We start from the raw sequence: 57671 nt of genomic DNA, 5'->3' as shown, positions 1-57671 counted from the left end.
CAAGAAGAGATTATATCGAACAATCGAAATTTGAATTAATAGAAAATAAAATCACCGAATTACAGAGAATGATTTCAGGCTTCCAAAAAACATTGCATTGGTAAGTCTTTAATCTTTTCTCTTTATTCTTCAATCAAAAAAAATATTATAAATGAGTACCGAAACCAAAACACTGAACGGCGGCGAATTTCTCGTAAAAGATATCACTGCCCAAGACATCTTCAGCATCGAAGAACTTTCTGAAGAACAAAAAATGCTACGGGATTCTGCAAAAGAATTCATCGATAAAGAAGTCGTTCCCAACAAGGAAAGATTTGAGAAAAAAGACTATGCTTACACGGAAGAAGTGATGCGGAAAATCGGAGAAATGGGATTCTTAGGTCTCGCCGTTCCGGAAGCATATGGCGGACTGGGAATGAGCTTCGTCTCTACCACGCTGGCTTGCGATTATCTGTCCGGTGCAACGGGTTCTTTAGCAACTGCTTACGGCGCCCATACCGGAATCGGTACTTTGCCCATCTTGCTTTACGGTACCGAATACTTGAAAAACAAATACCTCCCGGACTTGGCTGTAGGAAACAAATTCGGTTCTTATTGTTTGACAGAGCCCGAAGCAGGATCTGATGCCAACAGCGGAAAAACAAAAGCCAGATTGTCGGACGATGGCAAGCATTACATCATCAACGGACAGAAAATGTGGATCTCCAACGCCGGTTTTGCAGACACTTTCACTTTTTTTGCCAAGATAGACGACGACAAAAACATCACCGGTTTTGTCATCAACCGTTCGGAGCTGGAAAATCCGGATAGTTTGACCTTCGGCGAGGAAGAACACAAATTGGGCATTCGCGCATCTTCTACCCGTCAGGTTTTCTTCAATGATCTGAAAGTTCCGGTAGAGAATCTTTTAGGCGAAAGAAATAACGGTTTCAAAATTGCGCTGAATGCACTGAATGTTGGCCGAATCAAGCTGGCAGCCGCTTGTCTTGATGCACAAAGAAGAATCTTTAACCATTCTTTGAATTATGCGGCAGAGAGGAAGCAATTTGGCGTTTCTATCAACACGTTCGGAGCCATTCGCAAGAAGCTGGCGGAGATGGCAACCGGCATTTTCGTGAGCGAAGCAGGCACCTACCGAGGCGCAAAAGATATCGAAAACAAAATTGAGGAATTCGTTTCAGGAGGAATGCAGCACGAGCAAGCAGAGCTGAAAGGTGTGGAGGAATTTGCGGTAGAATGTTCTATCCTGAAAGTTTACGTTTCCGATTTGGCGCAGCACACCGCAGACGAGGGCATCCAAATCTTTGGCGGAATGGGCTTCTCCGAAGATACGCCGATGGAGGCTGCCTGGAGAGATTCCAGAATATCCAGAATCTACGAGGGAACTAACGAAATCAACCGACTTCTTGCCGTGGGAATGCTCATCAAACGGGCAATGCAAGGCAAAATCGACCTTTTGACGCCTGCAAAAAATGTAGCTAAAGAATTGATGGGAATACCTTCTTTCGACCTTCCGGATTATTCAGAATATATGTCTGAGGAAAAAGAAGTCATCAAAAATCTGAAAAAAGTATTCCTGATGGTTTCCGGATCTGCCCTTCAAAAATATATGACGGAAATCGAGCAGCAACAACATCTGCTTCTGAATGCTTCCGAAATCCTCAACCAAATTTATATGGCAGAATCGGCCATCCTGAGAGCTGAGAAACATTTCGATACCGACTCTGTGGAAGCTGCGATGGCAAGACTGAATCTTTATAAAGCGGTGGAAATCGTCTCAACCAGCGCCAAAGAAGGCATCGTATCTTTCTCCGAAGGCGACGAACAAAGAATGATGCTGGCAGGACTTAGACGTTTTACAAAGTACGTCAACACGCCAAATCCGATTGCCTTGACAGAAAAAGTTGCCGCTCATTTTATTGGGAAAGGGTCTTACTAAATTATCAATTTAAAATAACCGAAAACGCCTAAGAAATTTCTGAGGCGTTTTTTGATGCTAAATAATATTTTTGTTATAAATTTCCAACGCAGAATTAAAATTTTGAGATTTATATGATTTAATATTATTCAAATATTCTACAATTTTTTCAATGTTTGCTGGTAATTCAAATTTATAATTTATAAAATTGTAATTTGAATAAACTTGATTCAATTTTAAGGCTTCTATTTCTGAAAATATTGGTAATAATTGGTTTTTTGGTTTTACATTTTTATCGACTAGATTAATATCGATTTTAAGATAACTATTTATAGTATTTAATATATTAACTATTCTGATAAAAGGATGTGGGTGTTTTCTTTCATAGTAATAAATTTCGCTCTCACTATGTTCAAAATTTGAAATATAATAGTACAAGTTTGAACAAATTATTTGAGTAAAATATTCCACAGAAATCTCCAACATAGAGTCACTAAAATGCTGTCTACAATATTGACTAATATGTCTTGCTAATTGAATCGAACTAAATGTATCAGCGTCAATCTCTTGATAATGTTTTTCTTTTTCATATGTATTTAAAACTGATTCTTCATCTAATTCGTAAAATTTATCACTTTTTGTGAATTGTAATAGATGTGCAAACTCGTGATAAAATGTAAATAAAAAGCAGAATTGATAAATTAATCTTTCAACTGGAATATCAAGATATTTTGAAAATTTTTCGTGTCTTTTATTGTATTCTATTAATTCATCATTTTTTAATGTCCTATTGACTACATTGACAACTAATCCCGATGTGAATTTTATTATATATGTGTTTTTATTAAATCCAGCATAAGCATTATTATTAAAGGCATTTTTATAAATTAGATAAAAATTTATTAAAGAATATTTATTAGCTTCGAACTCAAAAATTTTAAAAAGTTCATTGTATATATACTCAAAATCAGAGAAATAATCTGAGAATTCAAAATCAGTAAAAATCTCAGTTTGGTCAATAAAACCAGTCATTATCAATTTATCAATCTTAAGTAAATATTTTTCCATAATTATTCAATTTCAAACTAATTAATCAAAACAAACTCAACTGTATCCCACCATTTGGTTTCAGCGGCTTCGCATCACCAAAAACTGTTTTTCCGCCGTATTGCCAAGAGTTTTGTCGCTCCTCTTCTATCACTTTTTCAAGATTAAAATCCGGCGTAAAGTCCGCTTCTGTTCTCAACGCGATCTCGTGAAGTTTTTTGATGGCTTGGCTCTTATCCATATTTCCCAACTTAGATTTCTCGATGCCGGTTCTTAGGATAGCAATGGTTTCGTCGTAGGTTTTTGTAGGCACAGGAAACGGATGTCCGTCTTTCCCGCCGTGTGCAAAAGAATATCGCGCAGGGTCTGCAAATCGGGAGGGCGCACCGTGAATCACTTCACTTACAAGCGCCAAAGACTGCATCGTTCTGGGACCAACGCCTTTCAGCATCAGCAATTCCTCAAAATTCTCGGGCTGATTTTCTCTCGCCAACCAAAGAATATTCCCCAGTTTTTTCATATCCACATCGTTGGCCAAAACCTCGTGATGCGCCGGCAAAATCAACCTTTGGAAATCCTGCATCCATTTGTCGGAATCGGTTTTTGTGATGTCAACAATGCCGTTTCTGCTTTGTTCTGCTTGGGAAGAAGTCAGATTGAGAATATTTCCACGATTCACACCTGAAATCCCGGTATGAGGCTCATTCACAAAAGAACTCACATTCTCAGAAAGCCAATGATAACGCCTCGCCGTGCCATCGGAATCGTGCATCCCTTGCTGAACAACCGCCCAATTTCCTTCGTCGGACAAAATAAAATTATGAAGATAAAGCTGATAACCATCTTGGATAGCCGTGTTATCAACTTTCGCAGAAAGTTTACTGCATCGGACGAGTTCCGTGCCGTCAAGTCCCGTGGAATCTGCAATTTTCAGAAGCTCGCTGGGCGTTTCTTTAGAAAATTTTCCTTTTCCGCCGGCAATGTAGATTCCGAGCGATTTAGAATTCGGATTGATGGCACGTTTCAAAGCACCCATCACAGAAGTCGTGATGCCGGAGGAATGCCAATCCATCCCCATCACCGCACCAAAACTTTGGAACCAAAACGGGTCTGCCAGTCTTCTCAGAACTTCATCTTGCCATAATCGGTCAGAATCACTTCCACGATGGCGAGCCCGAGTTTCGACATACGCTCATAAAGCCAAGCCGGAACGTGGCCATAATGTAGCGGGAGATCTGCAGTTCCGGAACGTTTCATTGTGTGAAATTACAATTAATTTTCTGTGTTGGAAAAATCGTTAAACCACAAAAGTCACAAAAGTAAATCCTAAAAAAAGAGATCTTTGGGATTACGAAAAACTCACTTTTGTAGGACATCTTGTTTTTTTTTTAACTTTTCTTAAAACGCAAAAAACATTGGCTTTTGTAGTTATTGCGTAAATCAAAATGGTTTTAAACTAAAAAAAATCCGAAACGATGCGCGCTCCGGATGATTTATTGTACAAATTTGATGTCTTAATTTTCTTTCTTGGATAAGAAATATTCTTTTAATTTGCCGAGATTGATTTTGTCGCTGCCTATGAAAATTTCATCTTCGGTGAGGAAGACCGGGCGCTTCAAATAGGTGTAATGATCCAACAGCAATTCTTTGTAATCCTTTTCCTGAAGGGCTTTTGGATCTAGTTCCTGTAATTTGATCTGATTGGATTTTTTGTTGAAAAGCGCTTCGTAAGAACCCGCTAATTTGTACATATCTTCTACTTCCTGCTCTGTGATGGGGTTGATTTTGATTTCTCGCATTTCCCAATCTCTTGTATCATATTGACCCAATATTTTTCTACAAGTATCGCAAGTTTTAAGATAAAATACTTTTTTCATTTTGCATAAATACGGATTTTTTTTCACATGGAGCGTATGTCGTCGTCTTTTCCTCTATTGCAACCACGGTAACTGTCTCATTTCATTGATTTTTAAGGCTCAAAGCAATGTTTTTTTCTTTACAGCATCCACATTGGCATTTATAACATTTGAAATTCGGAGCGGCAATGAACCGGAAATTGTTACAGAGTTTTAATCTAAAATCTCAATTATCGATTAGATTTTTATAAAATTTATTATCGGGATTAGTAAGAATCTACGGGATTTGAAATTGGACATCGCGAAATCGAAATGCTGCAGAATACCCAAAAAACATTTGAAAACCTTACATTTGATAAAATTTTAAAAAATGGACAATAAACCAATTACTTTCCAATTTATTTCGGAGCCTACAGATGTCAATTTCGGCGGCAATGTCCACGGCGGAAGCGTTATGAAATGGATAGACCAAGTGGGCTACGCGTGTGCAAGTACCTGGTCTTCAAGTTATTGCGTTACCGTGTATGTAGGAGGCATCCGTTTTTATCAACCCATCAAAATTGGTGAAATTGTGAAGCTGGAATCGCACGTGATCTACACTGGAAACACGAGTATGCACATCGCCATCGACGTCTATTCCCGAAAAATAAATGAAAAGACCTACGAAAAGAAAACGCACTGCATCATTGTTTTTGTAGCAGTTGATGAAAATGGAAAGTCTGTGCAAGTTCCAAAATGGATCCCAAGCACAGAAAATGAAGTTCAAATGCAGGAATATGCCATCAAACTGATGAATCTGCGCCGCAACATCGAAGACGAGATGAAACCCTTCTTGTAACTCGGAAAATCAACTAAATCCTGATAAAAAACTCAAAAAACATTTGCATTTATCAAAATCATCTTTATATTTGCTACCATCAAAACGACAGTTCTATCTGTCATTTTAAAAAGAATTTAATCAACCGATGAAATCAATGAACACAAATAACTGGTGGTGGCTTTCTTACTCGTTGTCGGGTCTGAAAGGATTATCGGTGTTCTAAATTTTGAACTTGCTATATCTCAATCATCATAAGACTTTGACAATTTTTGTTGAAGTCTTTTTTTATTTAAATTTTAAAATTAATCTGATGAAATTCTGTAAAACCATAAAAGTTAAAACCACGGTCAAAGCTCAACTGGCAGACCTTTTCACGCCAATCGGTATCTATCTCCGGTTGCGAGACAACTTCCGCGATACCATCCTATTGGAAAATGCCGGAAATCAAAATTCGGAAAACTCTTTTTCATTCATTGCTGTCAATGCGATTGCCGGCATCGAGATCCGAAATTATGAGGAAGCAGAATTCAAATTTCCGCTCGAAAATCCACAAAAAATAAAATTGGAAAACGAAAAACTGACCGATGTGTTGCAGGAATTTTCAACCTGCTTTGAGTGCGAAACTCCAAACCACGAAATAGGAAAGAGTGCGCAAGGATTTTTCGGATATACAAGCTATGACGCCATTCCGTTCTTCGAAAATATCAAATTTAAGGCACAATCTGAGGACAATAAAGTCCCACTGCTGCGTTACCGGCTGTACCAATACGTCATCGCCATCAACCATCACAACGACGAAATGTACTTGATAGAAAACCACATCGAGGGTCTCAAATCTGAATTTTTGTCCATCGAAAACTTCATCAACCAAAAAAATGCGCCTGTTTTTCCTTTCGAGAGGATGGGCGAGGAAATTTCTAACCTTAGAGATGAAGAATTTTTGGACTCTGTCGAGTTCGCCAAGAAACACTGTTTCCGTGGAGACGTTTTCCAATTGGTGCTGAGCCGAAGATTTGAGCAAAAGTTTCGAGGCGACGAATTCAATGTTTATCGGGCTTTGCGGAACATCAATCCTTCGCCTTATCTATTTTTCTTTGATTATGGCGATTACAGATTAATGGGATCCAGCCCAGAAAGTCAATTGATTATCAAAAACGGAAAAGCGATAATCCATCCCATCGCTGGAACTTTTAAACGGAGCGGAAACCTCGAAAAAGATCTGGAATCTGCTGAAGAACTTAAAAAAGACCCCAAAGAAAATGCGGAACACACGATGCTGGTAGACCTTGCGAGAAACGACCTCAGCATTCACGGAAAAAATACGAGAGTTGCCAAACTCAAAGAGATTCATTTTTTTTCGCACGTGATTCATATGGTTTCCGAAGTTGATGCGGATGTCAAAGAAAACCAGAATCCTTTCGAGATGATTGCCTCCACGTTTCCACAAGGCACTTTGAGTGGCGCACCCAAATATCGAGCCCTCCAGCTCATTGATGAATACGAAAAAACTTCCCGAAGCTACTATGGCGGCTGCATCGGTTTTGTGGGCTTCGATGGAAGCTGTAATCAAGCCATAATGATAAGAACTTTCTTGAGCAAAAACAACTCTTTATTTTACCAAGCCGGTGCAGGAATCACCGCAAAATCCCACGCAGAAAGCGAATTGCAAGAAGTAAACAACAAACTCGGCGCTTTGAAAAAAGCCGTTTTAAAAGCAGGGAAAATTGGAGGTTGATGGTTAATGGTTGTTGGTTGATTGATAAAAATTAAAATTAAAAATATGGAATATATAAATCTTGATGTTTGGAGAGAAGCAAGAAAACTCGCCAATCTTGTTTACGATTTATCAAAAAATTATCCTAAAGAGGAATCTTTTGGATTAGTCAATCAAATCAGAAGATGTGCGGTTTCTATTCCTTCCAATATTGCAGAAGGTTGCGGAAGAAGCACCTCAAAAGATACGGCAAACTTTTTATTTATCGCAAGAGGCTCTCTTTACGAACTTGAAACCCAACTTTATATTTCGCGAGATCAAAATTATATTGATGAAGAACAATTGCTATCCATCGCTAATCAAATTATGATTTGTAAGAAATTATTGAATGGATTTATTAACTACTACAGAAACAAATAAAATGAAAAATATTTTAAAACCATCAACCAGCAACTGTCAACCAGCCACTAAGATTTTAGTTTTCGACAATTACGACAGTTTCACTTACAATTTGGTTCAAATCATCGAACAAATTGTCGGGGAAAAGGTAGATGTTTTTCGCAACGACCAGATTGCATTGGAAGACATCGAAAAATATGACAAAATCATCCTTTCCCCAGGTCCTGGAATTCCGGAAGAAGCAGGAATCCTTTTGGACGTGATTAAAAAATATGCGCCTACAAAATCTATTTTTGGAGTTTGTCTCGGCCAACAGGCGATTGCCGAAGCCTTCGGCGGCAGCCTCATCAATCTTTCCGAGATCTACCACGGCGTAGCCACAGAATCCAAGCAAATCAAAGAACACCATATTTTTAAAAATTTACCCAAAATCATAGAAGTTGGGCGGTATCACTCTTGGGCAGTCAATCCCGAAGATTTTCCAGAAGAATTAGAAATTACATCGGTAGATCGTTCGGGAATGATTATGAGCCTGAAACACAAAACTTATGACGTTCACGCCGTACAGTACCATCCCGAAAGCATCTTAACCCCCAATGGACGACAAATTTTGGAAAACTTTTTTAATGGTTAATGGTTAATGGTTAATGGTTAATTGTTAATGGTTAATTGTTAATGGTTAATTGTTAATGGTTAATTGTTAATGGTTAATAATTGATAAATAATTTTTATAAATATGAAGATAAATAATATCATAAAACAAAAAAGCTTTGATTTTGCAGTTCGCATTGTAAAACTCAATCAATATTTAACCAATGATAAAAAAGAATTTGTTCTAAGCAAACAAATACTGCGCAGCGGAACAAGTGTAGGAGCAATGATAAGAGAGAGTGAGCACGCCCAAAGCAAAGCAGATTTCATACATAAATTATCAGTCGCACAGAAAGAAATCAACGAAACCATTTATTGGCTAGAACTTTTTTCACGCCACTAATTATCTTTCCATACAAGAATTTACAAGTTTAAATGAAGATGCTGTGGAAATTATAAAATTGATTACCAGCATTTTAAAAACTTCCAAAATTAATCTTAACCATTAACAATTAACAATTAAAACTGTTTTATGAAACAAATACTGCAATACCTTTTCAATCATCAGACGCTTACCAAGCCCGAAGCCAAGGCGATTATGATTGAAATTGCACAAAATAAATTCAACGAAACGGAGGTTTCGGCTTTTATCACCGTTTTTATGATGCGCAGCATTACATTGCCAGAGTTACAGGGTTTCCGCGAGGCCTTGATGGACTTGGCAGTGAAAGTAGATTTAGGCACCCACGATTTGGTGGACATTGTAGGAACGGGTGGCGATGGCAAAAACACGTTCAATATTTCTACTTTGGCGAGTTTCATCGTGGCGGGAACGGGTCAAAAAGTAGCCAAGCAAGGCAATTACGGAGCGTCTTCTATTTCGGGAGCCTCCAATGTTTTGGAAGAATTGGGCTATCAATTCAAAACCCAAGCGGCGGATTTGAAAAATGATTTAGAAAAAGCCAACATTTGTTTTCTACACGCGCCCTATTTTCATCCAGCTTTGAAAACGGTGGCACCACTGAGAAAAAGTCTGGGTTTGAAAACTTTTTTTAATCTTCTGGGACCCATCGTCAATCCTGCCAAACCCAAATTTTCGATGATTGGCGTTTATAGTTTAGAAATTGCAAGACTTTATCAATATCTTTTGCAGAAAAACAACGAAGATTTTATGTTGGTTCACGCTTTGGACGGTTACGACGAAATTTCATTGACGGGAGACACCAAAATTTTCAACAAAAATGGAGAAGAAATTTTCTCCGCCGAAGAATTAGGCTTTAGAAATGTAGCTCCAGAAAGCATTTTCGGAGGAAATACCAAAAAAGATGCGGCCGATATTTTTAGAAATATTTTACAAGGAAACGGCAGCAGCGAGCAGAACGCCGTAGTCCTTGCCAATGCAGCAAAAGCCCTGCAAAATACAGGGAAATATACCAATTACGGAGCGAGTATGGCTGCCGCAAAAGAAAGTTTAGAAAGTGGAAAAGCCTTACATTGTTTGCAACTTTTGGTCCAGAATTGATTGTTTTTTCACCAATAAATCCATCAAGCCAATGAATATATTAGACAAAATAATAAGTAGAAAAAAAGAAGAAATCGCTTTCTCGAAAAGTAAAATTTCAATTGATGAACTTCGAAATTCCGAATTTTTTGCAAGAAAAACCATTTCTTTGAAGGAAACCCTCAAAACCCAATCCGGAATCATCGCCGAATTCAAAAGACAATCGCCCAGCAAAGGAATCATTAACGACAAGGTTTCTTCGCTGGAAGTAGTTTCAACATACGAAAATTTTGGGGCAAGTGCGGTTTCTATTTTGACGGATAAAGATTTTTTTGGAGGAAGTTTTAGAGATATTTTAAATGTCAGAAATCAAATCAATATTCCCATTTTGAGGAAAGATTTTATGATAGACGGCTATCAAATCTACGAAGCCAAATCGATGGGAGCCGATGTGGTTTTGCTGATTGCAAGCTGCCTGTCGCCCACTCAGGTTTTGGAATTTACAGATTTAGCACATACATTAGAGTTGGAGGTTTTGCTGGAAATTCATTCCGAAGAAGAGTTGAAACACATCACTTCGGCAGTAGATTTTGTGGGAATTAACAACCGAAATTTGAAGGATTTCAAAGTGGATTTGCAGCACTCGGTCAATTTGAAAAATCAGCTCCCAGAAGGAATTTTATCGGTTGCCGAAAGTGGAATTTACAGCGTGAAAGATTTTAAATTTTTGAAAGAAAAAGGCTTCGACGGGTTTTTGATGGGCGAATATTTTATGAAAAATGAAAATCCAGGCAAAGCATTCGGAGAATTTATTAGAGAAATTAGATTTTAGAAATTAGAAATGGAAAACGAACTAAAACTCAAAGTCTGCGGATTGACAAGAGCGAGTCAAATTCAGGAATTAATTTCTCTGAACGTCGATTTTCTAGGCTTTATTTTTTATGAAAAATCACCAAGATTTGTTTTGAATCACTTGACTTTAAAACAAATTTCGGAAATCGACCATCGAGGAAAAGTGGGGGTTTTTGTGAATGAAAATATGGAAAGAATTGTTGAAATTTCGGAAAAGTCAGATTTAAATTTCATCCAACTTCACGGCCACGAAAATGAGGATTTTATTTTGGAATTAAGAGAAAAACTAAACCCAAAAATTGGAATTATCAAAGGCATCAGAATCGGAAATCAAACATTGGAAGAGTTACAAAAAACCATCAACCATCAACCATCAACCATCGAGTATATCCTTTTCGACACCGATTCCCAAGTTTTTGGCGGAACAGGGAAAACTTTCGATTGGAATATTTTAAATGACATCAAGATTCCACTTCCTTATTTTTTAAGCGGCGGAATTTCTTTGGAAAATATCCATCAACTATCAACCATCAACCAACAACCAATCGCGCTAGATATTAATTCGAAATTCGAGATTGAACCAGGAAATAAAGATTTAGAGAAAATAAAAATATTTAAAAGATTAATAATTGATTCCAAATGAACAGCTTCGTAAAATAAAATTGAAATAAAATGGCTCAATCTTTAGTTAAAAATTACGTCCATATCATTTTTAGTACCAAGTATAGAAACGATTTTATTGATGAAAATATCGAATACGAACTTTTTGCCTACATTGCTTCTATTTGTAAAGATTTTGACAGTCCAGCTTTAAAAATTGGAGGCACAGAAAACCATATTCACATTCTTTGTGCGCTCTCAAGGAAAATCGCTTTGATGAAACTGATACAAGAAATAAAAGCACACTCATCAAAGTGGATCAAAACGAAAGGAAAAAGATATGAAAATTTCTTTTGGCAAGATGGTTATGGTGCATTTTCAGTAAGTCAGAATCATATTTTTGCAACCATTAATTATATTAAAAATCAAAAGGAACATCACCAAAATCAAACTTTCAAAACCGAACTAATCAATATTTTAGATCAATATAAAATAGATTATGATGAAAAATATCTTTGGGATTAAAACTGTCATTCAGTCACGAAGTGACGGATTAATACAGGATAGGATGCAAATCCTATCGGATGAATTTATATTTTTATACATATAGGACTTACGTCCTATTCTTTAATAAATCGCCACTTCGTGGCTCATCAAAATAAAATTTAAAAATGAAAAAAATATTGTTTACGTCCTATTCTTTAATAAATCGCCACTTCGTGGCTCATCAAAATAAAATTTAAAAACGAAAAAAATATTGTTTACGTCCTATTCTTTAATAAATCGCCACTTCGTGGCTCATCAAAATAAAATTTAAAAACGAAAAAAAATATTGTTTACGTCCTATTCTTTAATAAATCGCCACTTCGCGGCTCATCAAAATAAAATCAAAAATGAAAAAAAATATTGTTTACGTCCTATTCTTTAATAAATCGCCACTTCGTGGCTCATCAAAATAAAATTTAAAAAAGATTAATAAAATGACCTATAAAAATCCCGACCAAAACGGATATTACGGAGATTTCGGAGGCGCTTTCGTTCCTGAAATGCTCTATCCAAACGTTGCCGAATTACAAGAAAAATATATCCAGATCATCGAATCCGAAGAATTCCAAACCGAATTTCAGGATTTGCTTAAGAATTATGTCGGACGCGCTACTCCACTCTATTTTGCTAAGAATCTCAGCAAAAAATACCAAACGCAAATTTATCTCAAACGCGAAGATTTGAACCACACGGGTGCGCACAAAATCAATAACGCTTTGGGGCAAGTGTTGCTCGCCAAAAAATTAGGAAAAAAGAGAATTATCGCGGAAACCGGAGCCGGCCAGCACGGCGTTGCCACCGCTACCGCCTGCGCTTTGATGAATTTGGAATGCATCGTTTATATGGGCGAAATCGACATTGCAAGACAAGCCCCAAATGTAGCCCGAATGCAAATGCTTGGCGCCAAAGTGGTTCCCGCAACCTCAGGTTCCAAAACCTTGAAAGATGCGGTGAATGAGGCTTTGCGAGATTGGATCAACAATGCTACCACCACGCATTACATCATCGGAAGTGTGGTAGGTCCGCACCCTTTTCCAGATTTGGTGGCGCGATTTCAAAGTGTGATTTCGCAGGAAATTAAATGGCAATTGAAAGAAAAAATTGGAAGAGAAAATCCTGATTACGTCATCGCTTGCGTAGGCGGCGGAAGCAATGCTGCAGGCACTTTTTACCATTTTGTAGATGAACCGGGCGTGCAAATCATCGCTGCCGAAGCGGGCGGTTTTGGTGTAAATTCTGGGAAATCTGCAGCCACCACTTTTCTGGGAACTACGGGCGTTTTGCACGGTAGTAAAAGCATTGTGATGCAAACCAAAGACGGACAAGTGATAGAACCCCATTCTATTTCCGCCGGTTTAGATTATCCCGGGATTGGTCCTTTTCACGCCAATTTATTTAAAAACAATCGGGCAGAATTTTTTAGCATTGATGATGATGAAGCGCTAAACTCAGCCTTTGAATTGACAAAAATGGAAGGCATTATTCCGGCTTTGGAAAGCGCGCACGCTTTGTCTATTTTGGGCAAAAAGAAATTCCAAAAAGATGAAGTGGTGGTGATTTGTCTCAGCGGACGTGGCGACAAGGATATGGAAACTTATCTTGCCAATATGGAAACGGGAATTTTGAAAACTGAGGATTTTAAAATTAATTAATAAAAAAATGAACCAAAATAACTCCCAAGCTTCAGCATCCGAAATGCAACAAAAAAAACTCAACATCTACTTTACTGCCGGAATTCCCAACTTAGAAGATACTGCAGAAATTATGAAAATCATCCAAAATTCCGGCGCCGATATGATGGAAATCGGGATGCCGTATTCTGATCCTGTGGCCGATGGACCCGTAATCCAAGAAGCCCACAATCTGGCTCTGAAAAACGGAATGACGATTGCCAAACTTTTTTCTCAACTGAAATCGGTAAAAAATGAAATCAAAGTTCCGGTGATCTTGATGGGATACATCAATCCCGTTTTGATTTTTGGTTTTGAAAAATTCTGCGAAGAGTGTGCCCATTCGGGAGTTTCGGGTTTGATTATTCCCGACCTTCCTCCTATAGAATTCGAGAATAATTACCAATCTATTTTAAAAAAATACGGTTTAAATTTTACTTTTTTGGTTACACCCGAAACTTCGGTAGAGCGCATTCAGTATTTAGATTCTTTGAGTTCGGGATTTTTGTACGCCGTTTCTAGCTCATCCACCACCGGAACCGAAAAAAAGGAAGTAAAAAACGAAGACTATCTGAATAGATTAGCCTCTTTGAATCTAAAAAATCCTGTGTTCATCGGGTTTGGCATCAAGACCAAATCTGATTTCGAACAATTGACCGAAAAAGCGGCGGGCGGAATTATTGGAACTGCTTTTGTGAAAATTCTTTTAGAAAATAAAGATTGGGAAAGCAAAGGAAAAGACTTTATCGAAGGAATTAAAAATTAAAAAAAAAGAGTTTCAGGTGGTCTGAAACTCTTTTGATTTTTACTCATCACTTTCAAAAATCATCGAAAAGGCCGATGTGACCAATGACAGCAAAATACTGAACAACAGCGCCCACCAGAAGTTGGCTACCGTCAAACTGTCCATCAACGAATCTGCCAATAGAATGATGACGGCGTTGATTACCAGTGAAAATAATCCCAAGGTGAGGATGGTAATCGGCAAAGACAAGATCGAAAGTATCGGTCTCACAAAAACGTTTAGGATTCCCAAAACGAAGGCGAAAATTATCGTGGACCAAAAGTCCTCGAAGTGAACGCCAGAAAGGATTTTGCTAAGCAAAAATGCTGAAATCGCTGTAATCAGCAAGCGGATAATGAAGTTCATAGTTTTATTATTTTATGGGTTCTTTCTTTCTCTTCAAAAACCAGACCTAAGTGGCGTTCTCTGATACTCTTACTCTAATATTTGGATTTCTGATAAACTTTCACTTCTTTGTATTGCCAATCTTTCTCGCTTTGCTGCTTATCCGAAATTAAAATACCAAATAAATGATCGATCTCGTGCTGCAAAATCACGGCTGAGAAACCTTCCACCATCTCGTCGTGCTTCTCATTTTCCAAGTCATTGTATCGCACTCGGATGCTGTGACTTCTGTAGAAATCGCCTTGGAAATTCTCAATCGAAAGATCGCCTTCCGGACCTTTGTCTAAAAGCTCAGAGCGCCAAATGATTTCAGGATTGATGAAATATTCCACGGGAGCATTGGGTTTATCGAAGCGCTGAACCAAAACCAGACGGCGATTGATCCCGACTTGAGGTGCGGCAATACCCACGCCGCCGTCCGTTGCTGCGAGCGCCAGCCTCATTCTCTCGATCAGGATGGGCAGATTTTTGTCTTTGGGCGAAATCTTTTCGCAAGGTTTCAACAAGACTTTGTGCTGATCCTCATTGTCGGTTTGGTAGATTGGCAAAGCCGTTTTATCGTCTCCGGAATGTATCAATTCCTTTTCCGCTTTTGAGAATTTCTGCGAGAATCCAAAACAGCTTACAAATAATAAAGTGAAGACAATAAAATTACGCATCGTCTATTTTCTTTCAAATATAAGAATTTGCGAAGAACAAACAGCTAAAAAAAATAAGGTTCAAAAAGTCTCGGGCTTTAGCCCAATGAAAAACATAAAAAATTTAATAGGTTTAACCCCCAACCTAATCTTAATAAGTTTTGGTCATATCATTTGGGATCACGAGATTGAATTCCGTTGGTACGAAATCTTTTTCCGGCAAAACCAATTCGGGTTTATCAGACTCAAAAACAGAGATGACGGCGATTTTCAATTCAGGGTTTTTCTTTTTCAAGTACCAATAGATGCCACCATATTGCTTGCTGTGATAGTCGCCGTTGAAATGGATAAAAGTGGCGCCGGCTTTCAAATTTTCGATGATAGATTCGGCCATTGTTGCATCTTTCAATGCTTGTGCAGAGACGAAATTCATCAGTTTGAGTTCGTCCACGTGATCGCCCATCAAGGTTTTCATTTCCTTGTATCCGGGCGTTTCCAAAGTGACTTCTATCGGTAATTGAGCCATATATTTTTTTTCGTTTTCCGGCAATTGACTCAGGCTTTCAATGCCGTTTTTCGACGTTTGAGAAGCATACTTTCTTGGAACATTGGTCGCAATGAATTTTAATTTTTTGTCTTTTGCGAAATCCAGCAAAGGCTTGTAATCGGTTTCGTAATTTTTCCAAAGTCGCACGGAATCTTTCAGATTTTTGGGATCTAATTTTCCAGCTAAATAAGAATCAAGCGCCTTTTGGTTGTCTCTTTCAAACATTTCGGCGCCCAGAATGATTGCTCCTTTTTTTCGCTCGAAAAGGGCCTCCGATATTTTCTTTTCCAGCCAATGATTGATGGAATTGTCGTGGTATTCGCCGATTAATATGACATCATATTTTGCCAATTCCGAAACCATTATTTCCGGAGAAGCAGGCTTCGATATTTTATCAAAAAACTGATAAGAACGAAAATCTTGCGCCGGAAAAGCGCTCAGAGTCAACAAGAAAACAAGAAATGCTAATTTTTTCATTTTCAAATTTATGAAAAAATCGTTTTAAAATGAATGAAACCCCACTTTCACCAAAAATTCTGAACACAATGAAGTTTCTCTGGCAACTTGCCGTTCGGCGAATAATAAGTAAATTTGTAGCAACATTTCCCATCAAAACGTGAATGCGCTCATCAATAAAAAAGTAAAATTTCAGGATCTCGGAACCAAAGATTATATGCCCAGCTGGGACTATCAGGAGGAATTGCTCAAACAAAATCTCGACCTCAAAATCCACAACCGCGAACATCCGGATGATCTGAAAACAACGGAGAATCATCTGCTTTTTGTGGAGCATCCGCACGTCTATACCTTAGGAAAAAGCGGCCACGAATCCAACCTTCTGGCCAACGAAAATAAGCTGAAGGAAATCAACGCCACGTACGTGAAAGTCAATCGTGGCGGCGACATTACTTACCACGGCTTTGGACAAATTGTGGGCTATCCGATTCTGGATTTGGAAAATTTCTATACCGATATCCACCGGTATATGCGTGATCTTGAGGAAGTTATCATCCGAACGATTGCAGAATATGGCCTCAAAGGAGAACGATCTGCCGGCGAAACCGGCGTTTGGTTAGACGTTGGGAAACCTTATGCGAGAAAAATTTGCGCAATGGGCGTGAAGGCCTCGCGCTGGGTCACCATTCACGGTTTTGCGCTGAATGTAAACACCGATATGCGCTATTTCGATTATATTATTCCGTGCGGAATCGCTGATAAACAAGTGACTTCTATGAAAAGAGAGCTGGAGCAGGAAGTGGATGTGGAAGCTGTGAAGCGTAAAATCAAAAAGCACTTCGCCGATGTTTTTGAATGCGAAATTATTTCGTAAAAAATACTGCTGCTAAGGATGTTGAATGATCGCTACATCGTCATCCCAATATCAATCCCTTTGATTTTTCGGTAAAGATCGGTGGCAAAATTGTCCGTCATTCCGGTTACAAAATCCAGCACGCCCAAGGTTTTTTGATAAATGGTAGCCTCCTCGTAGATGAATTGCTGCGGAATGAGTTTCAGCGCCATTTTGTCATAGGATTTTCTGTCTTCCTTTTCTTTAATAATGGATGGAACAAAGTGATCCAACAGCTCATACATCACATTATAACCCGCATTTTCGATCTCGATGACGGCTTTGTGATTGTAGATTTTTTCGATGGAAAAACGTTCTATTTCTGCGAGAGAAGAGCTTTCTGATTTGAAAAGATCCAATATGCCTTTGTCCAAACTTCCGCCCAGAATTTTATGAAAATTCGCTTTGTAGAGCGCAATGGTTTTGTTGATGAGAGAATTGATGACTTTTGCACGCAGGTACGAGATTCTTTCATTTCTGTTTGTAATGATGCCGAGCTTGGCTTCTACTTTCTTGATTTCATCAGCGTTTACGGATGATATCAAATCAACAAAAAGGTTTTCACAATCATTAGAATTCACGATTCCGAGCCGGTGCGCATCCTCCATATCGATGATGTTGTAGCAGATGTCGTCCGCCGCTTCCACCAGCCAGACGAAAGGATGTCTTTTAAAAATAACAGGATCCTCGCTTTCCATCAGCATTCCGGTAGATTTTGCAATGTCTAGGAACTGCTGTTTTTCGTTTTGAAAAAAACCAAATTTCTTGCGGTTGATGATACCTTTCTTCTTTGCTAAAGATTCACAAGGATATTTTGCGATGCTCGCCAAAGTGGTGCAAGTGAGCTGTGCGCCGCCCTTATCTTTCCCTTGCTGCTGCTGTGTGAGAACCCGGATGGCGTTGGCATTGCCTTCAAAATTCAGTAAATCTGCCCATTCTTTTTCTGTGAATTTCGATTTAAGTTGCGATTCGTTTTTTTCAAAATAGCTGGCAATTGCATCTTCGCCGGAATGTCCGAAAGCCGGATTTCCAATATCGTGGCAAAGACAAGCGGATGCGATCACATTATGCAACTGATGCTTGTAAAAATCTTTGGAAAGCTCATTAATATCATTCGGATATGTTGCTGAAATATAGTCGCCCGCCAAACTTCCCAAACTGCGACCGACAGAGGCAACTTCCAAAGAATGCGTCAATCTATTATGCACAAAAACACTGCCTGGCAACGGAAAAACTTGGGTTTTGTTTTGCAGTCTTCGGAAGGCAGACGAGAAAATAATCCGGTCAAAATCTCTCTGGAAATCCGTTCTGGAAACCACATTGGGCCGATGATCGCCGGTGCGCACGGTAGTATAAAGCGAATTCAGATCCATAATAGTTTCAAAAATAAGGCATATTTTATTTTAACGGATTTATATATTGATAATTTGTCCCAGAATGATAAACGAAACTAGGAGATTCAATCATTCTCAGCATTTACGTTAAGCAACATTTAAAAATATAAGCCTCAAAAAAACAACAACCAAAGTAAATGATTTGCTTCGGTTAGTTGTCTGTATGCAGTCTTTCTGTAAAAAAAAATATACTATTGGAATCCAAATTTACATGTAAGCTTCAATCGGCTCGCAAGTGCAAATCAAGTTTCTGTCGCCAAATGCTTCATCGATTCTCGCTACGGTTGCAAAGAATTTATGAGTCCTCACCCACTCCAGCGGATAAGCTGCTTTCTCTCTGCCGTAAGGCTTATCCCAAGAATCTGAGATTACCAATTGCTCGGTATGCGGCGCATTTTTCAGAACGTTATTTTCTCGGTCTGCGTTGCCATTGGCTATTTCTTCGATTTCCTTTTTGATGTTGATCAGCGCTTCTGCAAAGCGGTCGATTTCGGCTTTGCTTTCAGACTCCGTCGGTTCTATCATCAATGTTCCTGCAACCGGGAAACTCACAGTTGGCGCGTGGAAACCATAGTCCATCAGTCGTTTGGCAACATCTGCCACCTCGATTCCCAAAGATTTGAACTGGCGAAAATCTACGATACACTCGTGCGCCACTCGGCCTTTTGAGTTTGCATAAAGGATCGGGAAATGTTCCGCCAAAATTTCTTTAAGATAGTTAGCATTCAAAATGGCGTGTTCCGTTGCTTTTTTCAATCCGGAAGTTCCCAACATTTTGATATAAGCGTAAGAAATATTCAAAATCAATCCGGAACCGTAAGGCGCTGCAGAAATCCCTTCTATTGCTTCTTTACCGCCGATTGGTAAATTTGCATTGGTTGGTAAAAACGGCACCAAATGTTCTGCCACGCAAATCGGACCGACGCCGGGTCCGCCACCGCCGTGAGGGATTGCGAAAGTCTTGTGAAGATTGAGGTGACAAACGTCTGCACCGATGTTTCCCGGACTGGTATAGCCCACTTGTGCATTCATATTCGCGCCGTCCATATAGACTTGCCCGCCGTGCTGGTGAACCAGGTTGGTAATTTCTTTGATATTGGCATCGAAAAATCCGTAAGTCGAAGGATAGGTAATCATCACTGCCGCCAGATTTTCAGAATGTTGCTCCGTTTTTGTTTTGAAATCTTCGAAATCGATTTCGCCACTCTCAAGATTCTTGACGACGATGATGTTCATCCCGGCCATTGCGGCGGAAGCGGGATTGGTGCCGTGCGCCGATTGCGGTATCAGAACGATATTTCTGTGGCCTTCGCCTCGGCTTTTGTGATATTTTCTGATGACCATAAGTCCAGAATATTCCCCTTGCGCTCCGGAGTTTGGCTGAAGTGATGTTCCAGCAAAACCAGTGATCTCAGCCAAGTCTTTCTCCAACTCTTTAATCATTTCCTGATAGCCGCCTGCCTGTTCTGTGGGCACAAATGGATGAACACTTCCCCATTCTACCCAAGATAAAGGGATCATTTGAGTAGCGGCATTCAGTTTCATCGTGCAAGAGCCAAGAGAAATCATAGAATGGGTCAAAGACAAATCTTTTCTCTCCAATCGCTTGATGTAGCGCATCAATTCGGTTTCTGTGTGGTATTTGTTGAAAACTTCTTCTTTTAATATTTGATCTTTTCTCAATAATTCTGCCGGTACGGAATATTCTTCTTTCAAAATTACTTTATAGCCTTGTTTTCCCTTGAACTGCGCAAAAGCCTCGACCAAAGTATTCAATTTGTCCAAAGTTGTGGTTTCATTGATAGAAATACTGACAATGCCGTGGGAGAAATAATTAAGATTGATTTTCAAATCTCTCATTTTCATTCTCAAAGACGCTTTTTCCTCCTCGTGCAATCTGAATTTTACCGTATCGAAAACCGGTTCGTTCACAATGTCATAACCTAAAACTTTCAACGCATCAGCTAGAGCATTGGTTTTATAATGAATCTGATCTGCTATAAATTCCAAACCTTTAGGGCCGTGATATACAGCATACATACCGGCCATTACCGCAAGAAGAACTTGAGCTGTACAAATGTTGGACGTTGCTCTTTCTCTTTTGATATGCTGCTCTCTGGTTTGCAAAGCCATTCTCAACGCCCGATTGCCGTACATATCTTGAGAAACACCAATAATTCTGCCCGGCATATCTCTTTTATAATCGTCCTTGCAAGCGAAAAACGCCGCGTGAGGACCGCCGTAACCCATTGGAATCCCAAATCTTTGAGTCGTTCCGATGGCACAATCTGCACCCATATCCGCCGGAGATTTCAGCTTCACCAAAGCCATCGGATCACAAGCTACTACGACTTGCAAATCAAATTTTTTATAATAACTAATGTTTTCTGTATAGTCCAATACAATTCCGTTTTTGCCGGGATATTGCAACAAAACACCGAAGTAAGATTCATTAAACTGATGATGGAGGTGATTCCCCACAATCACATCAATACCAAGACCTTCGGCCTTTGTTTTAATAACAGAAATAGTTTGAGGAAAGACTAAATCTGAGATGAAAAACTTGGAAGCATTATTTTTCTTTTGATCTTTCGTTCTGTTGTTGAAGAACATGTGCATGGCTTCTGCAGCTGCCGTCGATTCGTCAAGGAGAGAGGCATTGGCAAGTGGAAAACCCGTCAGATCCGCCACCACCGTTTGGAAATTGAGCAAAGCTTCTAACCTTCCCTGCGCAATCTCTGCCTGATAGGGTGTGTAAGCAGTGTACCAACTTGGATTTTCGAGAATATTTCTCTGAATCGGTGAAGGCAAAATGGTATCGTGATATCCGAAACCGATATAACTATCGAAATTCAGATTTTTGGCAGCCAATTCCTTGGAGTGCAAGAGCATCTCGTACTCGGAAAGCGGTTCCGAAATTTCCAGATCTTTCGTTAGCCTGATGGCATCGGGAATGGTTTGCGAGATTAATTCTTCAATACTCACTGCTTTTACTTTCTTCAGCATTTCCGCTTTATCAGACTCGTTGAGGCTGATGTGGCGATTCACGAATTGTTGTGTATTCATTTATAAAACTTCGAATTAGATTTTATTATAAGGTTCGTAAAATTAATCAATTTTAAAAATAGTTTTTGGTTCTAAATTTTAAAAATAGCATCGGTACAGCACATTTCGTTACAAAAAATTCAATTTCTGGATCTATTTACCATAAAGCGATTTAATTTTGTCTGCATATTTTTCGATTACGATATTTCGCTTAATTTTTAAAGTCGGTGTAATTTCGCCACTCTCAATTTCAAAATCTGCCGGCATCAATACAAATTTTTTAATTTTCTCGAAGCCCGGCAACTTGGTTTGTATCTCATCGATCAGCTTGTGATAAAATGCTTTTACTTCTTCATTTTCAACAACGTCTGCCCAGTTTGTGAATGGGATATTCATTGTCTTTAATTTCTCTTTTAGAGTTTCAAAATTGGGAACAATCACGGCAGAAACAAATGGTCGGTCCTCTGCAACCAGCATAATGTGATTGATGAAATGGTTGTTGGAAAACAGATTTTCAATGGGTTGCGGTGCGATATATTTCCCATTGGAGGTTTTCATCAAGTCTTTGATTCTGTCCGTTATCGTCAAGTTTCCTTCGCTGTCCAAAACGCCTGCATCACCGGTTTTCATCCAGCCATCTTGGGTAAAGATTTTGTCGTTTTCATCCGGATTTTTGTAATAGCCTTTCATAACGCCACTGCCTTTCACGAGGATTTCATCATTCTCCCCGATTTTGATTTGAGAATCTCCAAGCATTTTTCCCGCAGTTCCATATTTATATTTTGTGAAAGGAAATGCGGTGATAGTTGCAGTGGTTTCAGTCATTCCGTATCCGACGGTCAGGTGGATTCCCATTGCATCAAAAAAGGCTGTGACTTCCGCAGAAATCGAGGCGCCACCGCAAGGCAGAAACCAGAGTCTGCCGCCCAGTTTTTTCTTAATTTGATTGAAAACCAAGGCGTCTGCAAGTTTATATTTTTGACAGAGTAAAAATGGAACGGTCTGCTCATTTCTTTTTCTTTCCGAAACTTTCGAACCTGTGGCAATGGCCCAGTCGAAGATTTTTTTCTTGATTGGAGAGCCATTTTCCACGTTTTCTTGGATGCCAGCATAAATTTTTTGGTAGAACCGAGGAACGGAACACATCGTTGTCGGTTTCACTTCCTGCAAAGCGGTGGCGATGAGTTTGGGATTCTCCAGAAAACTCACTTTTGCACCGACGGAGAAGCAGAACAAGGTCCAGCTTCTTTCGAAAACGTGGCTTAAGGGCAGAAATGCTAAGGACTGTTCCTTTTCAAAATCCTTAAAACCGAAAAAATTAATGTGCGCTTCGAAAGCTTTCCGAAAGTTGCCGTGCGTGAGCATCACGCCTTTTGGCGTGCCGGAAGTTCCCGAAGTATAAATGATGGTCGCCAGATCATCATCCGACTTTTCTGCAAGGCGCAATTGATCCGAACTTGCTGCAATAAAATCCGACAAAAATGAAGATTTTTCTTTCAAAGCAAAATTCTGCTTTGCGGAAATTATCAGTTCTACGCTGGCAGTTTTTTGTAGCAAATTGTGGCAGATTTCGTACTGCTCCTGATTGCCGGTCAAGAGGATTTTGGGTTCTGCGTGATTCAGGATATACTCCACTTGGTCTGCGCCATTCGTAGCATAGATCGGAACAGTCACCGCACCGATGGCCAGCGTGGCGACGTCCATAAGCATCCATTCGGGACAATTGTCGGCATAGATCGCCACTTTATCGTTTTCTCGAACCCCTGCTTCCAGCAATGCATTTGCCGTTTTGAAAACCATCTGCTTGAAGCGCATCCAAGTCAGTTCCTTCCATTCGTTGTCTTTTTTGAATCCGACAGCGGCTTTCTGCGGAAATCTTTTCGTATTGGTATTCAGAAATTCCGTGATGTTCATGACTTAGATTTGGCGATGCTTTCGGCATAATTTTTCAGGTGAAAATCTACACTTTCGTCGATGGGAATGAATTGATAATTCAAAGTTTCGCGGATTTTTTTATTTGTAATTTTCGAGTCCGATCGGACGGTTTCGATGTTGGCTTTGCTCGCCAATTTAAAAATCGGAATAATCCAGCCGAAGATTGTTGAGACAATGGGCAAGACATCGAGAATGAAATTGGGAACCAATTTTGCCGGTTTTTTCCCAAAATGCCGCCGAACTTTGTCTGCAATATGTTTGTATTTTACATTTTCGGAAGTGACGATAAACCGTTGTCCGAAGATATTTCTCTCCATTAATTCCACAGCAATCTTAGCAACATCTCGCACATCTACATAAGCCGTAGATCCGGGAAAAGTAAAAGCATTCGACATCTGCCTGAAGAGTGTTCCGCTGCTGTGCTGCCAGTTTCCCGAACCGATGATTAATCCCGGATTTATAATAATGGTATTGAGGCCTTCCGCAGAAGCTCTCCAAACCGCCATTTCGGAAATATATTTGGAAATCGCATAGTCCGAATGATCCAGTTTGGCGTTGAAATCAGAATTTTCATCCATTTCGCCTTGGTCATTAAAACCATCCAGAACGGCGACAGAACTCACAAAGAGGAACTTCTTCACTTTCGCCGGATCTATTGCAAAAAGCAGCCTCTCGGTGAACTCGGAGTTATTTTTGTACAATTCTTTTTGTGCCATAGGATTGAAGCTCACTTTCGCGGCACAATGATAGACCTCCTCAACATCTTTCAAAACCGCTTCCAACGACATTAAATCCTCAAAATCAATATCCACCCACTCGATCTGCTCAAAATAAAAATCGGGCTTGCCGGTATAAAACCGGAAAGATTCCCGAACCTCCTCTATGTTGCTGGTCGGGCGTTTGGCGGCACGCACTTTCTGCCCTTTTTTCAGGAGTTCCAGTGCGATCACGCGTCCCAAAATACCGGTAGCTCCTGTAATTAAAATCATTCTCGGATGGATTTTTCAGGTTGATGTTTCGCTGATTTTTTCAGAATATTAAATAGAAAATAAAAATTCAACAAAGTATAGGTTGTGATGATTTCCACGAAATACCAAAAGCGTTGTCCTTCAAAAAAATAAGCGCCAGTTTCGGAAACAGAATCTCTGACGACGAAAAATAAAAGTCCCACCAAAAAAAGATTGATAAGAACCGAAAAAAACAAAATGAGTTTATAAACGGTCTCTTGATATTTTTTCATTAATGATTTTTACAAAGATAATTTAATTCGGTAAAAAACACCGTTCCTGACGAGGAAATCTGCCATAAAATTATCAACAAAAATTTTTAGGATAAAAGAAAATCTCGGACCGCCGCATTGAAATCTGCCGGGTTATCAGCATGAACCCAATGACCGGCGTTGGCGATTTTAATGATTTTGGAATTAGGAAATTGTTGCTTGATGAGAAATTCGTCCTGCGGCAAAATATAATTGGAATTGGCGCCGGCAACAAACATAGTGGGACCGCTGAATATGCCAAAGCGGATGGCTTTGGAAACAAATTCGGTGTATTTTTCGGCCAAAGTTTTGAGATTGAATCGCCAAGCCAGTTTTTTGTCGTCGGTCCAATAGAGATTTTTCATCAAAAACTGAATCACAGATTTCTCGTGAATATAGTTTTCCAGAACTTTTTCTACATCTTGCCTCGTCTGCACGGCTTCAAAATCGACGCTTTGCAAGGCTTTTATAATTCCTTGATGATGAGGAGGATAGGCTTTTGGCGAGATATCGACCACGATGAGTTTATGGACTTTTTCCGGAAAATTGATGGCGAATTGCATCACCGCTTTTCCGCCTAAAGAATGCCCCAGCAGATTGGCTTTTTCGATGTTGTGAAACTGCATATAATGGAGAATGTCATTGGCCAGATCGTCGTGCGACATCGAATCGGAATGAAAACTGCGCCCGTGATTTCTCAAATCAATTAGATGCGTCGGCATCAATGCTCCAAATTCTTTCCCAAAGCTTCCCCAATTGTCGAGCATTCCGAACAAGCCGTGGAAAACCAAAAGCGGCATTTCGGTTCTTTCTTCTCCGTATATTTTTGAGTGTAAGATTTCCATTAATTAAACATATTAAAATTGAAGATTTAAACCTTTTTTATTAACTAATTATCAAATAGTTAAAAGTCATCAGATGGCTTAAAAAAAGTTTCCAAAAGTACGGTTGGGATAGCAAAGTTTGCGATTAACTTGGGATTGAATGAAAATTTACCACAGTCCCAATTTAAAATATTCTTCTTTAATTTTTTCTTTGGCGTGTTCCCAGTCGAATTCTACTAACATTTCAGGCTCATTTTCTTGATCTGCATCTTCGAAATAAGTGATTGATTTTAACATTCCAAATTCAGAATGTTGTGTGTATTTTTGACGATAAAAATTTATCATTTCTTCCAATGAAAATTCTTTAAGCAAAAAAAATAAGTCAATAAAATCCTTTTTGCTTCCTCTTCCGGAAATTGCATTTAATTTCATTGCCGCAATATCTTCTTTCGATGCAAGACAGATTTTTCCGCTGTATTTTCTTTCCGATATCCACGAATAATTATAATTCACAAAATCAGTTTTTATATTATTGATCGAAGTGATCAGAATGTTCTTGGAAACTTTAAGGATCTTTACGCTCCCAAATTTTTCCAAATTTTGTATAAAAAGTTCTTCATCAATTTTCTTATTTCCAAAAAAATCTAAATCAATAGAATTGCGATGTCCTATTTGCAAAGCTAAGGCCGTCCCGCCAACTAAAACAAACCCATTGAAAAACTCAAAATTAGAAATTCGTTCTAAGAGTTCCAGACATTCTGGACTAATTGTCTGTGTTTGTAACATCTGAATTCTGATTTGTCAACATTGAAAATTGTAGATAAAAACGATAAGGTAACTGCATCTAAACTTCTAATGTTGAGTGAAATTCTTTTGATTTCATCCTTACCATAAAGTTTTTTTAATAAATTCCAATCTTCCAAAAGTCCATATTCCAGTACTTTGAATACCATTTGTTCCTTATGTTTCTCGAGGTCAAAAGACTTGAGGTTTACATCCCAAAAAAGATGTTGTGAGAAATCGTTGATTGTAATTTCGGAATTCATATTTCAAATTTAAACAATTTCTACCACTTTGCCAACCGTTTCAGATAGATCTGCACGGTATTTTCCAAGCCCAAATAAAGCGCTTCCGATATCAAAGCGTGTCCGATGGAAACCTCCAGAAGATTGGGGATGTGGTCGGAAAAATATTTTAAATTATCAAGACTCAGATCGTGGCCGGCGTTGATGCCTAAACCGTATTTCTCCGCTTCAATCGCGGTTTCTATATAAGACTTTATAGCTTCTTCTTTATCTTTTGGATAATTTTTCGCGTAAAATTCGGTGTAAAGTTCGATTCTGTCGGTTCCTGTTTCTGCAGCAAATTTCACCATTTCGGGATTGGGATCCAAAAAAATCGACGTTCTGATGCCTTCATTTTTAAATTTTGAAATGACGGATTTCAAAAAAGTCAGATTTTTCTCGCAATCCCAGCCGGCGTTGGAGGTAATGGCATCGTCTGCATCCGGAACCAACGTGACTTGCTCGGGCTTCACCTCCAAAACCATCTCCACAAATGCGCTCTGCGGATTGCCTTCTATGTTGAATTCGGTTTTTACAAGCGGTTTCAGATCATAAACATCTTTCCTCGTGATATGTCGCTGGTCCGGCCTGGGATGGATGGTGATGCCTTGCGCACCGAATCTTTCCAGATCCATCGCCACTTGCGTCACACTTGGGACATTGCCGCCTCGGGCATTTCGGAGTGTTGCGATTTTGTTGATATTGACACTTAATTTTGTCATTTACTGAATTTTGAATTAAATTTTTAAACTGATCTGGCTGATTTCCAAATCGAATTCTTTGGACGCCACCAGCAGATGATCGAAAATATCGGATTGGATTTTTTCGAAACGCTCCCAGTTGGAATCTGTTGTGAAACAATACAGTTCCAAAGGCAGACCCTGCGGCGTAATCTCCAGCTGGCGCACGAGAATAGTCTCTTTTTGGTTGATGTGCGGATTGTGCTTTAGATATTCGTACGCATATTTCCGGAAGGTTCCGATGTTGGTGAGTTGGATGCCGTTGATATTCTTTTCAGAAGCATCTGTACCGATTTTAGAATTCAAAATTTCTTTCTGTTTCTCGGTGAGATAAACCTTTATCATATTAATTTGCTTCAATTTCTCGATATCGTCGTCATTCAAAAATTTAAAGGAATTGATGTTGAAAATGATCGATTTCTTGATCCGCCGTGTATTGCTTTCGCTCATCACCTGTAGGTTTTTAATCTCTGTGCTCAGCAAATCGTAAGTCGGAATCGTAGAAAGTGTTTTGTCAAAATTTCTGATTTTGGTCGTCAGCAGATCTATATCCTCAATGTTTCCCTCGATAGAATATTTGGGGATCGCCACCCAATCGCCCACCTTCAGATTTTTGGAAGTTGCAACGTGGATCCCGGTGACAAATCCCAAAATCGTATCCCTGAAAACCAAAACCAGCATCGCAGTTATCGCTCCCAGACTCCCCAAAACTGTAGTGCTGCTGATGCCAAAAAGAACGCAGATGGCGATGACACTAAAGATAAATGTTCCAAAAATCCGAACCGTCTGCGTTATAGAATTGATGGCAATAATCTTGTAATAATCCTTTTGAATGAGATAGTAATTCTGCAGAACTTTGATGAATTTGAAAGCCATATTGGCGAGGACAAAAACGATCAGAATCCCGATAAGCCGCTCCAAAAAAACGAAACTCTTCGGATGCCTGTAAAAAATCGAAAAAAGCGCATAATTTCCAAATGCCAGAGCCAACAAGTTAGCAACAGAATTGGTAACTTTAGCCTGGTAGATGGATTTCATCACCGGATATTTGTCCTTATCGAAGAAGAATTTAAAAATAAGATTGGTGAGATTTCTTAGAATAAATGCGAGAATGAAAATTAATCCGATCAGAAAAAGAAATTTAAAGAAAATCTGCCCAGCCAAAACAAACTCGTCGGGGAAATAGTCCTTACAAAAAAAATGAATCTCGTCGCTGATTTGCTGGAGAAAATCTTTGTAGTCATTCAATTCGTCTTTCATAGCTTCTGTAATAATTCGCAAATTTAAGGATAATAAATTTTCCGCTTCCGCCCGAAAATTGTATTTTTAATCAAATTATAAAAATTGGATTCCACACTCATAAACATTATCGCTTTGGCGCTGCTTTTCGTCGGACTCGTAGGGACGATTATACCCGTTTTGCCGGGCCTTTTACTCAGTATTTGTGGGCTCTTGATTTTCAAATTCGGGACAGAAAACGAGATGCCGATGGCTTACGTCTGGATATTTGCCCTGTTGACCGCTATTTCCACGGTTTTGAACTACATCATTCCTGCACAAACCAACAAAAAATATGGCGGAACCCGCTACGGAAGCATCGGTTCTCTTGTGGGAACCGTCTTGGGCTTGATGTTTATTCCCATTCCTTTTGGCTTCCTGATTGGGATGTTGATCGGCGTTTTTCTGGGCGAACTGTTGCACGACTTGACCGACACTACCAAAGCTTTTAATTCGGTGAAAGGTGCTTTTGTAGGATTTATTTATGGAACCGGCTTCAACATGATGGTCGGATTAGCTATGCTATTGGTGGTGGGTTATTATATTTTCTTTTAAAAATCTTAAAGAATGATTCAGAGACTTCTTTTTTGCACAGCACTTTTATTAGCCCTCTGCAATTGCAAAACACGGCCGCAGACCACCGATTCCAGTTCCTCGGGTACAAATAATTTGGTAACAATCGGGCTGAGAAAAGAAGTGAAAATTCCCAATTCCAATGTCAATCTCCAATTCAACGCCGTGATGGAAGACAACCGTTGCCCGGCGGGCGTCACCTGCGTTTGGGAAGGCCTTGCGATCGCCGATATCGATGCTTTTTCCGGAAATCAAAAAAGCAATTTCCAAGTGGGAACGCGAGATTTTGTACCCCAAAATGTTAAAAAATCGTTCGTTTTTGCCGGTTATAAATTTACTTTGACGGCTTTGAAACCGCATCCCGGTGGAAAACAAGAAGCCACAACCGTCACTTTTAAATATGAAAAAGAGAATTAATTTTCACTAAAACGAGCCAACGAAATTATCCCCAAACAATTGGTTTTTTCCCGTTTTCCAAAAGATAATTATTGATCTTGGAAAACGGTCGGCTTTCAAAAAATCCTCTGTAAACCGAAAACGGCGATGGATGGGCAGATTGAATGATAAAATGCTTAGTCTCGTCTATCAACGCAGCTTTTTTTTGGGCAAATGCGCCCCAGAGTACAAAGACGACCTTGTCTTTCTGATCCGAAATTTGCTTGATAATAAAATCGGTGAACGGCTCCCAGCCCAGGTTCCGGTGAGAATTTGCTTGGTGCGCCTGAACGGTTAAGGTTGCATTGAGAAGGAGAACGCCCTGCTTGGCCCAATCCTGCAAATCGTTATTTATTCGTTCGGTTCCCACATCATTTTTCAGTTCGAGGAAAATGTTCTTCAGGGATGGCGGTGCGGCCACATTTTCGGAAACCGAGAAGCAAAGTCCATTGGCTTGCCCATCGTTATGATACGGGTCTTGACCAATGATGACGACTTTAACATCTTCAAAATCCGTTAATTCCAAGGCGCGGAAAATCTCATTTTTTGGCGGAAAACAGCGGTAAGATTGATATTGGAGTTTCACCTCGGTCCACAAATCCTTGAAGTATGTACTTTCTTTTATAGGTTTTAGAATGTCAGACCAAGTCATAGCAAAAATTTTGAGACAAAATTATATTTAGAAATCGATTTGCGCAAGTTGGCAGACTTTTCTCATAAAATAAAAGTTAATTTATCTTAAATGGTCTTTGGCTTAATTTTTTATGTGATAAATTCGGGCAAAATTTGAGATTTTACCCTACAAATCGTTTTAAAATCACAATGAAAATCTGGAGCACTTTATTATTTTCAATATTTCTTATGATTAATTTGTCTGCGCAAAATACGATCATCGTGGGAACTTATACCAATAGCGGCAAGTGCAGCAGCGGTGGCATATACATTTTTGACTTTGATGAAAATACGTACAAATACAATCTCAAATTTCATACAGAAAATGTCGTCAACCCTAGTTTTGTAAGCCTAAGTCCGGATAAAAAATTCCTCTTTTCGGTAAACGAAAATGGAGTTGAAAGCGCCGTGAGTTCCTTTTCTATTGAGGAATCCGATGGCAGATTAATCAAAAAAGACGAAAGAAAAACCCTGGGCGAAGATCCTGCTTTCCTGATTTCGGACGACCAGAATGTGATCTCCGCCAATTACTCCGGCGGCAGCATCAATGTTTTCAAACGATATGTTGATGGGAAATTATCCGAAGTTTTTCAGAATATCAAGTTCGAAGGCGTTGGCGTAGATCCCAAACGTCAGGAGAAGTCGCACATCCACCAAGTACAGTTTTCGCCGGATCATCAATACGTTTTGGCGACAGATCTGGGACTGGACAAGATTTACGTCTTCAAATATCATAAAACGGGCGATCCGGTTCTGGAACAAGTGGGCGAATATAACGCAAAAAAGGGTTCGGGACCGCGGCATCTTGCTTTCGCCCAGTCGGGAAAATTAGTCTATCTGGTGCAGGAACTCAGCGGCGATGTTTCCGTTTTGAGTTTTGAAGAAGGGAAAATTCGTTTGATTCAGGAAGAAACACTGCTGTCTCGGAAAGTCAGATTTCACTTCCGCGCAGCAGATATTCATCTTTCCAATAATGAGAAATTTGTTTACGTCACCAATCGGGATGAGGCAGACGATATTACGGTTTTCAAACGAAGGAAAAACGGCACCATCAAAAAAATACAGCAGATCAAAACCGTGGGCAGAAATCCAAGAAACTTCACCATCAGCCCGAACAACAAACTGGTTTTGATTGCCAATCAGGATACCAATCGCATCAATATTTTCACCAGAAATCTCAAAAATGGAATGCTCTCGGCAACGGGAAAGTCTATTCCTGTCTGCAGTCCTGCAAATGTGATCTTTTATGAAAAAGGAAAGTAATCTCGTCCTCGAAATAATATTTGCAGTGATAAACCGTTATTATATTTAATGCCAGATGACCTCGATGCCTGATAAAAAATTTATTCTCTCTTTTTTGCTGATTTTCATTACTAGTTTTTTGTTTTCCCAAGTGGAAAAGGAAAACGAAATAGAAAGCGTTGTTATTCAAGGGGTTAAGAAATATAAAAATAAGAAAGAAAACCCCGCATATGCCATTATGCGCGAAGTGTGGAAGAGAAAAAAGTCCAACGGGCTGCTTCTTCACAAAGATTACAAATATAAAACCTACGAAAAAATAGATTTCCGGCTGGATAACATCGATAGTGCTTTTACCAAAAAGAAAATTTTCCGCGGATTGGATTCTATCATTTTCAAATACAATGACTCGTCGGAAATAGCGGGCAAAGCCGTGTTGCCTCTTTTCCTGACTGAGAGCGTCTTCCAAACCTATGGCAAGAACAATCCTAAGAAAGAGCGCACCGATCTTTTAGCAACCAGGGTTTCCGGTCTGCAAAACAATCAAATCGTCACCAAGACCGTCGAAAGTATGTACAAGGATATTAATATTTATGATAATACGATTAATTATCTGAATATTGGTTTTGTAAGTCCGGTTTCTACGGATGGTTTTGGAGTCTTTGATTATAATATTACCGATACCGTGGAGGTCAATACCGTAAGAAGTTATGAGATCAGATTCACACCCAAAAATGCTGCAGCGCTCGCTCTGAAAGGCCGACTTTATATTTCTATGGACAAATATAATGTGACGAAGGTGGAAATGCAGACCAACAAAAACATCAACATCAATTTTGTAAAGAAGATATCCACAGATATTGAGTTTGACAATCCGGACGATTCCACATTTATTCCCGTTCGGAACGAAACAGTACTGCATCTGGTTCTGACGGATCGGGAGAAAGCAAAATCCGTCATTGCGAGGCGGATCGCCAATTATTCCGACTATGAATTCGATAAAGGCATATCTGACGAATTTTTGAATAAAATAGTGGTGCCTGAAGATGAATTGGTAGCGAAAGATGAGGCATATTGGCAAGCCAACCGAACCGAGGCTCTGACAGAACGAGAGCAAAACATCTATAAAATGTATGACGAATTAGCCAATAATCGGAAATACAAAGCCATTATTAAAATAGTGGAAATCGGAAACTCGGGCTACGTCCACGTGGGGCGCAGCATCGATATTGGGAATATCTTTCAGACTTTCGGATACAACGATATCGAAGGAAACAGACTGAGAGCCGGCTTCCGAACATACCGGACGCGGCACGATATGTGGCGAATCCAAGCCTATACGGCGTACGGTTTTCGCGATGATAAATGGAAATTTGGGGGCGAGGCCAAATATATGTTCAACAAAGAAAACCGCTTTATGATTGGTGCAGGATATCGAAAAGATGTGCTGCAACTCGGGGTTCAACTCACTACAGATGAGGGAATTATGACCAGATCATTTGCGTCTTCTTCCGTTCTCAATAGTGGCGAAACGACCTCAATGAGCTCTGTAAAGCAAACCAATCTATTCACCAGCATAGAACCGTGGAAAAATTTTCAAATCAGATTGGATGCTACCACACAGAATATAAAATCCGCTAATTCCAATTTCTTTAATATCGATTTTTACCGAGGCGATGTCCTGAGAACGGATTTGAACGATACCAGATTGACCACAACGATCATCGCCAGACCAGGAATGAAATTTTCCACCTACGGTGTGGACCGCTACGAAATGACAGCTTTGGCGACCAATCCTACGATTATTCTGAAATATACCAAAGGCGTTGGCGGCGTTTTCAATTCTGATTTTAATTATAACAAATTACAATTTTACTATTATCAGCCTTTTATTATCGGCAACTGGGGACGCTTGTTTACCAATCTGGAAGTTGGTAAAAACTTCGACTCGCTCCCCGTCGCTTTGCAGAATGTGCTGCCTGCCAACCAGTCTTATGGCTTGGTACGAGGGGTTTTTTCGTTGATGAATTACTACGAATTCGTGGCAGATTCTTACGCCGTTTTGTTTTTGGAGCACCATTTCAACGGAAAGATTTTGTCTCAGATTCCATTAATCAAAAAACTAAAATTGCGGGAGGTAGCTTTTTTCCGTTCAGGCGTGGGAAGTTTAAGAGACGGCAGTGTGAATATTAATGCCGGAAGTCTGAGCCTGAGCGCTCCGGAAAGACCGTATTACGAATATGGATTTGGAATAGAAAACATTGGTTGGGGAAACTTCAGATTGCTGCGATTTGATTTCAACTGGCGAGGAAATTATCTGAACCACAATACCAATTCCACTTCCGACGTTCGGAAGTTTGGCGTTCAGTTTGGATTTCAGATGAGTTTTTAGAACATTGGGACAACCGAATATAATTCTATCTTTGCAAAAAATCGGAATTGGACGTTAGAGCAAAAAAACACCTTGGTCAGCATTTTCTCACAGACCAAAACATCGCACGAAACATTGTAGATTCGCTTTCTTTGGAGGGTTACAAAAAGGTTTTGGAAGTAGGTCCGGGAATGGGCGTTCTCACGAAATTTCTTTTGGAAAAAGATGTTGAGCTCTATGTTGCGGAGATCGATAACGAGTCCATCGATTATCTTAAAAAACATTACCCGAAATTAAAGGAGCAGCACTTCGTAGGCGATTTCCTCAAGATTGATTTTCCGGCGGTTTTTGGTGGCGAAGAAGTGGCTGTGATTGGTAATTTCCCTTATAACATTTCGTCTCATATTTTGTTTAAAATCATTGATAATTTCCAGCATGTTCCCGAAATGATCGGGATGTTTCAGAAAGAAGTTGCCGAGAGAACATCCGGAATTCCACGAACTAAAGAATACGGAATTTTGTCGGTTTTGGTTCAGGCTTATTACGATGTGGAATATCTTTTCACGGTTCACGAAAATGTGTTTAATCCGCCACCAAAAGTGAAATCGGGCGTTATCCGAATGAAGCGAAATCTAAAACCAGGCTTGGCCGGAAATGAAGTTCTTTTCAAGCAAATCGTGAAAGCCGGATTTGGGCAAAGACGAAAAAAAATGAGCAATTCTCTGAAAGTTCTTGGCATTCCTGAAGCTATGAATTCGCACCGTTTTCTTGACATTCGTGCGGAAGAATTGTCTGTTGCGGATTTTATTGATTTTACGAATGAATGGAAGCAGAGTTTTGAAGTTTCGAAGTCTTAGTTAAAACCTTAACTTGAGGCAGAAAATTTCCTATTTTCACAAATCCCATAGCCCCGATTGCAACGGCATCCTTTTTTGTTTTTGATTAAATTTCGATTTTATAATAAAACGTGATGAAACAAAAAAGATATAGTGGAAAGCGGGATTAGCTCCTAAAAATTTATTTTAAAAAACCTATTTTTGTGCTATGGAAAAAGTGGTATTGGTAACTCCAAACGATGAAGTTTTGGGGCAAATGGAAAAATTGCAAGCACACCAAAATGGGCTATTGCATCGTGCATTTTCGGTGTTTCTGTTCAATGCGGAAGGCGAAATGCTTTTGCAGAAGCGAGCCCACGAAAAATACCACTCGCCAAACCAATGGACCAATGCCTGCTGCTCGCATCCAAGACTTGACGAATCTTATTTGGAAGCTGCGAAACGACGCATCAAGGAAGAGTTGGGAATCGATTGTGAGCTGACCGAGAAATTCCATTTTATTTACAAAGCGGACGTCGGAGACGGGCTTTGGGAGCACGAGTTGGACTATGTTTTCACGGGCGATTTTTCCGGATCATTTAATTTGAATTCTGATGAAGTTTCTGAAATACGATATATTTCTATTGAAGATTTGCAAAAGGAAATTGCTGAGAATCCTAATGATTTTACGGAATGGTTCAAGATTATTTGGGCGGAATACCGCAATAAGCTGAGTTAAAAACTAACCAAAATGACACAAAAGAACATTATCATTTTTTGGAGTTTTGAAAATCTTAAATTAAAATTAAAATTAAAGTTTTTGTGACTTTTGTGGTTTCAGAAGCAAAGTTTACAACAGATGAATGTCTCCGCTTTTCTGATTTTTTTTAATTACAAAACTTAATGCCGGAAATTTTGCTTAACTTTATTATCAATCTTTGAATTATGAAAGCTTTGGTAATTGGTGCAACGGGTGCGACGGGAAAAGATCTTGTGAATCAGCTTTCGCAAGATCCTGAGTTTGAGCAAATCGATATTTTTGTAAGAAGGCATTCAGACTTTCATCATAATAAAGTCCACGAACACTTGGTAGACTTTGACCATCCCGAAGATTGGAAACATCTGGTAAGGGGCGATGTGGCATTTGCCTGCCTCGGAACGACCTTAAAATCTGCCGGCAGCAAAGACAATCAATGGAAAATCGACTACGATTATCAATATAATTTTGCCAAAGCAGCGAAGGAAAACGGGGTGGAAGATTTCGTTTTGGTCTCGGCTTACGGCGCAAGTCCAAATTCAAAAATTTTTTATTCCCGAATGAAGGGCGAGCTGGAAGAAGCGATCAAGAATCTGAAATTCGAGAAAACAAGCATCTTCAAGCCTGGAATGTTGGAACGCAAAAACTCAGATAGAGGCAGCGAGGTTCTGGGACTGAAAATTCTTAAGTTCATCAATAAACTGGGACTTTTGAAAAGTCAGCAACCTTTACCAACTGAGGTTTTGGCTAAAGCGATGATTAATGCGTCGAAAATCAAATCCAAAGGTTTTTCTGAAATTAAACTGCACAGTATTTTCAGTTTTGCCGAGAAATGAAGAATCGATCACAATTGAATAGGATTGTCCCTATCTTTAACAAATCGTCCTTTCGGGACTTCGGCTATTATTGGGATTTTTCGTTCAGATATTTTTGCCATTCCCAAGTCGTTTTCAAGGCCTCTTCCAAAGAGGTTTCGGATTTCCAGCCGAGTTCTCTTTCTGCTTTATCGGCGTTGGCATAAGCGATCGTGATATCTCCTTCGCGTCTCGGGCAAATTTGGTACGGCACCTTTACGCCTGTGGCCAATTCAAAAGCTTTTACGACTTCCAAAACAGACGATCCTTTTCCTGTCCCCAGATTATAAATATCCAAAACGGTTTCTTCTTCAGAGTTCATCAACTTTTTGAGCGCCGCAACGTGTGCTTTTGCGAGATCTACCACGTAGATGTAATCTCGAATGGCCGTGCCATCTTCTGTGGGATAATCATCGCCCCAAATGTTCAATTTTTCTCTAATTCCTGCTGCCGTCTGCGTGACGTACGGAACGAGATTATTAGGAATCCCGGCCGGTAGTTCTCCTAACAGTGCCGTGGGATGGGCGCCGATGGGGTTGAAATATCTAAGTAAAGAAACTTTTTTCTGGTATGCTCTGGAGAAATCCTTCAGGATGTCTTCGCCCATTTGTTTGGTTTTTCCGTAGGACGATTCGGCTTCTTTGAGAGGTGTATTTTCATCAATCGGCATCTGGTCTGCCTGCCCGTAAACTGTGCAAGAGGAGCTGAAAATAAAATTGGAAATTTCTCTTTTTCTGAATTCCTGAAGCACATTGATCAAAGAAAAAAGGTTGTTTTCGTAATAATCCAAGGGCTTTAGCATACTCTCTCCCACTGCTTTGGAAGCGGCAAAATGGATGCATCCGCTGATGATATGCGCCTCAAAAACTTGGCTTAATAATTCCTTTCTTTTGAGATCGAACGGATAAAAAATCGGACGCTTGCCGGTAATTTCTTCAATATTATTTAGGATAAATTTTTCTGAATTTGAAAGATCATCTACAATGACGACTTCAAAATTATTATTGATGAGTTCTACAACGGTGTGCGACCCGATGTAGCCGAGACCGCCTGTTACGAGTATGGACATAGTTTTTTTCTTTTTTTACTTTGTCGAAGTTATTTTTACAAAGTTATTTTCAGGTTAAGTCTTTATCTGCAATTTTTGCTCGGTTTTGTTGTTGTAAAATTGCACCTTGACACTCTGCAAAGTTATAAATGTTTTTATACAGATTTTGCGAGTTTAATAACAAAAAGAGAGGATAAATGTTTTCCTCTCTTCAATATTGTACTAAAAAATATCTTACGAACGTTAAGAAATTCATTAATTACTTTTGGTTTCGTAGATGGTTTTGTCGAGCTCCCTGTCTTGTTTTGCCACGGCTGCTCTTTCTTTTGGAGTCACTTGTCCGTCGGAGACTGCTGCTCTTTTGGCTTGTTTTACGTCTTTAGATTCTTGGTGAATGGTTGCAGCTTCGGTTTTATTAATTTCTCCGGATTTTACGCCTTGTGCTACTCTGTGTCTTTCACCCACTTGATTTCTGTTTTCGGCTCTTTGTGCAAAACTAAACGCTGAGGTTAATAATGCCGCTACTATTACTAAATTTTTCATAATATTATTTTTTATGGTTTGTATGAGGTATGATTAGTTAAATGATCAAAAGTTAAATCAAGTACCTTACTGCAACCACTATGCCATTTTAAAAAACCTTAGGAAGTGATAAACTCCAAAACGCCTTCTGTAATATACTTCATCTGCTCCTCATCCAGTTCTGTATGCATCGGCAGAGAAATTACTTCGTCCAATAATTTATCAGTATTCACAAAATTTTTAGGATCACTTTCCTGATAATAGGCTTTTTGCTTTCGGAGTGCCACAGGATAGTAGATCATCGCCGGGATTTCTTTTTCGGCCAGATATTTTTGTAATTCGTTGCGTTTTCCGTTGGTAATTCTCAAAGTATATTGATGAAAAACGTGTGTGGAATAGTCGGCTCTTTTTGGCGTGAGGATATTTTCGTTTCCGGCAAAAGCGTCGTCGTAATAATCTGCTGCTTTTCGTCTGGCTTCGTTATAAGAATCGAGGTTGGGCAGTTTCTTCCTCAAAACCGCCGCCTGAATGCTGTCCAATCTGGAATTGACTCCCACCTCATCGTGGTAATAACGCTCGTACATGCCGTGGTTTACAATACCTCTCAGTCTGTGAGCAAGCTGATCATCATCAGTAAAAATGGCTCCTCCATCGCCGTAGCAACCGAGATTTTTGGATGGGAAAAAAGATGTGGTTCCAATAGTTCCCATCGTGCCGGATTTTTTTGAGGTGCCGTCGGAGAAGTGAAAATCAGCCCCAATGGCCTGCGCATTATCCTCGATCACATAGAGATGATGTTCTTTTGCGATTTTCAGAATTTCTTCCATATTCGCGCATTGACCAAACAGATGCACGGGGATGATCGCTTTAGTTTTGGGTGTAATGGCTTTTTTAATGGCTTCGGTACTGATGGTAAAGGTGTCGTAATCTACATCTACCAAAACGGATTTCAATTTTAGCAAATGGATCACTTCTACCGTTGCAGCAAAAGTAAAATCTGCGGTAATGACTTCATCGTCGGGTTGCAAATCCAACGCCATCAGGGCAATCTGCAGCGCATCGGTTCCGTTGGCACATGGGACAACGTATTTTACGTTCAAATACTGTTGCAAATCTGCCTGGAAAGAGTGGACTTCCGGTCCGTTGATAAATGCTGCCGAATCCATCACATTCAAAACCGCATGATCCACTTCGCTTTTTATTTTGTAGTATTGGCTTTGTAGATCAACCATCTGGATTTTCTTCATATTCAAAAATTTATTGTTAAAAAACTTTAAAATCGGTTTTCAAAAATTTTTGAACCCTCGATTTCAAATGCAAAAACATTATTTTGTAAATTTACATTTATTTATGAGTTTAAAAAAATCCAAATTACCAAAACGTGAGAAAAATCTTTACAATTTTAACCCTTAGTTTTTCGCTGATAGTTGCGGCTCAGACCGAATTGGTTTTCGTTTTCTTCAAAGATAAACCCAACAAAGCAGCGTTCTTTTCTAATCCTCTATCGGAGCTTACCCAGAAATCTCTTGACCGGAGAACGCGCCTCGGCATCGCTCTTACGGATCAGGACGCTCCCATCGAACCCGCTTATATTTCTAATATTCAGAACCTCGGGTTCACAGTGACAGATTATTCCAAATGGCTGAATGGCGTTGCCGTGAATGCTACACCGGCTCAAATCCAAATTCTATCGCAACAGAGCTACGTAGATCATGTGGAAAGTTTTGTAAGAAATCCAAATGGCGGCAAAAGAGCTCAAAAGATCGAAAAATTCAAGGAATTTGATGAGGAATTTTCGAATCGTGAACCTATGAATGATTTCAATTATGGAAATAGTCTGGCTCAGATTGAGCAAATTAATCTCCGCCAATTGCATATTGCAGGTTTTGCGGGCAGCGGAATATCCATTGCAGTCATCGATACTGGTTTCCCTTATGTGGATACTGGCAGTGCCTTTAGGCGGATACGCACGAAGAGCCGTATCAAAGATACCTACAACTTTGTTTCGAAACATACAGATGTTTACAGTACATCGCTCAATTCCCACGGCGCAATGTGCCTGGGAATCATTGGCGGATATATCGACGGAACTTTTGTGGGCTCGGCTCCCAACGCCGACTTTTATCTTTATGCCTCGGAAAATGATGATGTAGAAATCCCCGAGGAGCAACTTTATTGGATAGAAGCAGCAGAACAGGCCGACAGAAAAGGCGTAGACATCATCTCCACTTCTTTGGGTTATACAGAATTTGATGACAGCCGATATGATTATACTTATGCTGATATGAACGGCGCTACTACCTTCATCTCCAGAGGCGCACAAATAGCGTCTGAGAAAGGAATTTTTGTTTTGATTGCAGCCGGAAACGAAGGTCAGAGCAGTTGGCATTATATTTCTGCACCTGCAGATGCGCCGGGCGTATTTACCATTGGCGCGGTGACCTCCAGTGGCGCTTCATCGGGGTTTTCGTCGTATGGACCTAACTCTGCGGGTGTGATAAAACCGGACGCCGCCGCAAGAGGAACCAATACGTATTATGCCTACAACAATTCTTCTGGATACGGTAGCGGCACTTCATTCGCAACGCCATTGGCAGCCGGAGGCGTGGCTTGTTTTATGCAGTCGCTACCCAATACGACTTCTATCAACCAACTGAAACAAAAGCTGAGACAGGATGCTTCCCTGTATCCAAATCCCAATAACCAGCAGGGATACGGCATCCTCAACTTCTACAAAACGTATCAAACGCTTACGGTAAACGACGGCCGGAGGATCCGGGTAAAAATCTATCCGAATCCGGCGAAAGATTTTATAAATATTTCGACCGGCCAGCGCATTACATCAGTCGAAATCTATGATTTCTTGGGAAGATTAATTAAAAGTGACAGTGAAAGCAAGCTTAATATCTCAGATCTTGCAAAAGGTAGTTATCTCATCAAAATAAAAGCGGGAAATCAGGAAACAGTTGAACAATTTATAAAGGATTAAAAATCAGATTTTAAAATCAAATTTTACCGGACAATTAGTTTAATTTCAGAAGCAAAACCGGCAAGCAAAATTTACTTCTTTCTCTTGGCAATGGACTTTTGCTTTTGCTGAGCTCTGTTCGCGCCGAATTTCTTCGGTGCTTTTCTTTTGCTCGGCCCGCCCATATTGACTTTTTTGTTTTTGTCCTTTTTCTCGTGAAATGCAGAGTCGCCTTCGTTGAGTTTGGCAGTTGTCAAGAATTTCATTTTCACTTCTTCTTGTTCCGATGCGATTTTTACTTTTGAAATTGTAACTGCTTCCGGAAACTCGGTTTTTTGGATTTCTCTGTCCATCAAAAGCTCGATATCCAGAAGCCGAGCTTCTTCTTTTTTGGTGAAAAAGCTGATCGCAATCCCATCTTTGTCTGCCCTACCCGTTCTGCCAATTCTGTGAATATATTGCTCCGGAACTTCCGGAATCTCGAAGTTGAAAACGTGCGAAACGTCCGGAATATCCAGACCTCGCGCCATTATATCTGTGGTGATAACGCCTCGCAATTTTTCATTGGTGAAGTCCTGCATTACTCTCAACCTGAAATTCTGAGATTTGTTCGAATGGATGACACCAAATTGATCCGGAAATTCTACATTCAGTTTTTCAAAAATTAAGTCGGCGTGTTTTTTATTATTTGCGAAAATTAGAATTTTTTCAAGGTCTGTTTCCGTTTTAAGGAGATGAATTAACAAATTCAGTTTGGTATTGAAATTCTCAACCGGAACTGCAGATTGTGCAATCTTTTCCAACGGCGTTCCAGATCTTGCGAGCGAAATCTCGATTGGGCTGGCGAAATATTCGTTCAGTAAAGCATCTACTGCATCGGTCATAGTCGCAGAAAAAAGAATGTTTTGTCTTTTCTCTTTCATCATTTCGAAAATGTGCGTCAGCTGAGGACGGAAACCGAGATTGAGCATTTCATCAAATTCATCGATGATCAGTTTGTTTACTTCTTTCAGAGAAATCGCATTGTCAATTGCCAAGTCCATTACCCGGCCCGGCGTTCCCACCAAGATGTCGCATCCGTCATTGAACAATAATTTCTGCGTGTTGATGTTTTTCCCACCATAAATTCCGATGACTCTTGCGGTCAGATTCTCTGTCATTTTTGCGATCACTTCCGTTACCTGAACCACCAATTCTCTGGTTGGCACCAAAACCAACACTGTGGGATTGCCGCTCTTGTTGTATTTCCAGGTTTTCAGCACGGGAAGCGTGTAGGCCAAAGTTTTACCGGTTCCTGTTTGGGCAATTCCCATCACGTCGCGCCCGGAAAGTATCGGTCCAAAACTTTTTTCTTGAATCGGCGTGGGTTCGAAAAGGTTGAGATCGGCCAATACATCCAGAATCTTTTCCGGTAAATCGAAGTCTGCAAAAGTGGTTTTCATCTGAATTTAATTATTTTTTTAAGGTCTGATGGTGCATCCATAATGTTCTGGTTATATGATACAAACATTTGGAATCTGGATGGTTCATTTGGGAAAATTTATTTAAGTATAGGCTGGGAAAATTGAAATTTAATTTGAGTTTCGGCTCATTTTCCGGTTTCAATCGGCAAAGATAAGGATTTTGAAATCAAGATGAATTTGGAACGATTACCCTTTCTGTTTCTCCCTCAAAACAATCCTGAAAGTTGTTCCTTTCCCCACTTCAGAACTGGCAATTTTCACTTCGCCTTTGTGATATTCAGTGATAACCCTCTTGGTCAATGAAAGTCCCAATCCCCACCCGCGTTTTTTGGTGGAAAATCCTGGTTTGAAGGCATTTCGGACTTGCTGCTTGGTCATTCCGCTTCCGGTATCGGTGACATCAATATAGACATTTCTGTTTTTCTTGTAAAGCGCCAACTCCAGTTTTCCTTCGCCTTTCATCGCATCTACCGCGTTTTTTATTAAGTTTTCAATCACCCAACTCATAAGGATCCTGCTGTGCGGAATCAGAACCGGCTCGTAGGTTTTTTTCAAAGTGAAGACGACTTTGGTAGAAATTCTGGATTTCAAATAATCAAAATTCTGTTGCACGGTTTCATTAATATCGAGGTCGTTGAGTTCCGGCACAGAGCCGATTTTTGAGAATCTTTCGGAGATGGTTTTCAGCCGATCCACATCTTTCTCAAGTTCTTTGACGCCGAGCCCGTTTTCGTCTTCCAGCTTCATCATCTCGACCCAGCCAATCATCGATGACAACGGCGTCCCGATCTGATGCGCTGTTTCCTTGGCCAAACCTGCCCAGAGAAAACCTTCGTCGGTTTTTTTCAAAGTTCTAAGGAACCAGAAAGAAAAAATCAAATAAGCACCGATGAACAACGCGATGACATAAGGATAAAATCGAAAATAATTGAGCAAATCCGAGTTGTCGTAATAGATATATTGCTTCTGCCCCGACGGCAACTCTACCACAAAAGGCTCATAGGAATTTTCCATTTTCGCGATGAAACTTTTCAGTTTTGCAGGATCCTGTTCTATATGTGCGGGAACGTTGGCTTGGAAAACCGGGGTCTTATTTTCGTCGGTTACGATAATCGGGATGTTCGTATTGTCTTGCATCACAGCCAGATACAACTCCTGAATCCTGGGATCGGCGGAGATTTCGTCGTCGGTGTAGACTTTGAGAGCGGTGGCAATCAGTTCTACTTTTTTGATTTCCTGTTTTCGTAATTGATCGATCAAAATGAAAGACGAGATTGCAATCCCAAAAACGATAGCCGTGAGTATAAAATATACCACCCAACTGTTGATCCTTTTCAGAAAATTGAAACCTTTCATTATTGCTTATAAAACGGCAATTTAGGAATTTATTATATTATAAAATTAGAACTTGGATTTTAGACTTTGTTTTAAATCAGAAATCAAGATTAATTTAGATATTTGTAATTCAATAAATAAAGGACAATGATTATCATTCAAAACGAAAAACTTAAAGCCACCTTCAACGAACTGGGTGCAGAACTCGTTTCGCTTATCGATCTTGAAACCGAAAAAGAAATCATCTGGGAAGGAAATCCCAATTTTTGGAGCGGGCAAAGTCCTGTGCTGTTTCCGATAGTGGGCGCGCTGAAAGACGATCAATATCTATTTGATGGCCAAACTTACGAAATGCCGAGGCACGGTTTTGCCCGAAGAAAAATCTTCGAAGTGAAAAACTCTTCTGAAAATGAAGCGATTTTTCAATTAAAATCTGATGATGAAACTTTGAAATTATATCCTTTCAATTTCAGTTTGGAAATTAAATATACATTATTTGAAAACAAGTTGACGGTTTCTTACAATGTGAAAAACAAGTCCGAAAAAGAACTGTATTTTTCGCTGGGCGCGCATCCGGGATTTGCGATTGATACAAAGAATGGATTGAAATATGATGATTACGAAATCGCTTTCTCTGATGATGACAAGTTGGAAATTCATCCTTTGGTTAATAATCTAATTAGTAAAAAAACAAAAACGATCGAACTCAAAAATAAAACGCTTTCGCTTTCTTACGACTTATTCTACCAAGATGCTTTGGTAATGACGAATATGAAAAGTAAAGAATTGATGTTGAGAAATAATCAGAACGATCACAAGGTTATTTTCACCTTTTCAAACTTTCCTTATTTCGGAATCTGGGCAGCGAAAAATGCAGATTTTGTTTGCCTGGAACCTTGGCATGGAATTGCAGATTTTGAAGATCATAATCAGGAATTGACGGAGAAATTTGGGATATTGAAGTTGGAAATTAATGAACAATGGACAGCTGATTGGGCGATAGAAATTTGAGTTCCTCGCACTTGACCTCAGTGGAAAATGAATTTTGGTAATATGGAACCAATTTATTAAATTATTCGAAAAATACAAGCCCGATTATTAAAATTACTTAAATTTGACCGAACCAAATAAAATTAATTATATGAAAAAATTGCTACTTTTTTATTTGTTGACCGTCTTCCAACCAATTTTTGCTCAAATCACTTTTGAACCTTATGAAAACCACGGTCTGACGCCTTATACCGCCACGATCTCCGGAAGTGGCACCATCTATTATACCACCGATGGCACGGATCCTACCATCAACTCGCCGTCGGGAGTTAACATTATGAATGTAACCATTATCCAAAATACAGTTTTGAAAGCTAAAATTGGAAATAGCGCAATTTTCACCAGAACTTTTTATTATGGACCGTTACCCCAACAAACGGTTTACTTCAAACCACCCTCAACTTGGACCACTGCTTGTGTTTTTCCAATGAGAATTGATCCTTCAACAATGGTGGATTATTTATATGGACTACCCATGACCGATGCTAATTGTGAAGGATGGTATAAATACACTTACGGGTATTACAAGTCCGGCTTTGTGTTTGATAATTGTAGATTTTCTTATTTAGATCCTCTTTATCAAAGTACACCGTATTTAGAAACAGAAAATACATTATTTTATGATTTTAGCGCCGGATTAATTTCCAATCCGCCGGCTTGTCTCTTGGCAGTAAATGATCCTACGAAGAAAATAACCGTCGTGAAGATTTTTCCAAATCCGGTTCAGGATTATATTAATATCGAATCCGACAAGAATTTCACGGCCTACGAAGTGATTGATCAATCCGGGAAAACTATTTCAAAAAATAATTGGGAAGGCGATAAAATTGACATTTCAAGCCTTGCAGCCGGCGTTTATTTTATTAGACTAAAGATCCTGGGCAACGAAACTTATATTGTGAAATTTATCAAGAAATAAGAAGAGAAAAAATCCACAAAAAGAAAGAGTCCGGCAGATGCCGAACTCTTCTTAATTTATCTCAACCTTGTGCGTTTGAAAGCGTATTTTATTTTCTGATTCCCAATTCAGCGATGATCGCTCTGTATCTGGAAATATCTTTCTGTTTCAAATAATCGAGAAGAGACTTTCTCTTTCCTACCAATTTTACCAATGATCTCTCTGTTGCGAAATCGTGGCGATTGGCTTTCAAATGTTCCGAAAGGTGGTTGATTCTGTAAGTGAATAGAGCCACTTGTCCTTCAGCGCTTCCTGTGTCGTTTGCAGATTTTCCGTGCTTTGCGAAAATTTCTGACTTTTTTTCCGGTGTTAGATACATTCCAATATTATTTAAATGATTATTATGTAATTCGGGTGCAAAGATAGGATTTTATTTGGGATTAGAAACGGTATGTCAAACAATTTTTAGTAGAAATCACTTTTAAACCTATTTCTATTCCATCAAAAATTCTTTCACCAACTCAAAATCCACAGCAAATTCCACCGATCGTTTCTCCTTTTTACGGAACGCTTCCAGCTTTTCCGGTATTTCGATTTTCTCCTTCAAAACATTTTCTACTACTTCTACAAACTTTGCAGGATGAGCCGTTTCCAATAAAACCCCAATAAAATCTTTATCTAATAAGGCATTTTTGTCATCCGGAGCGGAGTCGAAGGACTTCCTAAAAGTTTCCAGTCCCAAATAAGCAACCGCGCCGTGCGGATCCAAAGTATAACCGAAATCCTTTTTCACCTTTATCATCGCCTTTTTCGTTTCGTCATCCGAAAAAGAATAAGCTTCAATCTCTTTTCTGAATTCCGAAACATCATTATTAAAGAGACTTTTCATTCTTTCAAAATTGCTCGGATTGCCAACGTCCATTGCATTACTGATGGTTTGTTTTGATAGTTTTGCTTCGTAATGCCCGCTTTCTAAAAACTTTGGAACCACATCATTTGCATTGGTTGAAGCGATGAATTGCTGAATTGGCAAGCCCATTTTCTTAGCAAAAAGTCCGGCGGTCAAATTTCCAAAATTCCCACTCGGAACTGAGAAAACGATTGGTTTTCCTAAATTCTGAAGTTGAGCAAATGCCCAGAAATAATAAAACGATTGCGGAATCAAACGCGCGATATTAATGCTGTTCGCCGATGTCAAAGTGAATTTTTGATTCAGTTCTTCGTCGGACAAAATTTGTTTTGCTAAGGTCTGACAATCATCAAAAGTGCCATCGATTTCCAGAGCTTTGATATTTCCGCCCCAAGTCGTGAGTTGTTTTTCTTGCAACGGGCTCACTTTTCCTTTCGGATAAAGAATGTAAACCTCAATTCCAAAAACATTGAAAAACCCCGATGCCACCGCACTTCCCGTGTCGCCGGAAGTTGCAGCAATCACTTTCATCGGTTTTCCTTCGGAGAAATAAGCCATCATTCGGGCCATAAATCTCGCGCCGACATCTTTGAAAGCCATCGTTGGACCGTGAAATAATTCCAGTGCATAAATATTATCCGAAATTTTCACCGCCGGAATTTCGAAGTTTAAAACTTCATCGATGATTTCTTTTAAGTTTTCATCGGAAATTGATTCGCCGAGAAATTCTTTTGCTACTCGGAAACCGATTTCCTGCAAACTTAGATTGGGCAAATTTTCAAAAAACTCAGCATCCAATTGCGGAATATATTCCGGCATAAAAAGTCCACCGTCATCGGCTAAACCTTTTAGGATGGCAGTTTTTATATTGGTTTCTTCCTGTTTTCTTGTTGATATATATTTCATTTTCTGAATGATGGATGATGGATAATTGATAATTGATAATTGATAATTGATTAAAAATTAATGATTGCTTATGATTAACAAAAAAAATTAACGCAAAGTCCGCAAAGATTTTTTTTAATCTTATTGAAAATATTTTTAAGGCTCGCAAAGGCGCTTAAGCTCAGCAAAGAAATTAAATTTTAAGCTCTCTTGGGTTTAATAACAAAACTTGTTTTACGTTGAATCTGCAGCCGGACTTATCTCATCTTTTTTATTTTATTTATTTGAATCGATGAACCACTTCGTTAGGTTTGAGTGGAAATCCTTTTATGCTTATACTTAATTTCTTATTAAACTAAAATCTTGTGCAAAAAAGTTTGGGTACGGAAGGCGGAAAAAGCTGCCCAAATTTTAACTAATGACTCTTGCGCCGTCTTCGTTGATTTTTGTAACGAAAGATTCGCTTTCTATATTTTTTTGGCTGAGTAATTCTTTGATTTTTTGTGAAATAACTTCTGCAATTTCCATATTTCCACACAAAGCAAAAACCGACGGACCCGAACCCGAAATTCCAAATCCAATTGCGCCGCTGTCCAAAGCGAACTGCTTCATCTCGTAAAAATACGGAATCAACATCGCGCGAACCGGCTCTATGATGACATCTTCGAGACTTCGGCCAACCAAACCGAGATCGTTGGTGCAACATCCGGCAACCAAGCCGGCGATATTTCCCCATTGCTGAACGGCAGATTTCAAGCTGATTCTCTCTTTGATAATTTTCCGTGCCTCGCCCGTGGGAACATCCACGTATGGATGGACACAAACTACCGATAAATCCTTTGGATAAGGGAGTCTGAGGGCATCCAACGGCTCATAACTTCTGACTAAAACCAATCCGCCCAACAGTGCCGGCGCGACATTATCGGCGTGGGCATTGCCACAGGCGATGCGTTCTCCTTCCATTGCGAGCGGAAGCAATTCTTGTCTGGAAAATGGTGCTCCCATTAGCTCGTTGATAGCGACCAAAGCGGCCACGCTACTCGCTGCGCTGGAACCCATTCCGCTGTTGAGTGGCATTTTTTTGTAGAGTTCGATGTCAATTCCTTGATCTGAATTTATTTTTTTCAGAAATAATCTGATAACGTGCGAAACTACATTTTTGTCCGGGTTCTTCGGCAGTTTCCCGCCATCGCCTTCGATTTTGGTAATAGCGATTTGGTGGGAATTATTTTTGCTTAAGATGATTTCGTCGCCCGGTTCATCTATGGCGAAACCGAGAATATCATAACCACAAACGACATTGGCAACGGTTGCCGGAGCGAAAACTTTGATGGTATTTATAGACATATTTTTCTTTTGTATTTAGTTAAACCTTCAAGGTTTTTGAAACCTTGAAGGTTTGAATGATTTCATCGCCCGGTTCATCGATGGCAAAACCGAGAATATCATAACCACAAACGACGTTGGCAACGGTTGCCGGAGCGAAAACTTTTATGGTATTTATAGACATATTTTTCTTTTGTATTAGTTAAACCTTCAAGGTTTTTGAAACCTTGAAGGTTTGAACGATTTCGTCGCCTAGTTCATCTATGGCGAAACCGAGAATATCATAACCACAAACGACGTTGGCAACGGTTGCCGGAGCGAAAACTTTGATGGTATTTACAGACATATTTTTCTTTTGTACTAGTTAAACCTTCAAGGTTTTTGAAACCTTGAAGGTTTGAATGATTTCGTCGCACGGTTTATCGATGGCGAAACCGAGAATATCATAACCACAAACGACGTTGGCAACGGTTGCCGGAGCGAAAACTTTGATGGTATTTATAGACATATTTTTCTTTTGTATTTAGTTAAACCGAGAATATCATAACCACAAACGACGTTGGCAACTGTTGCCGGAGCGAAAACTTTTATGGTATTTATAGACATATTTTTCTTTTGTATTAGTTAAACCTTCAAGGTTTTTGAAACCTTGAAGGTTTGAATAAAAATTAAAATTACTGAGCTGTAACTCGTACCAAATCTGCAAAAACACCAGCTGCGGTAACTTCTGCTCCTGCACCCGGACCTTTCACGACCAACGGTGTATTTCGGTATCGTGACGTGGTGAACGAAATAATATTATCGCTGCCCGATAGGCTAAAAAAAGGATGCTTGGCATCTACCATTTTCACTTCGATGCTGATTTTTCCTTCTTCCAAAACGCCAATTAATCTGAGTTTTTTGCCAGAACTTTCTGCTTCATTTTTCAATGATAAAAAGTAAGTTTCGTTCTTTTCCAGCTCTTCATAAAAACTTGGAATCGAACCTGCGTTGAGGCAAGCTTTCGGCAGAAAATCTTGGATCTCTACATCGGACATTTCCAAAGGTAAGCCAATTTCTCTCCCCAGAATCAGCATTTTTCTGGAGAAATCCATTCCGTTGAGGTCATCTCTCGGATCGGGTTCTGTAAAGCCTAATTCTTGCGCCGTCTTCACGACTTCTGCAAAAGTTTTTTCGCCCACATAATTATTAAAAATATAGGAAATCGTTCCGGAAAGAATGGCTTCGATTTTCAGGATTTCGTCTCCTGAAATCCAAAGGTCGTTGAGTGTTTTGATGATCGGAAGGCCTGCGCCCACATTGGTTTCGTACAAAAAACTAACGTTGTTTTTTTTCGCAAGTTTTTTGAATTGGCTGTACTGCTGGTAGCCGGAAGAATTTCCTTTTTTATTACAAGTTACGACTGAAATATTGTTGTTAAACAACCGCGGATAAAGCTGCACCACCTCGTCGCTTGAGGTATTGTCCACGAAGACCAGATTGGGTAGATTTTTTTCAGAAACCAAACTTATAAACAATTCAAGATTAGCATCTTGTAAGTTTTTATCTAAAATTTCATTCAAATTAAAATTCAGACTTTCATTTTCGGAAATGATCATTTTCCGACTATTGGTAACGCCAACCACATTGATTTTAATCTGATGATTTTTCTCAAGATTCTCTGCTTCTCTTTCCAACTGACGGAATAAGGCTTTACCGATATTTCCGGTTCCGGCAAACATCACATTGAAGGTTTTCACAGGTGAAAGCAAAAGCGAATCGTGAACCACATTCAAGGCTTTTGAAAGTTCATTTCGTTCAATTACGGCCGAAATATTTATCTCCGATGATCCTTGCGCGATGGCGATAATATTGATGCCATTTTTACCCAAAGCACTGAAAAATTTACCGCTGATGCCGCGCGTTTTTTTCATATTCTCGCCAACGACGGACAAAATACTGAGCTCGTTATCGATTTGTGGCGGGTCGATTTTATTGGCATTCATTTCAAAATAAAATTCCTCTTGGATGGCTTTTTCCGCTTTTTTCTCATCGTCAAAATTGACCACAAACGAGATGCTGTGTTCCGAACTTGCTTGTGTAATCAAGATTACATTGACATCATATCTCGCCAGCGCGTTGAACAATCTGCCGCTGAAACCCTTCATCCCAATCATTCCGTTTCCGGTGATATTAATGAGACAAGTTTTCTCGATGGAGACGATTCCTTTGATTAAACCTTTGGAAACTTCGGATTTTTGATGAATCAAGGTGCCTGGATTTTCCGGATTGAAAGTATTCTTGATATAAATTGGAATTTGGCTTTCGATTGCCGGAATCATTGTGGGCGGATAGATGACTTTGGCGCCAAAATAGGACATTTCCATCGCTTCCTGATAGCTGAGTTCGGGCTGGGAAAAAGCATTTTTGACCAACCGCGGATCGGCCGTCATAAAACCATCGACGTCGGTCCATATTTGAATTTCCTCAGCTTGCAAACCCGCTGCCAAAACTGCGGCCGTGTAATCGGAGCCGCCTCTGCCAAGGGTTGTGGTATCGTTATTTTTATCTTTTGCAATAAAACCTGTGACGACATAAATTTGATTTTCCAAGTTCCAATTTCTTAGATTTTCATTAGTTTTAATAAAATCTACTGCGGCATTTCCGAAGTTGGAATCGGTGATAATCAGTTCTCTTGCATCTTGGTAACTCGCCGGGAAATCCCCCGATTGCAGATAAGTCGCAATGATTTTATTAGACAATTGTTCGCCGTACGCCAGCAGTCTGTCCTTGATTCTATCAGACAATTCTTCGAGATTTTTGATGCTGAAAAGAATATCTTCTACCTCGTTGAAACTCACTTTTACCATCATTAATAAGGGATTTTGCAAAGTTCTTGGCAATAATCCCGAGATGATTTGATAATGCTTATCTTCTGCCTTTTTAAGAATCTCTGCAAAGTCATTTTGCGCTAAAGCCGCTTCGGCAGCCGATAAAAGAGCATTTGTAACTCCGGAAAAAGCCGAGCAAACCACGAGTAAAGGTTCTTTTTTACTGAATTCCTTTTCAACGATTAGTTTTACATTGTTTACAGCGTCCAAACTTCCGATGGAAGTTCCTCCAAATTTTAATACTTTCATTTGTGTTTTTTAGTGATAGTTTCACATAAAAAAGCCTTTCTGGAAGTTCAGAAAGGCTTTTTGTATTGTTGCAATGTTTAATTTTCACATACACACCTTTCTGCCAACTGCGGTTGGAGTCGTTGTAGAAGAAGTGGTGGTGGTTGTAAAATTCATTTTTTTTTTATAAATCTTTTACGAAAATATGAAAACATTTGAGATTGACAAATTTAAAACGCTTTTTTTTGAGAATACTTCTAAAATATAGTGGTTATTTAGGCAAACGTTTTGTTTAGTTAAAATTTAAAAAAAATTTTAATCCTGAAAATCAACCTATTAACTATTTAATTTAAAAATATTTGGTACTTTGTATTGCACAATACCTTTTAGATTACATATCTTTGCAATGTAAAGTTAGAGAACGATGTTTGTGATGTAAGATTTGAAAAAAACATTTGCGAAAACTTGAAATTTGAACCAAACCAATTAATATGAATACCGAGAACACAAAGGCGCAGATGCGCAAAGGAATTCTGGAATTCTGTATTTTGAGCCTGATCCAACAGCGCGAAATGTATGTTTCGGATCTCATAGAATCGCTCAAAAAAGGAAAACTGGATGTGGTAGAGGGAACACTTTATCCGCTCCTAACCCGATTGAAAAATGGCGAATTCCTCGCGTACAGATGGGAAGAATCTACAAGCGGACCACCCAGAAAGTACTATCAGATTACCGAAAAGGGGACACTCTTCCTCAACGAACTGAAAACGACGTGGCAAGAACTGACAGATTCTGTAAACCAAATAATCTCAAACGCTCAAAACTAATATTATGAACAAAACAATTTCAATAGCGCTGGCCGGTTTTTCCTTTACGATAGACGAGTTGGCTTACATAAAACTAAGCGATTATCTCAGCGCGCTTCGCAATTCTCTGGACGCCTCGGAAGCAGAGGAAGTGATGCACGACATCGAAATCAGAATGGTGGAGATCTTCAAAGAAACGCTTGGAAAGCGAGAAGTCATCAATGATTCTGATGTTGAAAAAGTAATTGCTCAAATCGGAACGCCGGAACAGATTGACGAACAGGAAGAAGCTTATTTCTCCGAAGGAAAACAAAAACAATCCAAAACGGGCGGTGCTTTTTCCTACAGCACAAATTCTCAAAAGCAGTTGTTCCGAGATCCGGAAAGACAAAAGATTGCCGGGGTCTGTGCCGGTTTGGCCGCGTATTTTGGGATGGAAATCAGCTGGATGAGATTGATCTGGATAGCGGCTTTTCTTTTTCTTTGGGTTGCGCCAGGTTCTTCATTTTTAGTTGTGATCCTCTATTTTATTCTTTGGGCGGTATTACCAAAAGCAGAATCAGCTTCGGATTTTTTGAAAATGAAAGGGAAACCTTTGAACTTCGATAATCTGAAAGAAGAGTCAGGGAAAATCGTGCAGTTTGCCAACGAAACCTCGACGAGAGCGGGCGAAATCTATAAAGACAACAAACCCACAATAAATTCTGCCGGAGATACCATCCTCAAAATCCTGAAATATGCTCTTGCAATCTGCCTGGCCATGATGGCCGCAGGCTGTTTCATCGGACTTTTCGCAATGACGTTTGCGTACGGTACAGGAAAATTCGGGATCGATAACAACTTGGGATTCTATCTTGAGGAAAATAATATGGGCTATTTAATATTAGCCATTGCGGCTTTGCCAACCATTATTTTCGGCGTTGCGTTCTTATTATTATCGATCAAATTATTCTCGCCGAAAACGAAGTTCAATTATGTGGCCCCGGTTTTGGGAACTTTGGGAATCATTTGGATTATTTTAATAGGCGTATTAGCAGCAAATGCCTCCCGATTCAACTTTGCTTACAGCGGAGAAAATGAGGATTATGAGAACATCTCTATCACCGCACCCAATGCAAACGACACCATATATCTGGACAGCAAAAAAGTAGAAATCCCTGAGAATTTTAAAACTTACTTTGATGAAATCTATTCGGATAAAATTACCATTTTCAAAAGAGATCATCCAAGTGTGGAAATCACGAGAAAAGACAATATTAAAACGCCTTATCTCATCGTGAAAAAAGAAGCAGACGGCTATAACCAACCTCTTAAAATGAAAGTGCCGGTGCAAATCGTAGGGAACAGAATCGTTTTACCAAATTATTTCGAATATCCATACGAATTCCGTTTCAGAGATTATAGAGTGAATTATGAACTTGTAGTTCCCAAAAACACAAAAATCATTAATGAAAAAGAATATGAAGTTTATGTAAACAATGAGAGCGACGATGATGACAACAATTCTGATAACAACAACGGAATCACAGTGGAGAAAAACAAAATCAACATCAACGGAACGACGATTGAGTACAATTCTGACGAAAGCGACAGCGTGAAAATCAACGGAAAATACTATTCTCAAGATTCGGCAGATGCCGTTCTGGACCGATTGAAAGTTGACGAAAAAGTGAAGAAATCCATCGAAGATCTCAACATCAATATCAAAGATGGCAAGAAAGAAATCAACATCAAAACCAAATAATCGGACAATAAAGGCGGCGAAAACGGACAAAAAAACATAAACTTTCCGCTTTTCTATAATTCTTTTTTAAGAAATGAGCCCGCTGCGTTTCAAGACTTAATATAATTTTAACTTCAATACAATTAATTTCACAAAATTATTTCTAAATTTGTATGAGGAAATTAATTTTAAAAACCAAATAAATTCCAAAAAAATGATACAAGTCATCATTGCCATCGCCATCAAGCTGGTCGATTTTTTCACCGGTCTTTTTTAAGTGTAAAGAATATCCCGATATTTCTTAGAAACTAAACATATTTTGTAAATTTGTAAAGTATAGCTTTGTGGCTGTACTTTATTTTTTGTTTATGAAAAAATTCTTGGGAAAAACCATCCTAAAATTACTCGGTTGGAAAATCGTACTGCAAGGCGACGTGAACAATCTCGACAGATGTGTCCTCGTGGTGGCACCTCATACCGACAACAGCGAATATATTCTGGGCAATCTGGCGTACTGGGCTCTCGGTAAAAAGCTGAAAGTCATCATCAAAGACGAGCACACCAAAGCGTTCTATGGCGGTATCGTAAAAGCTCTTGGCGGTATCGGGATCGACAGGTCGCAGAAAAATGATTTGGTAAATTTTGTCGCCAACGAGTTCAAAAAAGATGATTTCAGCCTTGTCATCACGCCCGAAGGAACGCGCAGTTGGGTTCCGAAATGGCGAAAAGGATTTTACAATATGGCACTGGCAGCCAAAGTACCAATCGTTTTGTCCGGCGGCGACTACAAAAGGAAAACCATCAACTTGGGTTATATCATTCCTTACGAGAAATTGCAAACGCACTCCTACGAAGAAATTATGCAGGAAATTCAGGATTTCTACATCAACTATGATATTACGCCCAAACATCCGGAAAAATGGAATCCGCAAATTTATTAGCTATAAACTCATACTAATCCCACGACTTCAATCTCACATTTTAGAATCATATTGTAATGGACGATGCCAAAAAAACCGAAATCCTAAACCGCCTGAACAAGGCCAATAAAAACACTTTAGCCGAAACTGTAAGCATCGTTTACACCGATGTCTCAGAAAATTCTCTTACGGCCACGATGCCGGTAACCCCCACTGTTCATCAGCCTTATGGCATAATGCACGGCGGAGCAACGTGTGTCTTGGCCGAGACTTTAGGCTCCTGTCTGTCGCTGATCGATCTCGACATTACTAAATCTGTCCCCGTAGGCATCAATATCAACAGCAATCATCTTCGGGCAATACGGGAAGGCGTGGTCACGGGAACGGCCACTTTCATCCGCAAGGGCAGCACACTGCACGTTTCGCAAATCGAAATCCGCGATGAAAAAGGCCATCTCATCAGCCATACCACGATGACGAACAACATAATACCCGTCGGCAAAGTCTAATTATTTCTCCGAAAAATATGCTCGTATTCAGACTGCCCGATTCTGAGGTTTTTCACACCGTGGACAACGCTTCGGAACAGAAAGTGTCCTTCGTGAGCTTTGATTGCAAAACCGTTTTGGACTTCAAGGGTTCCATCAAAAATGTTACTCGTCAAGAGATCGAAGGACAAAATATCTCCCCCAAAAACAAAAGTCCCTTGATAGAAATTGGGAAAGAAAATCAGGAATCGTATGCTTTAAAAATAGCTCAGGCAAAAGATTTCATTGAGAAAAATAAGCTAAAAAAACTGGTGCTTTCGAGGAGAAAATTACTAATGTACTTGGATATCGATGTTCAGCGGAAATTGTCTTTGACGAAAAGTTTCCTAAAATTCTGCGATAGCTACCCTACTGCATTTTGCTATCTTTTCGAAAAAAACAACGAAATTTGGATGGGCGGATTTTCTGAGGTCTTGGGCAAATTCGACAAGAAAACCAATACTTTCGAAACGATGAGCGTCGCCGGAACACTACCATTGGACGAAACGTGGACGGATAAAGAAATCGAGGAACAAAAAGCAGTGACGGATTATATTCACTCGATCTTGAGAAAATTCTCTTCAAACCTGAAAATTTCTTCTACTAAAGATTTAATTTCGGGCAATCTCAAACATTTGAAAACCGATTTTTCTGCAGAGATCAGTCCGGAAAGTTTGGACAAGATCATCTCCGAACTGCATCCCACTCCGGCGGTTTGCGGCTTCCCCAAGGAGCTTTGCGCGCAAGGAATCAAAAGTATTGAGCATTTTAACCGAGAATTTTATGCCGGCTACATCAAGGTGGAGACGGATGATTTTGTCTACTATTTTGTAAATTTGCGCTGCGCCAGTTTTTTCAAAAATTACGCTTTCCTTTTCGTGGGTGGCGGCATCACGTTGAAAAGTAATGCTGAAAAAGAATGGGAAGAAACGGAGCTGAAATCTATGGCCATCCAAAACAATCTGGTTTTTGAATGAAGCAGCTGTTGCTTTTTTCTTTAATCTATCATAATCCCACGACCGTTTGGAATGCAGAATTCACTTTAATTTTTATAGAATCCGATGCTACGACTGATCCTCTGATTCTGAGAACATAGGAGTTCTCTTTGGATTTCAAATATTCCAGAAGTTCTACCTCTGGTTCGGGTACGAAACTGATGGCTGTGGGATTGATATTGCCCAAACTTTTTGCAACGAGAAGGGCCGGCAACACTGGTGTTTTGATGTACAGCTCTGCATCCTTGATGGCATTCAGCTGGGTGCCGCCGGCTGACGAAATATATTCGATACTGAAACTGTCCAGTTGTCCCGATTTCAAATTGCTGATGGATAGCTCCGGGTATTTTTCCTTTATTTTGGCTTCTATATCCACGTTGACCGGGATCTCGGGATAGCTTACAAATTCATCGGTGCTTACGGTTGTTAGAGCTAAATCTGTTTCTAAACTAACAGGAACTGTAAAGGGAATAGGAACCGTAATATCATCAACGAGATCTGCTCCATCGTCGCAACTGCCCATGAAAATACCGGCTAAGGCAAGAAGCGTCATCACCAAAATATTCGATACTATTTTACTCATAAATTGTTATTCTTACCTGTTGTGCATTTAGGAATTAAATAAAAAAAAGATTGTTCAATTGGATAAAAATCCGTATATTTAATTGATTATCAAATAATTAAATAAATGAACAATCTTACTCAAA

Annotated in this window: 57 protein-coding genes and 2 pseudogenes (1 of these 59 running past the window's edge); 29 read left to right on the top strand and 30 right to left on the bottom strand. The window is 39.5% G+C overall.

Annotated elements, in window-relative coordinates; all coding sequences use genetic code 11:
* Both DTW91_RS07575 and DTW91_RS07570 read left to right on the top strand, forming a co-directional pair.
* A protein-coding gene (locus tag DTW91_RS07575; RefSeq protein ID WP_125202784.1) for a four helix bundle protein crosses the window boundary here: on the top strand, window positions 1-104 show its final stretch. The gene continues 253 nt to the left of window position 1, outside the view; only the last 104 of its 357 coding nucleotides appear in the window; its start codon lies off the left edge, out of view; the stop codon is at window positions 102-104.
* A 47-nt stretch (window positions 105-151) separates the two neighbouring features.
* Entirely contained in the window at window positions 152-1939 is a 1788-nt protein-coding gene (locus DTW91_RS07570) for an acyl-CoA dehydrogenase family protein (protein WP_125202783.1), read from the top strand.
* 57 nt (window positions 1940-1996) lie between these two features.
* On the opposite strand, the gene DTW91_RS07565 is transcribed toward DTW91_RS07570, so the two are convergent.
* The 3 genes and pseudogenes from DTW91_RS07565 to DTW91_RS07555 form a co-directional block, all read right to left on the bottom strand.
* On the bottom strand, window positions 1997-2986 hold the full coding sequence (locus DTW91_RS07565; protein ID WP_125202782.1) for a hypothetical protein: 990 nt from the start codon (window positions 2984-2986) through the stop codon (window positions 1997-1999).
* Between the two features lie 25 nt (window positions 2987-3011).
* Window positions 3012-4153 (bottom strand): annotated as a pseudogene (locus DTW91_RS07560) (DUF763 domain-containing protein).
* A 326-nt stretch (window positions 4154-4479) separates the two neighbouring features.
* Window positions 4480-4842 (bottom strand): arsenate reductase family protein, encoded by a 363-nt coding sequence (locus tag DTW91_RS07555; RefSeq protein ID WP_125202781.1) that lies wholly within the window; start codon window positions 4840-4842, stop codon window positions 4480-4482.
* 349 nt (window positions 4843-5191) lie between these two features.
* On the opposite strand from DTW91_RS07555, the gene DTW91_RS07550 reads away from it, so the two are divergent.
* The 11 genes and pseudogenes from DTW91_RS07550 (at window position 5192) to trpA (ending at window position 14280) form a co-directional block, all read left to right on the top strand.
* Window positions 5192-5659: an acyl-CoA thioesterase gene (locus tag DTW91_RS07550; protein ID WP_125202780.1), complete on the top strand. Its 468-nt coding sequence runs from the start codon at window positions 5192-5194 to the stop codon at window positions 5657-5659.
* A gap of 292 nt (window positions 5660-5951) precedes the next feature.
* Window positions 5952-7376: an anthranilate synthase component I family protein gene (locus DTW91_RS07545; protein WP_125202779.1), complete on the top strand. Its 1425-nt coding sequence runs from the start codon at window positions 5952-5954 to the stop codon at window positions 7374-7376.
* Window positions 7377-7421: 45 nt separating this feature from the next.
* Window positions 7422-7775, top strand: coding sequence for a four helix bundle protein (locus DTW91_RS07540; RefSeq protein ID WP_125202778.1), 354 nt, complete (start codon window positions 7422-7424; stop codon window positions 7773-7775).
* 1 nt (window position 7776) lies between these two features.
* Window positions 7777-8388 (top strand): anthranilate synthase component II, encoded by a 612-nt coding sequence (locus DTW91_RS07535; RefSeq protein ID WP_125202777.1) that lies wholly within the window; start codon window positions 7777-7779, stop codon window positions 8386-8388.
* A gap of 102 nt (window positions 8389-8490) precedes the next feature.
* Window positions 8491-8854 (top strand): annotated as a pseudogene (locus DTW91_RS07530) (four helix bundle protein).
* A 23-nt stretch (window positions 8855-8877) separates the two neighbouring features.
* On the top strand, window positions 8878-9867 hold the full coding sequence (gene trpD, locus DTW91_RS07525) for an anthranilate phosphoribosyltransferase (protein WP_125202775.1): 990 nt from the start codon (window positions 8878-8880) through the stop codon (window positions 9865-9867).
* Between the two features lie 31 nt (window positions 9868-9898).
* Window positions 9899-10678, top strand: coding sequence for an indole-3-glycerol phosphate synthase TrpC (trpC, locus tag DTW91_RS07520; protein ID WP_125202774.1), 780 nt, complete (start codon window positions 9899-9901; stop codon window positions 10676-10678).
* A 9-nt stretch (window positions 10679-10687) separates the two neighbouring features.
* Window positions 10688-11341, top strand: a complete 654-nt coding sequence (locus DTW91_RS07515) for a phosphoribosylanthranilate isomerase (protein ID WP_125202773.1) — start codon at window positions 10688-10690, stop codon at window positions 11339-11341.
* 29 nt (window positions 11342-11370) lie between these two features.
* Window positions 11371-11823, top strand: coding sequence for an IS200/IS605 family transposase (gene tnpA / locus DTW91_RS07510; protein ID WP_125202772.1), 453 nt, complete (start codon window positions 11371-11373; stop codon window positions 11821-11823).
* Between the two features lie 455 nt (window positions 11824-12278).
* Window positions 12279-13496, top strand: a complete 1218-nt coding sequence (trpB, locus tag DTW91_RS07505; protein WP_125202771.1) for a tryptophan synthase subunit beta — start codon at window positions 12279-12281, stop codon at window positions 13494-13496.
* 7 nt (window positions 13497-13503) lie between these two features.
* Window positions 13504-14280, top strand: coding sequence for a tryptophan synthase subunit alpha (trpA, locus tag DTW91_RS07500; RefSeq protein ID WP_228412684.1), 777 nt, complete (start codon window positions 13504-13506; stop codon window positions 14278-14280).
* A 39-nt stretch (window positions 14281-14319) separates the two neighbouring features.
* Here trpA and DTW91_RS07495 read toward each other — a convergent pair whose 3' ends face one another.
* The 3 genes from DTW91_RS07495 to DTW91_RS07485 form a co-directional block, all read right to left on the bottom strand.
* Window positions 14320-14664, bottom strand: coding sequence for a phage holin family protein (locus DTW91_RS07495; RefSeq protein WP_125202770.1), 345 nt, complete (start codon window positions 14662-14664; stop codon window positions 14320-14322).
* A gap of 74 nt (window positions 14665-14738) precedes the next feature.
* Window positions 14739-15362 (bottom strand): peptide deformylase, encoded by a 624-nt coding sequence (def, locus tag DTW91_RS07490; protein WP_125202769.1) that lies wholly within the window; start codon window positions 15360-15362, stop codon window positions 14739-14741.
* 130 nt (window positions 15363-15492) lie between these two features.
* Window positions 15493-16365, bottom strand: coding sequence for a ChaN family lipoprotein (locus tag DTW91_RS07485; protein WP_125202768.1), 873 nt, complete (start codon window positions 16363-16365; stop codon window positions 15493-15495).
* Window positions 16366-16504: 139 nt separating this feature from the next.
* On the opposite strand from DTW91_RS07485, the gene lipB reads away from it, so the two are divergent.
* Window positions 16505-17218, top strand: coding sequence for a lipoyl(octanoyl) transferase LipB (gene lipB / locus DTW91_RS07480; protein WP_125202767.1), 714 nt, complete (start codon window positions 16505-16507; stop codon window positions 17216-17218).
* 32 nt (window positions 17219-17250) lie between these two features.
* Here the strand turns inward: lipB and dgt are convergent, their stop codons facing one another.
* The 10 genes from dgt to DTW91_RS07430 form a co-directional block, all read right to left on the bottom strand.
* On the bottom strand, window positions 17251-18609 hold the full coding sequence (gene dgt / locus DTW91_RS07475) for a dGTP triphosphohydrolase (protein WP_125202766.1): 1359 nt from the start codon (window positions 18607-18609) through the stop codon (window positions 17251-17253).
* Between the two features lie 228 nt (window positions 18610-18837).
* Window positions 18838-21696: an aminomethyl-transferring glycine dehydrogenase gene (gene gcvP, locus DTW91_RS07470; RefSeq protein WP_125202765.1), complete on the bottom strand. Its 2859-nt coding sequence runs from the start codon at window positions 21694-21696 to the stop codon at window positions 18838-18840.
* Window positions 21697-21828: 132 nt separating this feature from the next.
* Complete coding sequence (locus tag DTW91_RS07465; protein ID WP_125202764.1) at window positions 21829-23589, bottom strand: AMP-dependent synthetase/ligase; 1761 nt, start codon at window positions 23587-23589, stop codon at window positions 21829-21831.
* Window positions 23586-24599, bottom strand: coding sequence for an NAD-dependent epimerase/dehydratase family protein (locus tag DTW91_RS07460; RefSeq protein ID WP_125202763.1), 1014 nt, complete (start codon window positions 24597-24599; stop codon window positions 23586-23588). The genes DTW91_RS07465 and DTW91_RS07460 overlap by 4 nt, the downstream gene beginning before the upstream one ends.
* Window positions 24596-24850: a hypothetical protein gene (locus tag DTW91_RS07455; RefSeq protein WP_125202762.1), complete on the bottom strand. Its 255-nt coding sequence runs from the start codon at window positions 24848-24850 to the stop codon at window positions 24596-24598. Before DTW91_RS07455 ends, DTW91_RS07460 begins: the two co-directional genes overlap by 4 nt.
* Before the next feature lie 86 nt (window positions 24851-24936).
* Complete coding sequence (locus DTW91_RS07450) at window positions 24937-25713, bottom strand: alpha/beta fold hydrolase (protein WP_125202761.1); 777 nt, start codon at window positions 25711-25713, stop codon at window positions 24937-24939.
* 147 nt (window positions 25714-25860) lie between these two features.
* Entirely contained in the window at window positions 25861-26478 is a 618-nt protein-coding gene (locus DTW91_RS13060; protein WP_125202760.1) for a nucleotidyl transferase AbiEii/AbiGii toxin family protein, read from the bottom strand.
* Window positions 26433-26738, bottom strand: coding sequence for a DUF6922 domain-containing protein (locus tag DTW91_RS07440; protein WP_125202759.1), 306 nt, complete (start codon window positions 26736-26738; stop codon window positions 26433-26435). Before DTW91_RS07440 ends, DTW91_RS13060 begins: the two co-directional genes overlap by 46 nt.
* A gap of 20 nt (window positions 26739-26758) precedes the next feature.
* Window positions 26759-27478, bottom strand: coding sequence for a pyridoxine 5'-phosphate synthase (locus DTW91_RS07435; RefSeq protein WP_125202758.1), 720 nt, complete (start codon window positions 27476-27478; stop codon window positions 26759-26761).
* A 15-nt stretch (window positions 27479-27493) separates the two neighbouring features.
* Complete coding sequence (locus DTW91_RS07430) at window positions 27494-28756, bottom strand: mechanosensitive ion channel family protein (protein ID WP_125202757.1); 1263 nt, start codon at window positions 28754-28756, stop codon at window positions 27494-27496.
* 84 nt (window positions 28757-28840) lie between these two features.
* On the opposite strand from DTW91_RS07430, the gene DTW91_RS07425 reads away from it, so the two are divergent.
* Both DTW91_RS07425 and DTW91_RS07420 read left to right on the top strand, forming a co-directional pair.
* A complete protein-coding gene (locus DTW91_RS07425; protein ID WP_125202756.1) occupies window positions 28841-29329 on the top strand; it encodes a DUF456 domain-containing protein in 489 nt (162 codons plus the stop codon).
* 12 nt (window positions 29330-29341) lie between these two features.
* Entirely contained in the window at window positions 29342-29764 is a 423-nt protein-coding gene (locus DTW91_RS07420; protein ID WP_125202755.1) for a hypothetical protein, read from the top strand.
* A 25-nt stretch (window positions 29765-29789) separates the two neighbouring features.
* Here the strand turns inward: DTW91_RS07420 and DTW91_RS07415 are convergent, their stop codons facing one another.
* On the bottom strand, window positions 29790-30434 hold the full coding sequence (locus DTW91_RS07415) for a uracil-DNA glycosylase (RefSeq protein WP_125202754.1): 645 nt from the start codon (window positions 30432-30434) through the stop codon (window positions 29790-29792).
* A 209-nt stretch (window positions 30435-30643) separates the two neighbouring features.
* On the opposite strand from DTW91_RS07415, the gene DTW91_RS07410 reads away from it, so the two are divergent.
* The 5 genes from DTW91_RS07410 (at window position 30644) to DTW91_RS07390 (ending at window position 36472) form a co-directional block, all read left to right on the top strand.
* Entirely contained in the window at window positions 30644-31717 is a 1074-nt protein-coding gene (locus DTW91_RS07410; RefSeq protein ID WP_185144755.1) for a lactonase family protein, read from the top strand.
* A 130-nt stretch (window positions 31718-31847) separates the two neighbouring features.
* Complete coding sequence (locus DTW91_RS07405; protein WP_148096884.1) at window positions 31848-34085, top strand: DUF5686 family protein; 2238 nt, start codon at window positions 31848-31850, stop codon at window positions 34083-34085.
* A 47-nt stretch (window positions 34086-34132) separates the two neighbouring features.
* Window positions 34133-34921: a 16S rRNA (adenine(1518)-N(6)/adenine(1519)-N(6))-dimethyltransferase RsmA gene (gene rsmA / locus DTW91_RS07400; protein WP_125202751.1), complete on the top strand. Its 789-nt coding sequence runs from the start codon at window positions 34133-34135 to the stop codon at window positions 34919-34921.
* 187 nt (window positions 34922-35108) lie between these two features.
* A complete protein-coding gene (idi, locus tag DTW91_RS07395) occupies window positions 35109-35618 on the top strand; it encodes an isopentenyl-diphosphate Delta-isomerase (protein WP_125202750.1) in 510 nt (169 codons plus the stop codon).
* 206 nt (window positions 35619-35824) lie between these two features.
* Window positions 35825-36472: an NAD(P)H-binding protein gene (locus DTW91_RS07390; protein ID WP_125202749.1), complete on the top strand. Its 648-nt coding sequence runs from the start codon at window positions 35825-35827 to the stop codon at window positions 36470-36472.
* Between the two features lie 67 nt (window positions 36473-36539).
* On the opposite strand, the gene galE is transcribed toward DTW91_RS07390, so the two are convergent.
* The 3 genes from galE to DTW91_RS07375 all read right to left on the bottom strand — a co-directional run bounded on the left by galE (window position 36540) and on the right by DTW91_RS07375 (window position 39307).
* The gene (gene galE / locus DTW91_RS07385; RefSeq protein ID WP_125202748.1) at window positions 36540-37559 is read right to left on the bottom strand and encodes a UDP-glucose 4-epimerase GalE; all 1020 of its coding nucleotides are present in this window, start codon (window positions 37557-37559) and stop codon (window positions 36540-36542) included.
* A 234-nt stretch (window positions 37560-37793) separates the two neighbouring features.
* Window positions 37794-38081 (bottom strand): hypothetical protein, encoded by a 288-nt coding sequence (locus DTW91_RS07380; RefSeq protein WP_125202747.1) that lies wholly within the window; start codon window positions 38079-38081, stop codon window positions 37794-37796.
* Between the two features lie 98 nt (window positions 38082-38179).
* Window positions 38180-39307, bottom strand: coding sequence for a DegT/DnrJ/EryC1/StrS family aminotransferase (locus DTW91_RS07375; RefSeq protein ID WP_125202746.1), 1128 nt, complete (start codon window positions 39305-39307; stop codon window positions 38180-38182).
* A 134-nt stretch (window positions 39308-39441) separates the two neighbouring features.
* Between DTW91_RS07375 and DTW91_RS07370 the strand changes: the two genes are divergently transcribed.
* Window positions 39442-41049 carry a S8/S53 family peptidase gene (locus DTW91_RS07370; protein WP_125202745.1) on the top strand — a complete coding sequence of 536 codons (1608 nt, stop codon included), beginning with the start codon at window positions 39442-39444 and terminating at the stop codon, window positions 41047-41049.
* A gap of 71 nt (window positions 41050-41120) precedes the next feature.
* On the opposite strand, the gene DTW91_RS07365 is transcribed toward DTW91_RS07370, so the two are convergent.
* Both DTW91_RS07365 and DTW91_RS07360 read right to left on the bottom strand, forming a co-directional pair.
* Complete coding sequence (locus tag DTW91_RS07365) at window positions 41121-42470, bottom strand: DEAD/DEAH box helicase (protein WP_125202744.1); 1350 nt, start codon at window positions 42468-42470, stop codon at window positions 41121-41123.
* Window positions 42471-42677: 207 nt separating this feature from the next.
* Window positions 42678-43847 carry a sensor histidine kinase gene (locus DTW91_RS07360; protein ID WP_125202743.1) on the bottom strand — a complete coding sequence of 390 codons (1170 nt, stop codon included), beginning with the start codon at window positions 43845-43847 and terminating at the stop codon, window positions 42678-42680.
* A 126-nt stretch (window positions 43848-43973) separates the two neighbouring features.
* On the opposite strand from DTW91_RS07360, the gene DTW91_RS07355 reads away from it, so the two are divergent.
* Together DTW91_RS07355 and DTW91_RS07350 are read left to right on the top strand one after the other, a co-directional pair.
* Complete coding sequence (locus DTW91_RS07355) at window positions 43974-44837, top strand: aldose 1-epimerase family protein (RefSeq protein ID WP_125202742.1); 864 nt, start codon at window positions 43974-43976, stop codon at window positions 44835-44837.
* Window positions 44838-44967: 130 nt separating this feature from the next.
* Window positions 44968-45795, top strand: a complete 828-nt coding sequence (locus DTW91_RS07350) for a T9SS type A sorting domain-containing protein (RefSeq protein ID WP_125202741.1) — start codon at window positions 44968-44970, stop codon at window positions 45793-45795.
* Between the two features lie 88 nt (window positions 45796-45883).
* Here DTW91_RS07350 and rpsO read toward each other — a convergent pair whose 3' ends face one another.
* The 7 genes from rpsO to thrA all read right to left on the bottom strand — a co-directional run bounded on the left by rpsO (window position 45884) and on the right by thrA (window position 52014).
* The gene (gene rpsO / locus DTW91_RS07345; protein WP_125202740.1) at window positions 45884-46153 is read right to left on the bottom strand and encodes a 30S ribosomal protein S15; all 270 of its coding nucleotides are present in this window, start codon (window positions 46151-46153) and stop codon (window positions 45884-45886) included.
* 114 nt (window positions 46154-46267) lie between these two features.
* Window positions 46268-47590: a threonine synthase gene (gene thrC / locus DTW91_RS07340; protein WP_125202739.1), complete on the bottom strand. Its 1323-nt coding sequence runs from the start codon at window positions 47588-47590 to the stop codon at window positions 46268-46270.
* Window positions 47591-47980: 390 nt separating this feature from the next.
* Window positions 47981-48910 carry a homoserine kinase gene (locus DTW91_RS07335; RefSeq protein ID WP_125202818.1) on the bottom strand — a complete coding sequence of 310 codons (930 nt, stop codon included), beginning with the start codon at window positions 48908-48910 and terminating at the stop codon, window positions 47981-47983.
* A gap of 25 nt (window positions 48911-48935) precedes the next feature.
* Complete coding sequence (locus tag DTW91_RS07330) at window positions 48936-49079, bottom strand: hypothetical protein (RefSeq protein WP_410493726.1); 144 nt, start codon at window positions 49077-49079, stop codon at window positions 48936-48938.
* Between the two features lie 18 nt (window positions 49080-49097).
* A complete protein-coding gene (locus DTW91_RS07325) occupies window positions 49098-49241 on the bottom strand; it encodes a hypothetical protein (RefSeq protein ID WP_410493725.1) in 144 nt (47 codons plus the stop codon).
* Window positions 49242-49259: 18 nt separating this feature from the next.
* Window positions 49260-49403 (bottom strand): hypothetical protein, encoded by a 144-nt coding sequence (locus DTW91_RS07320; protein WP_228412682.1) that lies wholly within the window; start codon window positions 49401-49403, stop codon window positions 49260-49262.
* A gap of 166 nt (window positions 49404-49569) precedes the next feature.
* A complete protein-coding gene (gene thrA, locus DTW91_RS07315; protein ID WP_125202738.1) occupies window positions 49570-52014 on the bottom strand; it encodes a bifunctional aspartate kinase/homoserine dehydrogenase I in 2445 nt (814 codons plus the stop codon).
* Between the two features lie 470 nt (window positions 52015-52484).
* On the opposite strand from thrA, the gene DTW91_RS07310 reads away from it, so the two are divergent.
* The 5 genes from DTW91_RS07310 to DTW91_RS07290 all read left to right on the top strand — a co-directional run bounded on the left by DTW91_RS07310 (window position 52485) and on the right by DTW91_RS07290 (window position 56946).
* Complete coding sequence (locus tag DTW91_RS07310) at window positions 52485-52820, top strand: PadR family transcriptional regulator (RefSeq protein WP_125202737.1); 336 nt, start codon at window positions 52485-52487, stop codon at window positions 52818-52820.
* 4 nt (window positions 52821-52824) lie between these two features.
* Entirely contained in the window at window positions 52825-54543 is a 1719-nt protein-coding gene (locus tag DTW91_RS07305) for a PspC domain-containing protein (protein ID WP_125202736.1), read from the top strand.
* Window positions 54544-54890: 347 nt separating this feature from the next.
* Entirely contained in the window at window positions 54891-55463 is a 573-nt protein-coding gene (locus DTW91_RS07300; RefSeq protein WP_125202735.1) for a 1-acyl-sn-glycerol-3-phosphate acyltransferase, read from the top strand.
* A gap of 56 nt (window positions 55464-55519) precedes the next feature.
* Window positions 55520-55951 (top strand): PaaI family thioesterase, encoded by a 432-nt coding sequence (locus DTW91_RS07295; protein WP_125202734.1) that lies wholly within the window; start codon window positions 55520-55522, stop codon window positions 55949-55951.
* 17 nt (window positions 55952-55968) lie between these two features.
* Window positions 55969-56946 (top strand): chorismate-binding protein, encoded by a 978-nt coding sequence (locus tag DTW91_RS07290; protein ID WP_125202733.1) that lies wholly within the window; start codon window positions 55969-55971, stop codon window positions 56944-56946.
* A 28-nt stretch (window positions 56947-56974) separates the two neighbouring features.
* Here the strand turns inward: DTW91_RS07290 and DTW91_RS07285 are convergent, their stop codons facing one another.
* Window positions 56975-57547, bottom strand: coding sequence for a hypothetical protein (locus tag DTW91_RS07285; protein WP_125202732.1), 573 nt, complete (start codon window positions 57545-57547; stop codon window positions 56975-56977).
* Window positions 57548-57671: the final 124 nt, after the last annotated feature.

The organism is Chryseobacterium sp. SC28 (genome assembly GCF_003932955.1).
In the GTDB taxonomy this organism is placed as follows: Bacteria; Bacteroidota; Bacteroidia; order Flavobacteriales; family Weeksellaceae; genus Epilithonimonas.
This window is presented reverse-complemented; position numbering and strand designations above follow the sequence as displayed.

Bases quoted from the DNA above. Each gene is read 5' to 3' on its own strand.
- DTW91_RS07460 (WP_125202763.1), bottom strand. From the start codon at position 24,599: ATGATTTTAATTACAGGAGCTACCGGTATTTTGGGACGCGTGATCGCA.
- DTW91_RS07300 (WP_125202735.1), top strand. From the start codon at position 54,891: ATGAAAAAATTCTTGGGAAAAACCATCCTAAAATTACTCGGTTGGAAA.
- DTW91_RS07545 (WP_125202779.1), top strand. From the start codon at position 5,952: ATGAAATTCTGTAAAACCATAAAAGTTAAAACCACGGTCAAAGCTCAA.
- DTW91_RS07350 (WP_125202741.1), top strand. From the start codon at position 44,968: ATGAAAAAATTGCTACTTTTTTATTTGTTGACCGTCTTCCAACCAATT.
- DTW91_RS07360 (WP_125202743.1), bottom strand. From the start codon at position 43,847: ATGAAAGGTTTCAATTTTCTGAAAAGGATCAACAGTTGGGTGGTATAT.
- DTW91_RS07565 (WP_125202782.1), bottom strand. From the start codon at position 2,986: ATGGAAAAATATTTACTTAAGATTGATAAATTGATAATGACTGGTTTT.
- DTW91_RS07305 (WP_125202736.1), top strand. From the start codon at position 52,825: ATGAACAAAACAATTTCAATAGCGCTGGCCGGTTTTTCCTTTACGATA.
- DTW91_RS07430 (WP_125202757.1), bottom strand. From the start codon at position 28,756: ATGAAAGACGAATTGAATGACTACAAAGATTTTCTCCAGCAAATCAGC.
- trpB (WP_125202771.1), top strand. From the start codon at position 12,279: ATGACCTATAAAAATCCCGACCAAAACGGATATTACGGAGATTTCGGA.
- DTW91_RS07455 (WP_125202762.1), bottom strand. From the start codon at position 24,850: ATGAAAAAATATCAAGAGACCGTTTATAAACTCATTTTGTTTTTTTCG.
- rpsO (WP_125202740.1), bottom strand. From the start codon at position 46,153: ATGTATCTAACACCGGAAAAAAAGTCAGAAATTTTCGCAAAGCACGGA.
- idi (WP_125202750.1), top strand. From the start codon at position 35,109: ATGGAAAAAGTGGTATTGGTAACTCCAAACGATGAAGTTTTGGGGCAA.
- DTW91_RS07420 (WP_125202755.1), top strand. From the start codon at position 29,342: ATGATTCAGAGACTTCTTTTTTGCACAGCACTTTTATTAGCCCTCTGC.
- DTW91_RS07325 (WP_410493725.1), bottom strand. From the start codon at position 49,241: ATGTCTGTAAATACCATCAAAGTTTTCGCTCCGGCAACCGTTGCCAAC.
- thrA (WP_125202738.1), bottom strand. From the start codon at position 52,014: ATGAAAGTATTAAAATTTGGAGGAACTTCCATCGGAAGTTTGGACGCT.
- DTW91_RS07310 (WP_125202737.1), top strand. From the start codon at position 52,485: ATGAATACCGAGAACACAAAGGCGCAGATGCGCAAAGGAATTCTGGAA.
- tnpA (WP_125202772.1), top strand. From the start codon at position 11,371: ATGGCTCAATCTTTAGTTAAAAATTACGTCCATATCATTTTTAGTACC.
- def (WP_125202769.1), bottom strand. From the start codon at position 15,362: ATGCGTAATTTTATTGTCTTCACTTTATTATTTGTAAGCTGTTTTGGA.
- DTW91_RS07485 (WP_125202768.1), bottom strand. From the start codon at position 16,365: ATGAAAAAATTAGCATTTCTTGTTTTCTTGTTGACTCTGAGCGCTTTT.
- DTW91_RS07410 (WP_185144755.1), top strand. From the start codon at position 30,644: ATGATTAATTTGTCTGCGCAAAATACGATCATCGTGGGAACTTATACC.
- DTW91_RS07550 (WP_125202780.1), top strand. From the start codon at position 5,192: ATGGACAATAAACCAATTACTTTCCAATTTATTTCGGAGCCTACAGAT.
- DTW91_RS07435 (WP_125202758.1), bottom strand. From the start codon at position 27,478: ATGACAAAATTAAGTGTCAATATCAACAAAATCGCAACACTCCGAAAT.
- DTW91_RS07375 (WP_125202746.1), bottom strand. From the start codon at position 39,307: ATGAAGAAAATCCAGATGGTTGATCTACAAAGCCAATACTACAAAATA.
- DTW91_RS07380 (WP_125202747.1), bottom strand. From the start codon at position 38,081: ATGAAAAATTTAGTAATAGTAGCGGCATTATTAACCTCAGCGTTTAGT.
- DTW91_RS07570 (WP_125202783.1), top strand. From the start codon at position 152: ATGAGTACCGAAACCAAAACACTGAACGGCGGCGAATTTCTCGTAAAA.
- DTW91_RS07320 (WP_228412682.1), bottom strand. From the start codon at position 49,403: ATGTCTATAAATACCATCAAAGTTTTCGCTCCGGCAACCGTTGCCAAC.
- dgt (WP_125202766.1), bottom strand. From the start codon at position 18,609: ATGGATCTGAATTCGCTTTATACTACCGTGCGCACCGGCGATCATCGG.
- DTW91_RS07555 (WP_125202781.1), bottom strand. From the start codon at position 4,842: ATGAAAAAAGTATTTTATCTTAAAACTTGCGATACTTGTAGAAAAATA.
- gcvP (WP_125202765.1), bottom strand. From the start codon at position 21,696: ATGAATACACAACAATTCGTGAATCGCCACATCAGCCTCAACGAGTCT.
- DTW91_RS07355 (WP_125202742.1), top strand. From the start codon at position 43,974: ATGATTATCATTCAAAACGAAAAACTTAAAGCCACCTTCAACGAACTG.
- DTW91_RS07290 (WP_125202733.1), top strand. From the start codon at position 55,969: ATGCTCGTATTCAGACTGCCCGATTCTGAGGTTTTTCACACCGTGGAC.
- DTW91_RS07540 (WP_125202778.1), top strand. From the start codon at position 7,422: ATGGAATATATAAATCTTGATGTTTGGAGAGAAGCAAGAAAACTCGCC.
- DTW91_RS07535 (WP_125202777.1), top strand. From the start codon at position 7,777: ATGAAAAATATTTTAAAACCATCAACCAGCAACTGTCAACCAGCCACT.
- DTW91_RS07415 (WP_125202754.1), bottom strand. From the start codon at position 30,434: ATGACTTGGTCTGACATTCTAAAACCTATAAAAGAAAGTACATACTTC.
- DTW91_RS07285 (WP_125202732.1), bottom strand. From the start codon at position 57,547: ATGAGTAAAATAGTATCGAATATTTTGGTGATGACGCTTCTTGCCTTA.
- DTW91_RS07515 (WP_125202773.1), top strand. From the start codon at position 10,688: ATGGAAAACGAACTAAAACTCAAAGTCTGCGGATTGACAAGAGCGAGT.
- DTW91_RS07440 (WP_125202759.1), bottom strand. From the start codon at position 26,738: ATGAATTCCGAAATTACAATCAACGATTTCTCACAACATCTTTTTTGG.
- DTW91_RS07450 (WP_125202761.1), bottom strand. From the start codon at position 25,713: ATGGAAATCTTACACTCAAAAATATACGGAGAAGAAAGAACCGAAATG.
- DTW91_RS07390 (WP_125202749.1), top strand. From the start codon at position 35,825: ATGAAAGCTTTGGTAATTGGTGCAACGGGTGCGACGGGAAAAGATCTT.
- DTW91_RS07465 (WP_125202764.1), bottom strand. From the start codon at position 23,589: ATGAACATCACGGAATTTCTGAATACCAATACGAAAAGATTTCCGCAG.
- DTW91_RS07295 (WP_125202734.1), top strand. From the start codon at position 55,520: ATGGACGATGCCAAAAAAACCGAAATCCTAAACCGCCTGAACAAGGCC.
- thrC (WP_125202739.1), bottom strand. From the start codon at position 47,590: ATGAAATATATATCAACAAGAAAACAGGAAGAAACCAATATAAAAACT.
- trpA (WP_228412684.1), top strand. From the start codon at position 13,504: ATGAACCAAAATAACTCCCAAGCTTCAGCATCCGAAATGCAACAAAAA.
- DTW91_RS07330 (WP_410493726.1), bottom strand. From the start codon at position 49,079: ATGTCTATAAATACCATAAAAGTTTTCGCTCCGGCAACCGTTGCCAAC.
- DTW91_RS07495 (WP_125202770.1), bottom strand. From the start codon at position 14,664: ATGAACTTCATTATCCGCTTGCTGATTACAGCGATTTCAGCATTTTTG.
- trpD (WP_125202775.1), top strand. From the start codon at position 8,878: ATGAAACAAATACTGCAATACCTTTTCAATCATCAGACGCTTACCAAG.
- trpC (WP_125202774.1), top strand. From the start codon at position 9,899: ATGAATATATTAGACAAAATAATAAGTAGAAAAAAAGAAGAAATCGCT.
- DTW91_RS07365 (WP_125202744.1), bottom strand. From the start codon at position 42,470: ATGAAAACCACTTTTGCAGACTTCGATTTACCGGAAAAGATTCTGGAT.
- galE (WP_125202748.1), bottom strand. From the start codon at position 37,559: ATGTCCATACTCGTAACAGGCGGTCTCGGCTACATCGGGTCGCACACC.
- DTW91_RS13060 (WP_125202760.1), bottom strand. From the start codon at position 26,478: ATGTTACAAACACAGACAATTAGTCCAGAATGTCTGGAACTCTTAGAA.